This is a genomic window from Rathayibacter sp. VKM Ac-2927 (genome assembly GCF_022815525.1).
Taxonomy (GTDB): domain Bacteria; phylum Actinomycetota; class Actinomycetes; order Actinomycetales; family Microbacteriaceae; genus Rathayibacter; species Rathayibacter festucae.
The window spans coordinates 283,600-341,270 of sequence record NZ_JALGRT010000001.1 but is presented as its reverse complement, the minus strand read 5'-3'; the positions used below and the strand labels follow the sequence as shown (position 1 = coordinate 341,270).

Sequence of the window (57,671 nt, the reverse complement as noted above, 5' to 3'; positions counted from 1 at the left end):
GCCCTGGCGGGCGCCTGGGGGATGCCGCACGGCGCCGAGATCGACGACGCCGACCTGCCGCAGCCGGTGCCGGAGGACGACATGCTCGTCCTCGACCGGGCGTGGTCCGGGCTGCAGGCGCTGACCGCTCCGCGCTCGCCGGGGCAGCCGCCCCGGCCCGCGCACCGGATGCTGGAGGGCCGGGTGTCGCTGCGGGGGATGTGCTGGGATCCGTGGGTGCGCGCCGTCACCCCGGGCGAGGTTGCCGAGATCGCCGACGATCTGCTCGCGCTCCGGCAGGAGCTCGAGGAGGGCCTGCCGCAGCACCCAGAGGGGGAGCAGCTCGGGCAGTACCTGGACCGCGCCGTGGAGTTCGCGTCCCGGATCGCGCGGTCGGGTCGCGGCTTCGTCTACCTGATCGGCTAGCGCGTGCCCCTCCCGGATCGGCCGGCGCGTGCGTCGCACCTCACGCCGTGGCGAAGCGCTGGGCCGAGCGCTCGCGGGCCTTCGCCGCCTCGACCTCGCGGTCCTTCGGCTGCGCGGTCGTCACCAAGTCCTCGAGGAGGTGGCCCGTGATGTGGGCGATCTCCGCCACGGCGCGGTCGAACGCCTCCTGGTTCGCCTTCGACGGGCGGGTGGCGCCGCTGATCTTGCGGACGTACTGGAGGGCGGCGGCGTGCACCTCCTCGTCGGAGGCGGCGGGCTCGAAGTTGTGGAGGGTGTGGATGTTCCGGCACATGCGACGAGGGTACGTCCGGGTGCGCGCGGGCGCGAGAGGGCGGACACCCGCCGTTCACCCCGGCGTCGCTCGGGGCCCCTAGCGTCGCTCCGTGCCCTCCGTCTCCGATCGCTCCCTCAGCCCCGACGCCGTCCTCGACGCCGCTTCCGGTGCCGCTCCCCACGGCGCTCTCGTGCCGACGCCCGAGCTGCTCCGCACGCTCACGCCCGAGGACGCCCGCGACCTCGTGGTGCTCGACGAGGACGACGACGATCCGGTGCTGCTGCGCCGCGACGGCACGCAGATCGACACCTGGCGCGAGGGCTACCCCTACGACGAGCGGATGTCGCGCGAGGAGTACGAGGCAGGCAAGCGGCTGCTGCAGATCGAGCTGCTGAAGCTCCAGAACTGGATCAAGAAGCACGGCCGGCGCTTGGTCGTCGTCTTCGAGGGGCGCGACGCCGCGGGCAAGGGCGGCACCATCAAGCGCTTCACCGAGCACCTCAACCCGCGCGGCGCCCGGGTCGTCGCGCTCGAGAAGCCGACCGAGCGGGAGGGCACGCAGTGGTACTTCCAGCGCTACGTCTCGCACCTGCCCGCCGCGGGCGAGATCGTGCTGTTCGACCGCTCCTGGTACAACCGGGCGGGGGTCGAGCGCGTGATGGGCTTCTGCACTCCGGAGCAGTACGACGAGTTCGTCCGGCAGACGCCGCTGTTCGAGAGCATGCTCGTCGGCGAGGGCATCGACCTGGTCAAGCTCTGGTTCTCGGTCTCGGCCGAGGAGCAGCGCACCCGGTTCACCATCCGGATGATCGACCCGGTGCGGCAGTGGAAGCTCTCGCCGATGGACCTCGCCTCGCTGGACAAGTGGGACGACTACACCGCGGCCAAGGAGGCGATGATGGCGGCGACCGACACGGCCGACGCGCCATGGACGATCGTCAAGAGCAACGACAAGAAGCGCGCCCGGCTCGAGGCGATGCGCTACGTGCTGAGCCTGTACGACTACGACGGCCGGGACGACGAGGTCGTGTCGCCGCTCGGGCCGGACCCGCTGATCGTCGGCTCGGCGGCGGACGTCTACGAGCGCGGCGAGCACGCGGCGACCGCTCGGGCCGCCGAGTAGCGCCGGACCGGGGGACGGGATCATGGGGGACACGACCGTGGGGGACGGGATGAGGAACGACGACGGCGTGCGTGATCTGCCGGGGGTGCACCTGCGCTGGCTCGCGCTCGACGAGCAGCGCCTCGACGCCGAGCGGCTGCTGCCGCTGCTCGGCACGGCGGAGCGGGAGCGCTACCGCGCGACGGGGTCGGCGGCGGTGGCGGAGCGCTTCGTCTTCGGCCGCGTCCTGCTGCGCATGCTCGCGGGCGAGCTCCTGGGGCTGTCCGCCTCGATGGTCCGGGTCACCGCCCGCTGCTCCCGCTGCGGTGGTCCGCACGGGCGCCCCTGGATCGAGGGCGCCGAGCACCTCTCCGTCAGCATCGCGCACTGCCCGGGCGCGGTCGTCGTCGCGGCCAGCAGCGCGGGCGTCGTCGGGGTCGACGTCGAGCCGGTCGCGGGTCCGCCCGAGCGCGGCGTCGCGATCACGCGGATCGCCGGCGCTCCCTTCGCGACGGGCGGGTTCCGCGCCGCCGACCCGATCCTGCACTGGACCCGCATCGAGGCCGCGCTGAAGGCCGACGGCCGCGGGCTGGACGTCGATCCGCGGCGCGTCCGGATCCACGAGTCGCGCTTCACCGCGGAGGCTCGCATCGACAGCACGCGCTTCCGGCTCGCCGAGCCGCACCTCGACCCGTCGCTCCGGGTCAGCGTCGCGCTGGGCGACTCCGTCGGCGGTGCCGGTCCGATCATCGGCTGGCGCCGCGAGCACGGCGACGCGCTCGAGGACTCGCTGGTCTCAGCGGGCGGCCGGTAGCGGCGGCAGCCGCACGTCGACGAGCCAGGCGTCGAGCAGCGCTTCGACAGCCGAGACGGCCGTGCCGCCCGCGATCGCCGAGCCGCCGGCGACCTCGGCGCAGAGCGCGCGGAAGTCGTCCTCGCTCGCGGTGCCGGACGCGTGCCGCGCGGTCCAGATGCGCAGGAGCTGGAAGAACACCTCGTCGCCGAGCCGGAGCCGCAGCGCGTGCAGCGTCAGCGCGCCCCGCTTGTAGACCCGGTCGTCGAAGAGGTCCACCGGTCCCGGGTCGCCCAGCACGAGGTCCTGGCGCTGGAACCGCAGGAGCGCGTGGTGCCGGCGGGCCTGGGCGTCGGCGCTGGGCCCGCCCGACTCCTCCGACCAGAGCCACTCGGCGTAGCAGGCGAAGCCCTCGTTCAGCCAGATGTGCCGCCAGCGGGCGAGGCCGACGCTGTTGCCGAACCACTGGTGCGCGAGCTCGTGGGCGATCAGCCGCTCCGAGCCGCCGCGGCCGTCGACGTGGTTCGCGCCGAACACGGCCATGCCCTGCGCCTCCAGCGGGATCTCCAGCTCGTCCGCGGTGACCACGACGGTGTACTGGCGGAACGGGTACGGGCCGAAGACCCGGGAGAAGAACGCGAGCATGGCGCTGAGCGGTGCGAAGTCGCGCGCGACCCGCGCGGCCAGCGCGGCCGGGCGCGCGAGCGTGACGGCCACTCCGGAAAGCAGGCGGTCCTCGAGCACGTAGCGGCCGATCTGCACCGACGCGAGGTAGCTCGCGGTCGGCTCCCGCTGCTCGTAGAGCCAGGTGCGCCGGCCCGAGCGCTCGCTCGTCTCGAGCAGCACGCCGTTCGCGAGCACGGAGTAGCCCTCCTCCGCGCTCACCCGGATCCGGTAGGTCGCCTTGTCGGCGACGTCGTCGTTGCAGGGGTACCAGGTCGACGCGCCGGAGGGCTGCGAGGCGACGAGCACGCCGTCGGTCAGCTCCTCCCAGCCGAGTTCGCCCCAGTGGCTGGCGCGCGGCCCGGGGTGCCCGCCGTACTCGATCTCGACGACGGCGCTCGCGCCGGCCTCGAGCGGCTCGGCGGGGGTGACCCGGAGCTTGTGCGCGGCCTGATCGCTGCGCGCCTTGCGTCCGGCGACCCGCACCCGCGTCGCTCGGAGGCGGCTCAGATCGAGCGAGAAGCGGCGCAGCGGCTGCAGCGCGACGATCCGCAGGGTCGCTCGGCCGGCGAGCCGGTTGCTCGAGACCCGGTAGTCCAGGTCGAGCTCGTAGGACTCGACGCGGTAGCCGGTGTTGCCGATGCCGGGGAGGTACGGGTCGCCTGCCGTCTCCAGCCCGGTCTGCGCGTCGCTCACGCGACGGGCGCGTGGTAGTCGCCGACACGGACCTCGCGCCACGGGCCGATCGGGTTGCCGCTCCAGCGGCTGCCCGCGGGCACGAGCTCGCCGCGCATGACGAGGGAGGCGGGGCCGACCGTGCCGTGCGCCGCGATGGTCGCGGCGGGGAGGATCACGCTGTGCGGGCCGAGGGTCGCGCCGGCGTCGAGACTCACGAGATCCATGCTCATGATTCGATCATGGAACAGGTGGGTCTGCACGACGCAGCCCCGGTTGACGGTCGCTCCGTCGCCCAGATCGACCAGATCGGCCTCCGGGAGCCAGTAGCTGTCGCACCAGACTCCGCAGCCGATCCGCGCGCCGAGGCTCCGCAGCCACCAGACGAGGGCGGGCGTTCCGGCCGCGGCGTGCGCGAACCACGGCGCCGCCACCATCTCGGTGAAGGTGTCGGCGAGCTCGCTGCGCCAGACGAAGGAGGACCAGAGCGGGTGCTCGCTCGGGCGGACGCGCTGGATGAGGAGCCACTTCGCCGCGGTCGAGACGCCTGCGGCGACCGCGCCTGCGGCGAGCAGGACGACACCGCCGACCACCGCCGTCGCCGGTGCCCCGATCACCGGCACCAGTGCCAGCAGGGCCGCGACGACGCCGAGGCCGATCGCGATCGAGACGACGACCGGGACGAAGCGCAGCAGCTCCCAGACGATCCGGGCGGCGCGGAGGCGCGCGGCCGGCCGGAACGTGCGCGCCGACTCCGCCTCGACCACCGTGCGCCGCAGCCGCACCGGCGGCGAGCCGAGCCAGGACGAGCCCGCCTTCGACTTGCGCGGGGCGGAGGAGAGGACCGCGACAAGCCCGCCCGCCGGCACCGTGTGTCCGGGCGCCGCCATCCCGGAGTTCCCGAGGAACGCGCGCTCGCCGATCTCGGCGCGGGCGAGCCGCATCCAGCCGCCGCCGAGGGCGTAGGAGGCGACGAGGGTGTCGTCGGCGAGGAAGGCGCCGTCCCGGATGGTGGTCATCGCGGGCAGCAGCAGCACGGTCGAGGCCTCGACGTCGCGGCCGACCTTCGCGCCGAGCAGCCGCAGCCAGACCGGCGTGAACAGGCCGGAGTAGAGCGGGAAGAGGAGGGCACGGGCGTGGTCGAGCAGGCGCTCCGTGGACCAGACCTGCCAGCCGATCCGGCCGCGGACGGGATGCGTGCCGGCCTCGACGCCGCGGCCGAGCAGGCGCACGAGCACGACGACCAGGCCCGCCAGCACGACGCCGGTGACGGCGACCGCGGGGACGAGGGCGGCGACGGCGCGGGGGAGCGCCTCCGCGAGATCCGCTGCGCCCTGCACGGCGAGGGCGAGCACGCCGAGTCCCGCCGCGAAGGAGACGACCGGCACGGCGGCGAGGCCGACCGCCGAGACCGCGTAGGCCCAGACCCACGGCGTCGCACGCGGCGGGCGCTCGGCGGGGAAGCCCGCGCTCGCCTTGCCGAGGCGCTGCGCGGGCGAGCCGCCCCAGCGCTGGCCGGCCGGCACCCGGCCGAAGACCGCGGAGCCGGGCTCGATCTGCGCGTTCTTGCCGATGCGGGTTCCCGGCAGGAGGGTGCTGCGGGCGCCGACCGTGCTGCCGGCGCCGACGCGGACCGCGCCGACCCGCAGGACGTCGCCGTCGATCCAGTAGCCGGAGAGGTCCACCTCCGGCTCGATGGCGGCGCCGCGGCCGAGAGTGAGCATCCCGGTGAGCGGCGGGAGCGAGTGCAGGTCGACGTCGTCGGCGATCCGGGCGCCGAGCGCACGGGCGTAGTGCGCGACCCAGGGTGCTCCGGCGAGGCTGACGGCACCGAGCTGGTGGGCGATCCGCTCGGCGAGCCACAGCCGCAGGTGCACCCCGCCGCCGCGCGGGTGGTCGCCGGCGCGCACCCCGCGCAGCAGTGCGCGGGCGGCGAGGACGGTGAGGCCCATCCGGCCGAACGGAGTGCAGAAGAGGGCGAACGCGACGACGAGCCCGGGCAGCGGCACGGTGGGCAGCCAGCCGAAGCCGGGCAGCAGGTCGAGGAAGGCGCAGACCGTGAGCACGACCGTCGTCCAGCGGGCGCCGCTCAGCACCAGGAGCGGCGCGCCGAGGAGGGTCTGCAGCACCTGCATCCGGCGCGGGACCGGGGCGATCCGGTGGCTCGAGACCTCCCCGGCGCCGGTCGCGCGACTCGAGATCTCGGCCGACATCGCCGCGAGCCGGGGGTGCGCGTAGACGTCGGCGACGGTGAACTCGGGGTCCTGCTCGCGGATGCGGGCGACGAGCTGGGCGGCGGCGAGCGAGCCGCCGCCCAGGTCGAAGAAGTTCGCCCTCTCGTCGACCGGGACGCCGAGGACCTCGCGCCAGAGTCCGGCGAGCCAGGCGGTCCCGGCGTCGAGCCCGGGGTCGGCCGCGGTGCTCTCGGGCAGCGGCCAGGGCAGAGCGGCCCGGTCGACCTTGCCCGATACGCGCGTCGGCAGCTCGTCGACCACCGCGAGCAGCGGGACCAGGGCGGCCGGCAGTTCCTCGCGCAGCCGCGTCAGCGCCGCGTCGCGGTCGAGCTCACGGCCGCCGGCGAGGGCGAGGTAGCCGACGAGCACCTGGATCCCCGCGCCGGTGGTGCGGACGGCGGCCGCCGCGCCCGAGACTCCGGGCAGGCCCTGCAGCGCCGCCTCGACCTCGCCGAGCTCGATGCGCCGGCCGCCGAGCTTGACCTGGTCGTCGGCGCGGCCCTGGAAGACCAGCCCGGCGCTCTCGAAGCGCACGAGGTCGCCGGAGCGGTAGGCGCGCTCCCAGCCCAGCGTCGGCGCAGGGGCGTACTTCTCGGCGTCCTTCGCGGGGTCGAGGTAGCGGGCCAGGCCGACGCCGCCGATGATCAGCTCGCCGACCTCGCCCTCGCCGACGCGGCGGCCCTCGGGATCGACGACGGCGAGCCGCCAGCCGTCCAACGGCAGGCCGATCCGCACCGGGCCCGGCCCGCCGAGGGGAGCGGCGCAGGCGACGACGGTCGCCTCGGTGGGGCCGTAGGTGTTCCAGACCTCGCGGCCGTCGACGGCCAGGCGCTGGCCGAGCTCGGGCGGGCAGGCCTCGCCGCCGAAGATGAGCAGGCGGACGTTCTCGAGCGACTCGGCGGGCCAGAGCGCGGCGAGGGTCGGCACGGTCGAGACGACGGTGATGCCGTGCGTCGTCAGCCAGGGGCCGAGGTCCATCCCGCTGCGCACGAGCGAGCGCGGCGCGGGCACGAGGCAGGCGCCGTTCCGCCAGGCCAGCCACATCTCCTCGCAGGAGGCGTCGAAGGCGACCGAGAGGCCCGCGAGCACCCGGTCGCCGGGGCCGAGGGGCTCGGCCCGGAGGAAGACGCGCGCCTCAGCGTCGACGAAGGCGGCGGCCGAGCGGTGGCTGACGGCCACGCCCTTCGGTGTGCCGGTCGAGCCCGAGGTGAAGATGATCCAGGCGTCGTCCTCGAGGGTCGGCGGCTGCAGCAGCGGGATCGAGGCGGTGCTGGGGTGCGGCGCCGACCCGGTGAACAGTCGCGCGGGCTCCGCGTCGGCGCGCTCGAAGCGTCCGGAGCCGGTGATGACACCGCGGACGGCGGCCTCGCCGAAGACGAGTCGCGCCCGCTCCTCGGGGTCGTCGGCGTCGACCGGGACGTAGGCGGCACCGGCGGCGAGGATGCTGAGGATCGCGAGGTAGAGCTCGCGCGAGCCGCTGGCCATCCGCACGCCCACTCGATCGCCGCGACGCACCCCGGCGGCGGTCAGCTCGGCGGCGGCGGAGACGACGCGGGCGAGCAGCTCGCGGTAGCTGAGGGCGCCGGCGGGATCCTCGAGCGCGGAGGCGTCGGGGTGGCGCTCGGCGGTGTCGCGGAGCACGTCGATCAGGGTCCGCGGTGCCGTGGCGAGGGCGCCGGCGTCGAGGAGGTCCTGGGGATGCGCGTCCGTGCTCACGAGTGCTCTCCGTTCCGGCCGCGCGTCCGGGAGCGGGTCGGCCGGGGCGCCACGGTAGGGGCACCCGGTGTCGCGGAGGTGAACAGCCGGTGCCCCGCGCGGACGCGGAGCACCGGCGGTCGGCCTAGTGCGCGACCATCGGCCGCGGGCCGTCCGTCTCGGCGGGGCGCTTCACGAAGAAGGCGGCGACGATCGCGGCGGTCGCGATCGAGGCTCCCCAGACGAACGCGGAGTGGATGCCGCCCGCCGTGGCGACGACTTCGTCGACGCCCTCGCGGGCGAGCGCGGCCGACTGCACCGAGAGCACCGTGACGAACAGCGCCGTGCCGGCCGCGCCGCCGAGCTGCTGGACCGTGCCGATGATCGCGCTGCCGTGCGAGTAGAGCGCGGGGCGCACCGAGCCGAGGCCCGCGGTGAACAGCGGAGTGAAGACCAGCGCGAGGCCGAGGCTCAGCACCACGTGCAGGGAGAGGATGAACCAGGAGACCGAGTTCTCGTCGAGCGTCGTGTAGCCCCAGAGCGCACCGGCCACGATGATCGAGCCGGGCACCAGCAGCACCCGCGGGCCGAAGCGGTCGTAGCCGCGGCCGACGAACGGCGCGAGCAGACCCATCAGCAGCCCGCCCGGCAGCAGCAGCAGACCGGTCTCGAGCGGGGTGAGGCCGAGCACGTTCTGCGTGTAGAGCGGGAGCAGGATCAGCGTGCCGAAGAGCGCCGACATGCTCACCGCCATCATCACGATGACCACGGTGAAGTTGCCCGAGGAGAAGGTGCGCAGGTCCAGCAGGGCGCGGTCGGTCTTCTGCAGCAGCAGCTGGCGGACGATGAAGGCGGCGAGCGCGACACCGGCGACGACGAAGGGCACCCAGGGAGCGACGATCGCCTCGCCGCCCTCGCCGAGGCTGCTCAGGCCGTAGACCAGGCCGCCGAAGCCGAAGACCGAGAGGACGACGGAGAGCGAGTCGATCGGGATCTTGCGCGGCTCGGTGACGTTCTCGACCTTGCGGAGGCCCAGGATCAGCGCGCCGACGGCGATCGGCAGCACGATCCAGAACATCCAGCGCCAGCTGAGGAAGTTGAGGATGACGCCCGAGATCGTCGGCCCGACGGCGGGTGCGACCGAGATGACGATGGAGATGTTGCCCATCATCCGGCCGCGGATCGCCGGCGGCACGAGGGTCATCACGGTGGTCATCAGCAGCGGCATCATGATCGCCGTGCCGCCGGCCTGCACGACGCGCGCGGCCAGCAGGACCTCGAAGGTCGGCGCGAGCGCGGCGCTGAGCGTGCCGAGGCTGAAGAGGGTCATCGCGGCGGCGAAGAGCGTGCGGGTGTGCAGCCGCTGGATCAGGTAGCCGGTGATCGGGATGACGACCGCCATCGTCAGCATGAACGCGGTGGACAGCCACTGGCCCACGTGAGCTTCGACACCGAAGTCGCGCATGAGGTCGGGCAGCGCCACGCTCATGATCGTCTCGTTGAGGATGACGACGAAGGCCGAGACCAGCAGCAGGCTGATCACCAGGCGGCTGCGCGGATCGAGGGCCGTCGAGGGCGTGTCGGCCGCGGCGGCGGGCCGCGTCTCGGGAAGGGTGCGCTCGGTCACTGGTGCGTCTCCGGTCGTGAAGGGGATCGTCGTGAGGGGGCGCATCGCCAGGGTGACGTCGATGCGACGGGTGGTACGAGACTCAGAACACTGCCAGGCGCCTCCGACATTCCCGATCGGCCGACATCCGTCGCACAACCGGCGTGTCGGCCGCGAGGCAAGCGGTGGCGCGACGGCGCACCGCCGCCGCCGTTCTGCATGCTGGTCGAGCAGCCCCGCAGGGGCCAGTCGCGACTGCATGCCGGTCGAGCAGCCCGCAGGGGCCTGCCGCGACTGCATGCTGGTCGAGCAGCCCCGCAGGGGTGTATCGCGATTGCATGCTGGTCGAGTAGCCCCGAAGGGGCGTATCGAGACCCACCGTCCCCAGCAGGGCAGGTCGACAGTCGTCTCGTCTGTCGCCGGTGGATCTCGATACGCCCGCTCTGCGGGCTACTCGATCAGCAGGACGCCCGCGCGATCGTCACTCGACGGGAACCGGATCCCCGATCAGGCACCGACCGGTGGCGAGTGGTGCGACGCTCGCCCCGAGGTATTTCGTGTCACCGTCCTCACCTGACGCCTTGTGCCGGTACTGACCCACGAAGCACGAGTCACCGACTTTCACCGCGACGAAGACCGCATCGGCCCGCTCCTCCGCTGTCGTGATATCGACGGTGATCTCTACATCAGCCCGAGCGAAGCCGCCAGCAATGAGGGCCAGGGCAAGATCCCGGCCGGTCGGATCGCCGATCGTCGCGACAGTGGCCCGATTGATCGAATTGAAGGTCTCGAGATTCAAGCTCGTTGCTTGGTTCGTCGTTGCAGCGTCTGAAGTGCCAATGGTTGTAGACGGGACAGGAGTCGGCTCCTTCCCACGGGGAGATGCAGTTGTGCACCCACTGAGGACGAAACACGCGGCAGCAATGACCGCAGTCGTCTGGGACGAGCGACTTCGGAACCGTGCCCGCGATTGCTCTACTTCGGGGCGGACTCTTTCAGGGCTGCGTTCTGGTTCAACCCTTCGAGGCGTCAATGAGGTACCCATATCCATCCACGAAGGGGCAGTTCTTGAGGATCTTCCAGCCCTCGGTCCGGTACGCCTTCACTTCTGCGCGGCACGCGGATGAAGTCGTGAAATATCTACCGCTGTATTGAATTGCACTGGCCGAATTCGGTGTAGCGGCAAGTAGCGCGGCACCGATCAGCCCCGCCATCGCGGTCAGGGATGTCCATTTAGTCAACTGGAGTCGCATCATCGTCCTTCCATTACGCGGGCATCGTCGCCCTTGTCTGCGGAAAACGATAGGTAGGATGCGGCACCGAGAATCGCGAATGGTCAGGAATGGCGGGGAATCGGCGCGCGACGTCGGCTCAGGGGCTCGGCACGGCTCGAGCTAACCTTTGAGCACCGCCGCGAACGCGTCCGCCGCCGCGTCCGCGTCCGCGGGCGTCGACTCCGCGCCGAAGCTGAACCGCACCGCCGTCTGGGCGACGGCCGGCTCGAGGCCGAGCGCCAGGAGCGTCGGCGACGGCTCGTCGCGGCCGGCCGCGCAGGCCGAGCCGCTGGACACCACGACGCCGCGCTCCTCCAGGGCGAGCAGGATCGACTCGCCGCTGCGTCCCGGCACGACGAACGACGCGATCGAGGGGAGCCGGTGCTCCGCCGCCCCGAGCGGCACGGCCCGCGGCACCTCCGCCGCCACCCGCGCCGCGAACGTGTCGCGCACCGCCGAGACGCGGGCGCCCCGCGCGGGATCCACGAGCTGCACCGCCGCCCCGAGTGCCACCGCGAACGCCACGTTCTCGGTCCCCGAGCGCCGCGCCCGCTCCTGACCGCCGCCGTGCACGAGCGGCTCGAACGGCACGCGACTGCGCAGCAGCAGTGCCCCCACGCCCTTCGGCGCCCCGAGCTTGTGCCCCGAGATCGACACCGCGTCCGCGCCGAGTCCGACCAGGTCGATCCACCCCGCCGCCTGCACCGCGTCCACGTGCAGCGGGATCCGGTGCGGCCGGCAGAGCGCCGCGATCGCCGGCACGTCCTGCAGCGTGCCGATCTCGTTGCTCGCCGCCAGCACCGAGACCAGCGCCGTGTCCGGCCGCAGCAGCGCGGCGAGCGCCACCGGATCGAGCCGCCCCTCGCCGTCCACCGGCGCGACCGACACCTCGAAGCCGTGCAGCCGCCGCAGATGGTCGGCGGACTCCACCGTCGCCTCGTGCTCGATCGCCGAGATCACGACGTGCCGGCCGCGTCCCGCGGCGAGACCGCCGAGCGCGATGCCCTTGACCGCCGTGTTGATCGACTCCGTCCCGCCCGAGGTGAAGAGGACCTCCGAGCCGCGCCCGCCGAGGAAGCGCGCCACGTGCCGCCGCGCCTCCTCCAGCGCGCGCGCCGCCGACGCGCCCAGCGCATGACTGCTCGACGGGTTGCCGTACTCACCGGTCAGGAACGGCCACATCGCCTCGAGCACCTCGCGGCGCACGGGCGAGGTCGCCGCGTGGTCGAGGTAGATCACGCGGCCTGAGCCTCGATCGCGATGTCGAGGCCGAGGTCGAGCGAGCGGACGCTGTGCGTGAGCGCTCCGACGGAGATCACGTCGACGCCGGCCTCGGCGATCGCGCGGACCGTGTCGAGGTTCACCCCGCCGCTGGCCTCGACAACGGCCCGGCCGCCGATCAGCGCGACGCCCTGCGCCAGCTGCTCGGGCGTGAAGTTGTCGAGCATGATCGTGTCGGCGCCGCCGGCGAGGGCCGCGCCGATCTGCTCCAGCCGGTCGACCTCGACCTCGATGTGCGTCGTGTGCGAGACGGCCGCGCGCGCGGCGAGCAGCGCCTCCGTCAGGTCGAGTCCGCGCTGAGCGAGGATCGCGAGGTGGTTGTCCTTCGCGAGGATCGCGTCCGAGAGCGAGAAGCGGTGGTTGTGCCCGCCGCCGCTGCGCACCGCGTGCCGCTCGAGGGCGCGCAGTCCCGGCGTGGTCTTCCGGGTGTCGACGATGCGCGCGCGCGTGCCCGCCACGGCCTCGACGTAGCGCGCGGTCAGCGTCGCGATGCCGCTCATCCGCTGCACGAGGTTGAGCGCCACGCGCTCGCCGCGCAGCACCCCGCCGGCGGGGCCGTCGATCCGCGCGAGGACGTCGCCGGCCGCGAAGACCGTCCCGTCCGCGGCGACGTCCTGCACGCGGATCCGCGAGTCGGCCTGCAGGAACGTGCCGAGCAGCACCGCGCCGCCGCTGAAGACGCCGGGCTCGCGGGCGACGAGGGCCGCGGAGGCCGTCGCGTCGGCGGGCAGGAGGGTGTCGGAGGTGAGGTCGCCCCAGGGGGCGTCCTCCTCCAGGGCCAGGGTGACGATGCGCTCGATGCTCTGACGGGTCAGCACGGGACGGCGACCTTTCTCGTACCGGCGACGCGGTAGGCGCTCGCCGAGGGGTGGGGGTGGTCGGTGCGGTGGTGGGCGCCGCGCGACTCGGCGCGGGCCAGGGCGGCGTCGATCAGGGCGAGACCGCAGGCGCGGAGGTTCGCGTCCTCCAGCGTCGCTCTCGACAGCGGCGCGGGGGAGCCGGCGGCGGCGAGAGAGGTCCGTGCCGTCTCGAGGCCCGCGGCGTCGCGCGAGAGTCCCGCGCCGGTCCAGAGCGTCTCCTGCAGCTGCGCGCGGTCGAGCGCGAGCGGCACGAGGGCGGAGAGCTCCGGCGCCTCGGACGAGGGCTCCGCAGGCGGTCCGTCGAGCGCCGCCGCGACCCGCCGCGCGAACACCACGCCCTCGAGCAGGCTGTTCGACGCCAGCCGATTCGCGCCGTGCACGCCGGTGCAGGCGACCTCGCCGACGGCGAAGAGCCCAGGGAGGCTGCTCCGCCCGTCGAGGTCGGTGGCGATCCCGCCCATCCAGTAGTGCGCGGCCGGCGTCACGGGGATGAGGTCGTCGGCGAGCGAGAGCCCGCCCGCGCGGCAGGCGGCGGAGATGGTGGGGAAGCGGTGCGCGAGCACGTCCGCGGGGATCGCCCGCGCGTCGAGGTGCACCGGCAGTCCGCCCTGGAGCAGCATCCGGTCGGCGATCGCACGGGCGACCACGTCGCGGGGCGCCAGCTCGGCGTCCGGGTGCACCCCGACCAGGAAGCGCTCACCCGCGGCGTCGCGCAGCACCGCGCCCTCGCCGCGGACCGCCTCCGAGACCAGGAACCCGCCGGCCAGCGCGAGCCAGGTGGGGTGGAACTGGTAGAACTCGAGGTCGGCCGTCTGGGCACCGGCCCGGAGCGCCGCGGCGAGCCCGTCGCCGGTCGCGACCGCGGGATTGGTGGTGTGCCGGTAGAGCTGCCCGGCGCCGCCGGTCGCGAGGACGACCGCGTCGGCGTCGATCCGCTCGACCCGTCCGTCCCGCAGCACGTCGACACCGGTCACGGCGGCGCCCGGGCGCACCAGGTCGACCAGCACCGTCTCCTCGAGCACCGTGACGGCGGCGGCGCGCACCGCGGCGACGAGCGCCTCCTCGATTGCGGAGCCGGTCGCGTCGCCGCCGGCGTGCAGGATCCGCGGCCGCGAGTGCGCTCCCTCCAGCCCGCGGGCGAGGTCGTCGCCGTCGCGGTCGAAGCCGACGCCCCACGCCTGCAGCGCAGCGACCGCCGCCGGCCCCTCGGCGCAGAGCACCTCGACGGCCGAGCGCGAGCAGAGCCCGGCGCCCGCGGTCAGGGTGTCCTCGACGTGCAGCGCGACGGAGTCTCCCGCCGCCGTGACGGCGGCGATCCCGCCCTGCGCGGCGCGGGTGCTCGACTCCGCGAGCGCGCCCTTGGTGACGAGGACGACCTCGTGCCGGCGCGAGGCCAGCAGGGCGACGACCAGGCCGGCGATCCCGCTGCCGACCACGACGACGCGGGCCATGTCAGACCCCTGCCACGGGAGCAGGAGCGGGAGCAGGAGTCACCGGACCGGCCGGCGGCACCGCGGCGAGCATCCGCTCGAGCGCCACGCGCGCCTGGTCCTGAACCGACTCGTCGACCGAGATCCGGTTGTGCACCGTCCCCGCGACGAGCCCCTCCAGCACCCAGGCGATGTACCCCGGGTGGATGCGGTACATCGTCGAGCACGGGCAGACCACGTCGTCGAGGCAGAAGATGGTGTGCTGCGGGTACTGCACTGCGAGGCGCTGCACCAGGTTGATCTCGGTGCCGATCGCGAAGGTGCTGCCCGCCGGCGCGGCCTGGATCGCCTTGACGATGTAGTCGGTCGAGCCGTACTCGTCCGCCGCGTCGACGACCGCCATCGGGCACTCCGGGTGCACGATCACGCGGACGTCCGGGTGCTGGAGCCGCGCGCGCTCGATCTGCGCGACGGTGAAGCGCTTGTGCACCGAGCAGAAGCCGTGCCAGAGGATGACCTGCGCGTCGAGCAGCGTCGCCTCGTCCGAGCCGCCGCCCGGCTTCCGCGGGTTCCACATCGGCATCCGCTCGAGCGGCACGCCCATCGCCTTCGCGGTGTTGCGGCCGAGGTGCTGGTCCGGGAAGAAGAGGACCCGCTGCCCGCGAGCGAACGCGTCCTCGAGCACGGTGGTCGCGTTCGACGAGGTGCAGACCACGCCGCCGTTCCGTCCGCAGAAGGCCTTCAGCGCCGCGGAGGAGTTCATGTAGGTCACCGGGATCAGCGGCACCCGGCCGTCGGCGTCCGGCTCGGTGCCGTAGAGCTCGGTCAGCTCGGCCCACGCGTCCTCGACCGAGTCGATGTCGGCCATGTCCGCCATCGAGCAGCCCGCGGCGAGGTTCGGCAGGATGACCGCCTGGTCCGGCCGGGAGAGGATGTCCGCCGTCTCGGCCATGAAGTGCACGCCGCAGAAGACGATCGCCTCGGCGTCGGGCCGGTTCGCCACCGCCTTCGCGAGCTGGAAGGAGTCGCCGACGAAGTCCGCGTACTGCACCACCTCGTCGCGCTGGTAGAAGTGACCGAGCACGACGACCCGCTCGCCCAGCGTCTCCTTCGCCGCGAGGATGCGGCGGTGCAGCTCGTCGGCGCTCGCCGCGGTGTACTCGTCCGGCAGCCGGCCCTGCACGGGCGACGCCGCGGGGATCGGGTCCGCCTGCGAGGCGCCGGGGCCGTAGGCCGGGAGGCCGAGGTCGAACGACCAGGGCGCGTCGGCGAGCTCGGGTGCGCAGGTCGCGCCGGGGGCGGCTCCCCGCTCGATGAGCTGGATGGTGCTGTCGACCGATGTCACGGTGTCTCCTCGATGGTGCGGTTCGGACGGCGGCGGCGGCCGGTGCGGGGCCGGCGGCGGCCTGGTGCGGGCGGCGGCCGGTGCTAGACCGGCAGGGGCCCGTTGTCGACGAGTGCCACGGACCCGTCGTAGCGGTACAGCCGGGGCGGGCGGTGACGGGTGCCCGTCAGCCGCTGCTCGGTCGGCACCACGGTCTTGGAGGCCTCGATCGTCCGGCGGAAGTTCGCCGGGTCGAGGGGCTTCTGCAGGACGGCCTCGTGCACCTCGCGCAGCTGGGCGAGCGTGAAGGTCTCGCCGAGGAAGGCCTGCGCGATCCGGGAGTACTCCATCTTGTTGCGCAGGCGCCAGAGGGCGTAGTCGACGATCAGCCTGTGATCGAAGGCCAGCTCGGGCAGCAGATCGGTGCAGAGCCAGGCGACGTTCTCGTCCACGATCGCTGCGTCGGCCTCGGAGGTGCGCACCAGGGCCCAGTAGACGATCGAGACCACGCGGCGCTCGCCGCGGGAGCGCTCGGTGCCGCCGACGGCGTACAGCTGCTCGAGGTAGCGCGGAGCGAGGCCCGTCGTCTCGCGGAGGGTGCGGCGCGCCGCCTCGGCGAGGTCCTCGTCGGGCCGGAGCGGACCGCCGGGCAGCGCCCAGAGCCCCCGGTAGGGATCGCGCAGCCGGCGGACGACGGGGATCCAGACGGCGGCGGCCCCGGTCTCCGGGTGCGGGCGCAGCGCGAAGATCACGGTCGACACCGCGAGCTGCGGCACTGCTGCCTCCACGAGCCCCTCCCTAAAGGTCACCCTGACCCTAACGACTCCCTGAAGCTTAGTGTCACCCCGACCCGAACACCACCCCGGCACCCGTCCTCCTCCCCGCCTCGAGATGCCACTTGTGCACGCGACACGCCGAGGAAAGCGTGCACAAGTGGCATATCGCGAGGGGGAGGGACAGCGCGCGCGCCCGCCCGCTAGGGTGAGCGGACAACCGAATACCGGGCCGCATACGCGACGCGGGAGAGCCGACTCCGGTCGGCACCGAAGGAGCAAGCCTCCCCGCCAATCTCTCAGGTCTTGTACCGCGTCGAACTGGCCACTCTGGAAAGCGATCCGCAGAGGATCCGCCGATGGTGAAAGCGATCGCCCCGCGAGGGGCGGCGTGAATCTCTCAGGCACCACGACAGAGGGGGAGTTCCCACGGCACTGCTGTGCCACGCATCACCGACCTGTGCGGGCGCGTGCGCAGCACTGCGACGAAATGGAGAACTCCCACATGTCCGAAGAAAACTCTGCCGACGAGAACACTGTCGAAGGCATCTCCGCTCAGACGGCCCCTGTCGAGTCCGGCGCCCCCGAGACCGGCGGCATCGAGATCGACTCGCCCGACGCCACCGCGCCGAGCACCGAGCCCCGCCGCTCGCCGCTGCACGACGTGCACATGGCCGCCGGCGCCTCCTTCACCGACTTCGCCGGCTGGTGGATGCCCGTCCGCTATTCCGGCGACCTCGCCGAGCACCACGCGGTCCGCACCGCGGCGGGCCTCTTCGACCTCTCCCACATGGGCGAGATCCTCGTCGTCGGACCCGAGGCGGTGGACGCCCTCGATTACGCGCTCGCGAGCGACCTCTCCGCCGTCGCCGTCGGCCGGGCGAAGTACACCCTCCTGCTCGACCGCACCGGCGGCGTGATCGACGACCTCGTCGTCTACCGCACCGGCGAGGACCGCTTCATGGTCGTCGCGAACGCGGCCAACCGTCACGTGGTCGCCGAGCAGCTGCGCGACCGCACCGCGATGTTCGAGTGCGAGCTCTACGACGAGAGCGACGATGTCGCCCTGATCGCGATCCAGGGCCCGCGCTCGCTGGAGATCCTGCAGAACGTGCAGGGCCTCGCGATCGAGGTCGACCGCGGCGAGGAGTCGGTGCTCGACACCGACGACGCCGCCCGCCTGCTCGAGGAGCTGCGCTACTACCGCGCCGTCCCCGCCACCTTCGAGGCGCACCCGATCCTGATCGCCCGCACCGGCTACACCGGCGAGGACGGCTTCGAGATCTACGTCGCCCCCGACACCGCCCCGGAGCTCTGGGAGGCGCTCGCCGAGACCGGCGCCGGCGCGGGCCTCGTCCCCGCCGGGCTCGCCGCGCGCGACACCCTCCGCCTCGAGGCGGGCATGCCGCTCTACGGCCACGAGCTCTCCCGCGACGTCTTCCCCGCGCAAGCCGGCCTCGGCCGCGTCGTCGCCCTCGGCAAGCCGATCGACTTCGTCGGCCGCGCGGCCAGCGAGGAGGGCCCCTCCGGCGACGCCCCCGTGCTGGTCGGCCTGATCGGCGAGGGCCGCCGCGCCGCCCGCGCCGAGTACAGCGTTCACGGCCCCGACGACGACGTCATCGGCGTCGTCACGAGCGGCGTCCTCTCGCCCACCCTCGGCGTGCCGATCGCGATGGCCTACGTCGCGCCGGCCTCCGCGCAGCCCGGCAGCGTCGTCTCCGTCGACATCCGCGGCAGCCGGCTCCCGATGACCGTCACCGAGCTCCCCTTCTACTCCAGAAAGAAGAACTGACCATGGCCGTTCCCACCGAGCTCCAGTACACCTCCGACCACGAGTGGATCCTGGTCGAGGGCGAGACCGCGACCGTCGGCATCACCGCCTACGCCGCCGACAAGCTCGGCGACGTCGTCTTCGTCGAGCTGCCCGAGGCGGGCACGCGGGTCGAGGGCGGCTCCGTCGTCGGCGAGATCGAGTCGACCAAGTCGGTCGGCGAGCTGTTCGCACCTGTCGACGGCGAGGTCCTCGAGACCAACGCCGCGGTCGTCGACAGCCCCGAGCTGGTCAACGCCGACCCCTTCGGCGACGGCTGGCTGATCAAGGTGCGCTTCGACGCGCTGCCGGACGGCCTGCTCGACGCCGCCGCCTACGACGAGCTGGTGGGCGAGTAGATGGCGGCCCGCACCCCCGGAGAGTTCGAGTCCCGCCACATCGGGACCGACGCCGACGCCCAGCGCACCATGCTCGCCGCCCTCGGCTACGACTCCGTCGACGCGCTGGTCGAGGCCGCCGTCCCCGAGTCGATCCACGTCCGCGACCTCGCGCCCGTCCTCCCCGCGCCGGCCACCGAGGCCGAGGCGCTGGCCGAGCTGCGCGCCCTCGCTGCGCGCAACACCCTCCGCCGCCCGCTGATCGGCCTCGGCTACCACGGCACGCTCACCCCGGCCGTGATCAAGCGCAACGTCCTCGAGAACCCGAGCTGGTACACGGCCTACACGCCGTACCAGCCCGAGATCTCCCAGGGCCGGCTCGAGGCGCTGATCAACTTCCAGACGATGGTCGCCGACCTCACCGGTCTCGACACCGCCGGCGCCTCGATGCTCGACGAGGGCACCGCCGTCGTCGAGGCGATGCTGCTCGCCCGCCGCGCCTCGAAGGCGAAGACCGACGTCTTCGTCGTCGACTCCGACGCGCTGCCGCAGACCCTCGCGCTGCTGCGCGGCCGGGCGGAGGCGGTGGGCATCCGCATCGTCGAGCTGCCGCTCTCGCGCACCGACGCGGACGACGTGCCCGAGTCCTTCGGCGCCCTCGTCCAGTACCCGGGTGCCTCCGGTCACCTCTGGGACCCGTCCGCCGTCCTCGGCGCGGTCAAGGCGCACGGCGGTCTCGCGATCGTGGCGGCCGACCTCCTCGCACTCACTCTCGTCCGCTCGCCGGGCGAGCTCGGTGCCGACGTCGCCGTGGGCACCACCCAGCGCTTCGGCGTCCCGATGGGCTTCGGCGGGCCGCACGCCGGCTACCTCGCCGTCCGCAAGGGCCTCGAGCGCCAGCTCCCCGGACGCCTCGTCGGCGTCAGCCAGGACGCGGCCGGCAACCCCGCCTACCGGCTCTCGCTGCAGGCGCGCGAGCAGCACATCCGCCGCGAGAAGGCGACCTCGAACATCTGCACCGCGCAGGTCCTCCTCGCCGTGATGGCCGCGATGTACGCGGTCTACCACGGTCCGGACGGCCTCGCCCGGATCGCCGAGCAGGTGCACTCCCGTGCCGCGCTGCTGGCGCGGCTCCTGCTCGACCGCGGACACGCGCTCCGGCACGCCGACTTCTTCGACACCGTCGCGGTCGTCGTCCCGCAGGGTGCGGAGGCGGCCGTCGCCCGCGCCCGCAAGGCCGGCTTCGACCTGCGCCTCGTCGACGCGGACACCGTCGCGGTCGCCCTCGACGAGACGGTGACCCCGGAGGAGGTCGTGGCGGTCGCCGTCGCGATCGGCGACCTCGACGCCCGGCACGGCGTCCTCGCCGGCGCCGCGCGCAGCATCCCCGGCGCGCTGGAGCGGACCACTCCGTTCCTGGTGCACCCCGTCTTCAACACGCACCGCAGCGAGACCTCGATGATGCGCTACCTCAAGCGCCTCGCCGACGCCGACTACGCGCTGGACCGCGGCATGATCCCCCTGGGCTCCTGCACGATGAAGCTCAACGCTGCCGCTGAGATGGAGGCGGTCAGCTGGCCCGAGTTCGCCGGCCTGCACCCCTTCGCGCCCGAGGCCGACGTCGAGGGCTCGCTCGCCCTGGTCGACCAGCTCGAGCGCTGGCTCGCGCACCTCACCGGCTACGACTCCGTCTCCCTGCAGCCGAACGCCGGCTCGCAGGGCGAGCTCGCCGGGCTCCTCGCGATCCGCGGCTACCACCGCTCGCGCGGCGACGAGGCGCGCACCGTCTGCCTCATCCCTTCGAGCGCCCACGGGACGAACGCGGCCAGCGCGGTCCTCGCCGGCATGCGCGTCGTGGTCGTCGCCTGCGACGAGCTCGGCAACGTCGACCTCGACGACCTCCGCGCGAAGATCGCCGAGCACGCCGAGGGCCTCGCCGCCCTGATGATCACCTACCCGTCCACCCACGGCGTCTACGAGCACGAGGTCGCCGAGATCTGCCGGCTCGTGCACGAGGCCGGCGGCCAGGTCTACGTCGACGGCGCGAACCTCAACGCGCTGCTCGGCTTCGCCCGCTTCGGCGACTTCGGCGGCGACGTCTCGCACCTCAACCTGCACAAGACGTTCTGCATCCCGCACGGCGGCGGCGGCCCCGGCGTCGGCCCCGTCGCCGCGAAGGCGCACCTCGCGCCGTTCCTGCCGGGCCACCCGCTCGCGCAGCGGCTCGAGCACTCCGTCGGCCAGCACGGCGAGACCGTCGTCCACGGCGGTGCTCCCGTCTCGGCGGCCCCGTACGGCAGCCCCGGCATCCTGCCGATCTCCTGGGCCTACGCCCGGATGATGGGCGAGGAGGGACTGCGCGCCGCCACCGGCGCGGCGGTCCTCTCGGCCAACTACGTCGCCGCCCGCCTCCGCGAGCATTTCCCGGTGCTCTACACCGGCGGCAGCGGCCTCGTCGCGCACGAGTGCATCCTCGACATCCGCCCGCTCACCGCGGCCACCGGAGTGACCGTGGACGACGTCGCCAAGCGCCTCGTCGACTACGGCTTCCACGCGCCGACGATGAGCTTCCCCGTCGCGGGCACTCTGATGGTCGAGCCGACCGAGAGCGAGGACCTCGCCGAGATCGACCGCTTCATCGACGCGATGATCGGCATCAAAGCCGAGGCCGACCGCGTCGGCGCGGGGGAGTGGCCGGTGGACGACAACCCGTTGCGCAACGCCCCGCACACCGCGGAGTGCCTTGTCGACGCCGAGTGGTCGCACCCGTACAGCCGCGAGGAGGCCGTCTACCCGGTCCGCTCGCTGGTGCGCGGCAAGTACTGGCCTCCGGTCCGCCGCGTCGACCAGGCCTACGGCGACCGCAACCTCGTCTGCGCCTGCCCGCCGATCGAGGCCTTCGCCTGATCCGCGCCTGACGCGCGCCGACGATCCGTCGCGGACGGTCGTGTCCGCTCTCTCGACACGACCGTTCGTGACGGATCGGCCGCCCGGCGCCGGACGACGAGGGGCGTCAGGGCGTCGGAGTGACGGAGGGCGTCGGCTGCGGCGCCGGCGCCGCGAACAGCTCCGGCCAGAGGGCGACCGCCAGCGGGTAGCCCACGAACGACACGATGTCGATGATCGAGTGCGCGATCACCAGCGGCAGCGTGCGCCCGAAGCGCTGGTAGAACAGCCCGAAGACCACACCCATGATCACGTTGCCGATGAACGGCCCGATGCCCTGGTACAGGTGGTAGCTGCCCCGGAGCAGGGCGCTCGCGAACAGGATCCTCCACCGCCCCCAGCCGAGGTCGCCGAGGCGCGCGAAGAGGTAGCCGATCATGATCACCTCCTCCTGCACCCCCGCCCGGATCGCGGAGAGCACCAGCACGGGCACCGTCCACCAGTAGGCGTCCAGCGGCGACGCGACCACCGCGACCGTGATCCCGAGCGCCCGCCCGAGCGCGTACAGACCGATGCCGGGTGCGCCGATCGCCACCGCGAGCACGACTCCCGTGCCGAGGTCGGGAAGCGGCCGGCGCAGGTCGAGCCCGAGTCTCCCGAGCGGACGCCGGCCGCCCTGCCAGAGGAGGAAGACGCAGAGCAGCACCGGCACGAGGTCGAAGAACAGCGCGAGCAGCTGGTAGATCAGGTCGAAGGCCGGCCGGTCGCTGAGCGCCCCGTTGATCGTCGTCGACTGCTGCCCGAGCGAGACCGAGCGGGTGAGCTTGTTGGCGATCGAGACGACGGAGTAGACCGCCGACGCCCCGAGGGAGAGCCCGAGGACCAGGAGGATCTCCGCCCCGATCCGGCCCCGGGACTGTGCGGACGCTGGGGGAGCGGTGGACACGCGGGCCTCTTCCTCGGATTCGCTGGTGTGCGCGGAACGACGCGCAGACGCACGTTTCGTGCGAATTCGCGCAAGGATTCCACCTCCTGGTTACCGCTGTGTAACGGTTTCCTCATCGTTTTGTGGCGATAGGCAGTCGATACATAGTCTCGACGGAGGCATTCGCGCGGTGGCCACCAGTCTCGCGCGCCGACGTCGTCGCCACGCGCACGGCACTCCACGCGTCAGGGAAACCACTTCTCGCGCGCCCCCACACCACTGGAGGAATTGTGAAAATCAGACGTTACGGCCTCGGAGCTCTGGCGCTCGTCGCCGCGAGCACGCTGGTCCTGGCCGGCTGCAGCAGCTCGAACGACTCGGGCGGCGGAGACGCGAGCGGTGACACCGCCGCGATCATCTCCACCAACGGCTCGGAGCCGCAGAACCCGCTGGTCCCGACCAACACCAACGAGGTGGGCGGCGGCAAGATCCTCGACGAGATCTTCGCGGGCCTGGTCTACTACGACGCCGAGGGGGCGCCGAACAACGACGTCGCCGAGTCGATCGAGTCGGACGACGCGCAGAACTACACCATCACCATCAAGGACGGCCTGACGTTCACGAACGGCGACCCGGTGACCTCGAGCTCCTTCATCGACGCCTGGAACTACGGCGCGAAGCTCTCGAACAACCAGCTCAGCTCGTCGTTCTTCGCGAACTTCGAGGGCTACAGCGACACCGAGGACAGCGAGCTCACCGGCCTCAAGGCCGTGGACGACACCACCTTCACCGTGGCGCTCAAGTCCCCGCAGTCGGACTTCCCGATCAGCCTCGGCTACTCGGCGTACTACCCGCTGCCCGCCGTCGCGTTCGACGACATGGCCGCGTTCGGCGAGAACCCGATCGGCAACGGCCCGTACAAGCTGGCCGGCGACGACGCGTGGCAGCACGACGTCCAGATCGACCTGGTCAAGAACGAGGACTACTCCGGTCCCCGCGAGGCGCAGAACGGCGGCCTGAAGATCGTCTTCTACGCCACCCAGGACGCGTCCTACGCCGACCTCCTCGGCGGCAACGTCGACGTGGTCGACCAGATCCCGGACTCCGCCTTCGGCACCTTCGAGAGCGACCTCGGCGACCGCGCCGTGAACCAGCCCGCCGCGATCTTCCAGTCCTTCACCATCCCGGAGCGCCTCGCGCACTTCGGCGGTGAGGAGGGCCAGCTGCGCCGTCAGGCCATCTCGATGGCCTTCGACCGCAAGGAGATCACCGACGTGATCTTCGAGGGCACCCGCACCCCCGCCTCCGACTTCACCTCCCCGGTGATCGACGGCTACAGCGACTCCCTCGAGGGCGCCGACGTGCTCGAGTACAACCCCGACGAGGCCAAGGCGCTGTGGGCTCAGGCCGACGCGATCAGCCCCTGGGACGGCACCTTCAAGATCGCCTACAACGCGGACGGCGGCCACCAGGGCTGGGTCGACGCGGTGACCAACTCGATCAAGAACACGCTGGGCATCGAGGCCGAGGGCGACGCCTACCCGACCTTCGCCGAGGCGCGCACGAAGATCGTCGACCGCTCGATCGAGACGGCGTTCCGCACCGGTTGGCAGGCCGACTACCCGAGCCTCTACAACTTCCTCGGACCGCTCTACGTGACCGGCGCCTCGTCGAACGACGGCGACTACACGAACCCCGAGTTCGACGCTCTCGTCGCCTCGGGTCTCTCCGACGCCGACACCGACGCTGCGAACACCACGTTCCAGCAGGCGCAGGAGACCCTCCTCACCGACCTCCCGGCACTGCCGCTCTGGTACGCGAACGTGACCGGCGGCTACGGCGAGGGCGTGTCGAACGTCGAGTTCGGCTGGAACTCGGTGCCGCTCTACTACGAGATCACCAAGAACTAAGCTCGAACCACTGGGGCGCTTCGCCCGTGCCGCCGGCCACCAGGTCACGGCACGGGCGGAGCGCCCTGTTTCGGTCACAATCGAATGAGGTCCCCATCCATGCGACTCCGGAACCGGCTGGGCTGACATGCTCGCCTACATCGTCCGACGCATCCTGCAAGCCGTCCCCGTGCTCATCGGCACCACGTTCCTCATCTACTTCATGGTCTTCTCCATGCCGGGGAACCCGCTCCTGTCGCTCTTCGGCGACAAGACGCCGAGCCCCGCGCTCCTCGCCCGCCTCGAGGAGCAGTACCACCTGAACGAGCCGTTCATCGTCCAGTACCTGTACTACCTGGGAGGCGTCGTCCGCGGCGACTTCGGCATCTCGTTCTCGGGCCAGTCGGTCAACGAGATCCTCGCCCGCACCTTCCCGGTCACCCTGACCCTCGCGATGATGGCCATCATCATCGAGATCGTCGTGGCGCTGACCATCGGCCTCATCAGCGGACTGCGCAAGGGCAGCTTCTTCGACGCGAGCGCCCTGGTCGTCAGCCTCCTGCTCGTCTCGGTGCCGATCTTCGTGCTCTGCTTCATCGCGCAGTCGTTCTTCGCGATCCAGCTGGGCTGGTTCCCTCCGACGGTCGGTGCCGACGCGTCGTTCCAGAGGCTCCTGCTCCCGGCGATCGTGCTCGCGCTGTTCGTGGTCGCCTCGGCGATCCGCCTGACCCGCGGCTCGGTCATCGAGACCGCCGGCTCGGACTTCGTGCGCACCGCGTACAGCAAGGGACTCTCGCGTCGTCGCGTCATCCCGGTGCACGTCCTGCGCAACTCGCTGATCCCGGTCACCACGCAGTTCGGAGCCGACTTCGGCCTCCTGATCGTCGGTGCCACCGTGACCGAGGGCATCTTCAACGTTCCCGGCGTCGGGAACACGCTCTACCAGGCGATCATCCGAGGGGAGCGACCGACCGTCGTCTCCTTCGTCACGGTCATGGTGCTGTTCTACCTCGTGGTGAACATCCTCGTCGACCTGCTCTACGCCGTACTCGACCCGAGGATCCGCTATGCCAAATGAGTTCTCCGGCGGCGCGCAGAAGGCCCGCCGCATCGACCACTTCGTCGCCCCGCTCGAGGAGACGCCGATCGCGTCCGTCGACGCGGTCAGCCTCGACGAGAAGCCCAGCAACCTCTGGACCGACGCCTGGCGCGACCTGCGCAAGCGCCCGATGTTCTGGATCTCCGGCGTGATGATCGTCGTGATCATCGCGGTCGCCCTGCTCCCCGGCCTGTTCACCTCGGTGGACCCGCGGCAGTGCGCGCTCTCGTTCAGCAACCAGGGCCCGGGTGGCGGCAGCCTGCTCGGCTACACCAAGCAGGGCTGCGACGTCTTCTCGCGCATCATCCACGGCACGTCCACGTCGCTGACCGTCGGCCTGATCGTGATCGTCATCACGACCGTCTCCGGCGTCATCGGCGGCGCGCTGGCCGGCTTCTTCGGCGGCTGGGTCGACACCGTGATCATGCGCCTCGGCGACATCTTCTTCTCGATCCCCTACATCCTCGCCGCGGTCGTCATCATGTCGGTCTTCTCGGCCTACCGGAACGTCTTCGTCATCGCCCTGGCGATCGGAGCGTTCGCCTGGCCCACGACGGCGCGCGTTCTGCGCTCCGAGGTCCTCCGCGTCAAGCAGTCCGACTTCGTCGGCGCCGCCACCGCGACGGGCCTGTCCAAGATGGCGATCCTCTTCCGGCACGTGCTGCCGAACTCGATCGCCCCCGTCATCGTCGTCACGACCATCTCGCTCGGCGCGGCCATCACCGCGGAGGCGACGCTGTCGTTCCTCGGCGTCGGCCTGCCCGGCTCGGTGATGTCCTGGGGCAACGACATCAGCCAGGCGCAGCGCGACCTGCGCACCAACCCGCAGACGCTGATCTACCCGTCGATCGCGCTGACGGTGACGGTGCTGAGCTTCATCCTCCTGGGCGAGTCGCTCCGCGACGCGCTCGACCCGAAGGCGAGGGCCCTCCGATGACGTCCACGACACCGAGCACCCCGCAGGGGCCGCTGCTCCAGGTCACCGACCTCGAGGTCGGCTTCCAGACCGGCAGCGGACTGGTCCCCGCACTCCGTGGCGTCAGCCTGACGATCGAGCACGGCCAGACCGTCGCGATCGTCGGCGAGTCCGGCTCCGGCAAGTCGACGACCGCCGCGGCGATCATCGGCCTGCTCCCCGGCACCGGCACGGTCACCGGCGGCTCCGTCCTGTTCGACGGCAAGGACCTGGCCAAGGCGACCAGGACCGAGCTCGAGGACATCCGCGGCCGCCGGATCGGCTACGTGCCGCAGGACCCGATGTCCAACCTCAACCCGGTCTGGTCGGTCGGCTTCCAGGTCGAGGAGACGATCAAGGCCAACGGCCTCGCCTCCGGCCGCAAGGAGGTCCGCGCCAAGGCGATCGAGGTCCTGCAGAACGCCGGGCTCGCGGACGCCGAGAAGCGGCTCAAGCAGTTCCCGCACCAGTTCTCCGGCGGCATGCGCCAGCGGGTGCTGATCGGCATCGGCCTGGCCGCGTCGCCGCAGCTGCTGATCGCGGACGAGCCCACCTCGGCGCTCGACGTGACCGTGCAGCGGCGCATCCTCGACCACCTCGAGACCCTGACGAGGACCGACGGCACCGCGCTGCTCTTCATCACGCACGACCTGGGCCTCGCCGCCGAGCGCGCCGAGAAGCTCATCGTGATGTACAAGGGCCGGATCGTGGAGTCGGGCGCCTCGGTGGAGGTGCTGCAGAACCCGCAGCACCCCTACACGCAGCGCCTGATCGCCGCGGCGCCGAGCCTCGCCTCGCGCCGCATCCAGTCCACCGCCGGGAAGGCCACCGAGGCGGTGCCCGGCGAGTCCGAGGCCGTCCGCGAGGTCGACCTGGTCGGCGCGGCCGGCGCCCACCACGGCGCGGCGACCACCACCGCGCGGCCGATGATCGAGCTCGACGGGCTCACCAAGGTCTTCAAGATCCGCCGCGGCGGGCTGAAGGCCGAGGACTTCACGGCGGTCGACGACGTGTCGTTCTCGATCCCCAAGGGCACCACCACGGCGCTCGTGGGGGAGTCGGGCTCGGGCAAGTCGACGATCGCCCGCCTCGTGCTCGGTCTCGAGACGGCGACGTCCGGCGCGATCTCGATCGACGGCCGCCGCACCGAGAAGCTCCGCGGCAAGGAGATGCTGGCGCTGCGGCGCTCGATGCAGCCGGTGTTCCAGGACCCGTACGGCTCGCTCGACCCGCTGCACAACATCGGCAACACCATCTCGGAGCCGTTGCGGGTGCACAAGGTCGGCGACCGCACCTCGCAGCGCGAGCGCGTGCTCGAGCTGCTCGACCAGGTGTCCCTCCCGCGGGTCATCGCGAGCCGCTACCCGAACGAGCTCTCCGGCGGCCAGCGCCAGCGCGTGGCGATCGCCCGCGCGCTCGCGCTGAAGCCCGAGATCGTGGTGCTCGACGAGGCGGTCTCGGCTCTGGACGTGCTCGTCCAGGCGCAGATCCTCCGCCTCCTGGCCGACCTGCAGGCCGAGCTCGGGCTCACCTACCTGTTCATCACGCACGACCTCGCCGTGGTCCGCGTGATCGCCGACGACGTCTGCGTGATGCAGAAGGGCCGGATCGTCGAGCACGCCTCGACCGACACCGTGTTCGAGTCGCCGCAGCAGGAGTACACCCGCGAGCTGCTCGCCGCCATCCCCGGCGCCGGGATCGAGTTCGCGGTCTAGTCCGCCGGATCCACTCCACGAGGGCCCCGTTCCGGGCCCGGCGACACCCGATGTTCACCGGGTCGCCGGCCCGGAACGGGGCCCTCCGCCGTCTCGGCGCGAGCCTGCGGTACGATGGAGGGTCCCCCTTACTGCACGAGAACACGAGACGAGTCCGTTCACATGGCAAGTGCCACCCGCTCCGACCTGCGCAACGTCGCGATCGTCGCCCACGTCGACCATGGCAAGACCACCCTGGTGGACGCCATGCTCAAGCAGACGAACTCCTTCGACGCGCACGCCCACGTGGACGAGCGCGCGATGGACTCGAACGAGCTCGAGCGCGAGAAGGGCATCACGATCCTCGCGAAGAACACCGCTGTGTCCTACAGCGGCAAGCACGCGGTCGACGGCCCCATCACCATCAACGTGATCGACACCCCCGGCCACGCCGACTTCGGCGGCGAGGTCGAGCGCGGCCTGTCGATGGTCGACGGCGTCTGCCTCCTCGTCGACGCGTCCGAGGGCCCGCTCCCGCAGACCCGCTTCGTGCTCCGCAAGGCGCTCGAGGCGAAGCTCCCCGTCATCCTCCTGGTCAACAAGACCGACCGTCCCGATGCCCGCATCGACGAGGTCGTCGCCGAGAGCCAGGACCTCCTCCTCGGCCTCGCCTCCGACATGGCGGACGACGTCCCGGACCTCGACCTCGACGCGATCCTCGACGTCCCCGTCGTCTACGCCTCCGGCAAGGCCGGCCGCGCCTCCGCGAACAAGCCGGAGGACGGCACGCTGCCCGACGCCGAGGACCTCGAGCCGCTGTTCGAGGCGATCCTCAAGCACATCCCGGCGCCGACCTTCGACGACGAGGCGCCCCTCCAGGCCCACGTCACCAACCTCGACGCGTCGCCGTTCCTCGGCCGCCTCGCCCTCCTCCGCGTCTTCAACGGCACGATCAAGAAGGGCCAGACCGTCGCCTGGGTCCACCACGACGGCTCGCACACCAACGCGCGCATCACCGAGCTGCTGATCACCAAGGCGCTCGACCGCTACCCGGCCGAGACCGCCGGCCCCGGCGACATCGTCGCGATCGCGGGCTTCCCCGAGATCACCATCGGCGAGACCATCGCCGACCCGGAGGACATCCGCCCGCTGCCGGCCATCACGGTCGACGACCCGGCAATCTCGATGACCATCGGCACCAACACCTCGCCGCTGGTCGGCAAGGTCAAGGGCCACAAGCTCACGGCGCGCATGGTCAAGGACCGCCTCGACCGCGAGCTCATCGGAAACGTGTCGCTCAAGGTCCTCGACATCGGCCGCCCCGACTCGTGGGAGGTCCAGGGCCGCGGCGAGCTCGCGCTGGCCATCCTCGTCGAGCAGATGCGCCGCGAGGGCTTCGAGCTCACGGTCGGCAAGCCCCAGGTGGTCACCCGCCAGGTCGACGGCAAGGTGCACGAGCCCTTCGAGCACCTCACCATCGACGCTCCGGAGGAGTACCTCGGCGCGATCACGCAGCTCCTCGCCGCTCGCAAGGGCCGCATGGAGAACATGGCGAACCACGGCACCGGCTGGGTCCGCATGGAGTTCATCGTCCCCTCGCGCGGCCTGATCGGCTTCCGCACCGAGTTCCTCACCACGACCCGCGGCACCGGCATCGCGAACGCGATCCTGCACGGCTACGAGCCGTGGGCCGGCGCCATCGTCACCCGCAACAACGGCTCGATCGTCGCCGACCGCACCGGCGTCGTGACGCCGTTCGCGATCATCGCGCTCCAGGAGCGGATGACCTTCTTCGTGAACCCCACCGAGGAGGTCTACGAGGGCATGGTCATCGGCGAGAACTCGCGCAACGACGACATGGACGTGAACATCACCAAGGAGAAGAAGCTGACCAACATGCGTCAGTCCACCTCCGACACGTTCGAGTCGATGACGCCCTCGCGCCAGCTGACGCTCGAGGAGTGCCTCGAGTTCGCCCGCGAGGACGAGTGCGTCGAGGTCACCCCCGAGATCGTCCGCATCCGCAAGGTCGAGCTGGACGCGAACGCCCGCGCCCGCGCGACCAGCCGCCTCAAGAAGCAGGCCTGATCCCCGGGCGCCCCCGAGGCGCCCGCTACGACGTACGACCGGCCGGAGCCCCGCTCCGCCGGTCGTTCGTCGTTCCGCCGGGTCTCGATACGCCCTCTGCGAGGGCTACTCGACCAGCATGTCGGCGGCCCTCGCCTTCAGCGCAGGTCGGCGCTCGCCAGCGGCACGAGCGGGCGCCCGCTCGAGGTCCTTCTCCCATGCTGGTCGAGTAGCCGCGCAGCGGCGTATCGAGACCCGGCCGTCAGCCCGCAGGCGTCGGCGTCGGAGTCGCGCCCTCCGCCTCGAGCGTGGCCGTGATGAAGGCGACGAACGCGTCGGCGTCGTCCGGCTTCCCCGTGTACTGCTCGCCGTTGACGAGCACGGTCGGCGTCGAGCTCAGCTTCGCGACGGAGGAGTTCGCCAGGGTCCCGCTCGTCGCCCGCTTCGTGGCCGCCGCGACCCACGGCCGGAACTCACCACCCGTGATGCAGGCCAGCACGTCGTCGTCCGTCACGCCCGCCCCGGTCACCAGCGTCCGCAGCTCGTCGTCGCTCAGCCCCGTCGTCCCCTCGGCCGGCTGCTTCGCGAACAGCGCCTCATGCACGGCGAGGAAGCGGTCCGGATCCTCGTCCGCCACGCAGGCCGCGGCGTTCGCCGCGCGGCTCGAGTACTCCGACCCCGCCGAGGAGGAGTCGAGGATCGCGACCGGATGGATCTCGAGCGTGATCGCCCCCTGCGTCAGCCACGACTGCAGGTTCGCCATGTTGGCGGTCTCGAACTGCCCGCAGTACGGGCAGAGGTAGTCCACGTAGAGGTCGACGGTGACGACGCCGCCCGCGCGCGTGGCGGCCTCGTCGGTCGGCACCGGCTCCTCTCCCGCCTCGAGGGGGGCGGTCGTCACCGGAGTGACCACCGACTCCGCCCCCGCGAGCACGATCCCGTCGCTCAGCATGTTCGCCGGCCCGGTGCTCGCGATCTCCTGCTGCGACCAGACGTTCCACGCCACGAGCGCCACGACGGCGAGCATGCCGACCGCCGCACCGCTCTGCCCGAGCACCCGGTTCCGCCGCTTCCGGCGCCGCTCCTGCTCGCGCCGCTCCTTCGCCTCGAGGCGGGCGAGCTCCTGGCGCTCGCGCTTGGTCGGCTGGTTCTTCGCACTGTTCCCGGACATCGTCGTCGACGCTAGGGAGCCGACCTTGCCGCACTCGGAGAGGCAGCCGTCGACGACCTGTGCCGGGATGGAGATTCCCTCAGGAAAGCGGACGGCTCAGGCGAAGAGCCCCGACCCCACGTAGTCGCTCTCGTCGCGGACGCCCGGCGGGACGGCGAAGACCGCCGAGCCCACGTGCTTGATGTACTCGTTGAGCGCATCGGTCGCGAGGTTCCTCTGCACGGTGATGAACTGCTCCGGCGACCGCTGGAACGAGAGGAAGAACAGCCCCGCGTTCAGCCGCCCGAGCTCGTCGTTGCCGTCGACGAAGTTGTAGCCGCGGCGCAGCAGCCGGACGCCGTTGTTCACGGTCGGGTGCGCGAGCCGCACGTGCGACTCCTTGTCCACCAGCGGCACGCCGGTCGCCCCCGCCGCCTCGAAGTCGGGCTCCGTGAACTCGCCGCCGCCCGAGAGCGGGGCGCCGGAGCCCTTGCTCCGGCCGATCACGCGCTCCTGCTCACCGAGCTGGCTGCGGTCCCAGGTCTCGATGATCATCCGGATCTTGCGCGCGACGAGGTAGCTGCCGCCCGCGAGCCAGGCCGGGCCGTCCGCGTCCTGCACCCAGACGTGCTCCTGCACGGCGTCCGGCTCCTCGGACTTGATGTTGGCCGTGCCGTCCTTGAAGCCGAAGAGGTTCCGCGGAGTCGCCTGCGCGGTCGAGGTGGAGGAGGTGCGGCCGAAGCCGAGCTGCGACCAGCGCAGCGAGGCGCGACCGAAGGCGATGCGGCTGAGGTTGCGGATCGCGTGCACCGCGACCTGCGGGTCGTCGGCGCAGGCCTGGATGCAGAGGTCGCCGCCGCCCGCGGTCGGCACCAGCGCGTCGCCGCGGAACCGGGGGAGCGCCGCGAGCTCGGCCGGTCGGCGGTCGGCGAGGCCGAAGCGGTCGGCACCCGACTCGTCCGTGAAGAGCGTCGGCCCGAAGCCGAAGGTCAGCGTGAGCGAGGACGCGTCGAGGCCGAGCGCCTCGCCGGTGTCGTCCGGCGGCGCCGTGTCCGGGCCGCCGACGGCGCCCTCCTCGCTGACGTCGAGGCCCCGAGTGAGGCGGGCGGCCGCGAGGGTCCAGTCCTGCAGCAGCTCGATCAGGTCGTCGCGGGTCGCGGTGGAGGCCAGGTCGAACGCCGCGAAGTGCAGCCGGTCCTGTGCGGCCGTGGTGATGCCGGCCTGGTTCGCGCCGTGGAACGGCACGACGCGCGTCGCGGCGGAGGAAGCGCTCGCGCTGGTCGCCGAGGTGACGGCGACGGTCCCGCCGATCCCCGCCGCGAGGCCCGCGGTCCCGGCCGAGACGAGGCCGAGCAGCCCGCGCCGCGAGAGGCGGCGGGGCTGCTCGTCGGGTCGGCCCGACTCGTCGGCGGGGCCGGTGGCGTTCTGCTCGGGCTCCACTACTCCGCGGGCTCCTCGACGCCGAGCACCGTGTGCGTGAGCTGCGAGAGCGGCTCGGACAGGGCGTTCACCTGATCGGAGAGCTCCTTCTTCTGCTCGGCGGTGACGCTCGAGTAGGAGACGAAGCCGGAGTCGAGCGAGCCGTACTGGGCGAGCATCGCGTCGAGCTCGGCGAAGCGCTGGCCGATCTCGGCGGTGAGCGCGGCGCCGTCGTCACCGGTGGCGGTCGCGATGGGCTCGACGTTGCCGAAGGCCACCTCCGCGCCCTGCACGTTCGCGGCGAAGTCGGTCAGGTCGGTGCCCGACCACCAGTCCTCCTCGCCGGTGATCTTGCCGGCGGCGACCTCGTCGAGCAGGCCGATCGCGCCGTTCGAGATGTCGCCGACCGAGACGGTGAAGTCGGGCGCGGCGACGAGGTCGTAGAGGTCCTGCACGTCGGAGACGAGCCCGTCGGCGAAGGCCGTCCGCTGCTCGGGAGTGGAGGGCGCCCAGTCGAGCCAGGCGCTCGTCCCGTCGGAGTTCAGCGCGTCGGCGGCGGGGACCCAGAGGTCCTTCTCGATGCGGTGGAAGCCGGTCCAGTCCAGGCCCTCGGCGACGGCGTCGACCTCGCGGTAGTCGATCTTCGGGTCGAGGTCGCCGAAGGCCTCGGCGGTCGGCTCGATGCGCTCGTAGAAGACGCGGGTCGCGGCGAAGAGGCTGCGCGCCTTCTCGTCGTCGCCCGCCGCGTACGCCTCGGCGAAGGCCGTCACGGCGGGCAGCAGCTCGCCGGACTGCGACTGCACGTAGGAGACGTAGTTGGTGACGGCGGCCTCGGTCGCGACCTGCTCGTCGGCCGACTGCTCGGTCGCCTCGCCGGTCACGGTGAACTCGGCGAGCCCGACGGGAGCGCCGACCTGCTGGAACTTGCAGGCTGTGTAGTAGGTGCCGGGCTCGAGCTGGGCGACGTAGGAGACGCTCTGACCGGGAGTGACGTTCTCCTTCTCGCCCACGATGCGCAGCTTGTCCTCGGCGAGGATCTCGAACTCGTTGACGTCCGATCCGGTGTTCTCGAGCGCGAAGGTCACCGCACCCGCCTCGGCCGTCGCGGCCGACACCGCGCAGGCGCCGTCGTCGATCGCGACGTCGAGGGCCGCGGCGGAGGAGGCGGCCGGGGTGTTCGGCACGCAGCCGGTGAGGAGCAGGGCGAGAGCGCCGGCGCCGGCGAGGCCGGTGGCGACGCGGGGGAGGCGGGGTCGAGTGCGCGGGGGCATGGTTCTCCTGGTGGTGGGAGGTCGTTCCGGCGGTGCCGGGGCGGGATCAGACGGAGGTGGCGACGGGTGCGGCGACCGGGGCCGCGCTGCCTCGTCGCGGCCGGCGGGAGCGGACCTGGCGGACGAAGAGGGACCCGACGACCACGAGGTAGAGCAGCCAGGCGGAGAACTGCAGGGCCGTCGGCTCGGGCGTGTAGTTGAAGAGTCCGCCGAGGACCGCGGCGACCGTGGCCGGCAGGATCGGGCCGAGGTCGAACAGCGGAGTGCCCCACCCGGGCAACAGCGCCGCCTCCTGCAGGTCGCCGACGCCGTAGAGCAGCACGCCGGCCGCGACGACGATGAGGAAGCCGCCGGTCCAGGTGAAGAAGCGGCCGAGGTCGATCCGGACGAAGCCGCGGAAGATCAGGTAGGAGGCGACGACCGCGCTGAGGATGCCGAGGAAGGCGCCGATCGTGCCGACCCAGGCGTTGGAGGCGGAGGAGGCGCTGCTCGAGGAGACGCTCGCCCAGACGAACAGGGCGGTCTCGATCCCCTCGCGGCCGACGCTGACGAAGCCGAGCACGACGATCCCGAGGGCGGAGCCGCTGACGGCCGCGTCCAGCTTGGACTCGAGCTCGCCCTTGAGGCTGCGGGCGTTGGCGCCCATCCAGAAGATCATCCAGGTGACGAGGCCGACGGCGAGCAGCGAGAGGCCGCCGCCGAGGAGCTCCTGCGCGGTGAAGCTGAGCCCGTAGGGGCCCCAGGTGAGGATCGCGCCGGTGACGAGCGAGAGGACGACCGCGGCGGCGATGCCCGTCCAGAGCCGGGGGAGCACGTCGCGCCGCTGCAGCTTGGTCAGGTAGGCGACGAGGATGCCGACGACGAGCCCGGCTTCGAGGCCTTCACGGAGGCCGATGAGGTAGTTTGCGAGCACGTGTGTTCTCTTCGTCGTCTGCACGGGAGGACGGTGCGAAGCCCACCCCCGGGCCGCATCCTCAGGTAAGCCTTGCCTAACCCGTGGACGACTGTAGTGGCCATCCGGTCGCGTGTCCACACAGGACGCCGGGCGCGCGATGTGCGACGCCGAGCGGCCGGTCGGACGCGCTTCGAGCAGGACCCCGCGGCGGAACGAGAGCACAGGACGGACGAGAGGCGGAGAGTGGACGCGAGTCGAGACGGCGCAGGCGAGCGGGTCGTGGCGGTGCACGCCCATCCCGACGACGAGACCATCACGATGGGCGGGACCCTCGCGCGACTCGTCGCGGACGGCGCCGCGGTCACCGTCGTCACCGCGACGCGCGGCGAGTGGGGCGAGGTCATCCCGGCCGATCTCGCGCACCTCGAGGGCTCGGACGAGCTCGCCGCGCACCGCACCACCGAGCTGGTCGTCGCCCTGACCGCCCTCGGCGTGGCCGATCACCGCTTCCTCGGCGACCCGGCCGCCCGTGCCGCAGGCCTCGCCCCGCGGGTCTACCGCGACTCCGGCATGCAGTGGGGCCCGGGTCGCGTGCCCGTCCCGCTCGAGCCTGTCGATCCCCGCTCCTTCACCTCCGCGCCGGAGGAGGAGGCGATCGCCGACCTCGTCGCCGTCCTCCTTCAGACCGGCGCGACCCTCGTGCTCTCCTACGACGTCGGCGGGGGCTACGGCCATCCCGACCACATCCGCGCCGCCCTGATCGCCTCGACGGCCGCCGAGCGGCTCGGACTGCGCTACCTGGCCGTCCTGCCCGACGCCGTCCCCGAGCAGCCCGGCGACGTCGCGATCGAGCTCGACGACACCGATTACGCCCGCAAGCGCGCGGCGCTCGAGGCGCACCGCACGCAGCTCGTCGTCGACGGCGACGAGCTGCGGCTCTCGAGCGGCCCGCCGTTCCCGATCGGCCGCCTCGAGCGCTTCCGCCCCGAGGGTGCGCCGAGGCCGCCGGAGCCGGTCGCCGAGGAGCGGCCCGATCTCGGCACCCGCATCGTCTCGGGCCTGCTCTCGGTGCTGACCGGCGCGGTGGTCGGCGCGATCACGACCGTCGCGCACCAGAGCACCGTGACCGTCGGCGACGCGGAGCTCCCGGTCGGCCTCGCCGTGTCGCTGGCCGCCGTGCTGCTCCTGCTGCTCGGACTCCGTCTCGTGATGGTGGACCGCTTCGTCGCCTTCTGCACCGCGATGGGCCTGCTCGGCGCGATCGGGCTGCTGGCGCTGCGCAGCACCGGCGGCTCGGTCCTCGTGCCGGCCAACGGCCTCGGCGTGGTGTGGACCTTCGCCCCCGCGCTGATCGCCCTCGTGGTGATCGCCTGGCCGCGGGTCCGCCCGCCGTCCCGCCCCGCTCCGGCGGAACCGGCGGCCGACAGCACCGCCCCGCCGCTCCCCGTACGATAGAGAACACTGTTCGAAGGGACGTCCACGACCGTGACCTACGTGATCGCACTTCCGTGCGTCGATGTCAAAGACCGCGCCTGCATCGACGAATGCCCGGTCGACTGCATCTACGAAGGCGAGCGCTCGCTCTACATCCACCCCGACGAGTGCGTCGACTGCGGGGCGTGCGAGCCGGTGTGCCCCGTCGAGGCCATCTACTACGAGGACGACCTCCCCGAGGAGTGGTCCGACTACTACAAGGCCAACGTCGAGTTCTTCGATGAGATCGGCTCGCCCGGCGGTGCCGCGAAGGTCGGAGTGATCGCGAAGGACCACCCGGTCATCGCCGTCCTCCCGCCGCAGAGCCACTGAGCGCGCGTCCGTGGCACTCGGACCGCTGCCGGACTACCCCTGGGACCTGATGGGTCCCGCCACCCGGGTCGCCTCCGCGCACCCCGGCGGCCTCGTCGACCTCTCGATCGGCTCGCCCGTCGACCCGACGCCGGAGCCGATCCGCGAGGCGCTCGCCCGGGCGACCGACGCGCACGCCTACCCGACCACGGTCGGCACGCCCGCCCTGCGCGAGGCGATCGCCGCCTGGTACGCCCGGCGCCGGGGCGTCCCGGGGCTCGGCCTCGACGAGGTGCTGCCGACGATCGGCTCGAAGGAGCTCGTCGCCTGGCTGCCGTTCCTGCTCGGTCTCGGTGAGGGCGACGTCGTCGTCCACCCGCGCGCCGCCTACCCGACCTACGCGATGGGCGCCGCCATCGCCGGAGCCTCGGTGCTCGCCTCCGACGACCCCGACGAGTGGCCGGCCGAGACGCGCCTGGTGTGGCTGAACTCGCCCGGCAACCCCGACGGCGCCGTGCTCGACGTCGACGCGCTGAGGCGCGCGGTCGAGCGCGCGCGCGAGCTGGGCGCCGTCGTCGCGGGCGACGAGTGCTACGCCGAGCTCGGCTGGGATGGCCGCTGGGCCGACGAGCCGATCCCGAGCGTCCTCGACCCCCGAGTGGCGGGCGAGGACCGCCGCGGCGTGCTCGGCGTCTACTCCCTCAGCAAGCAGTCCAACCTGGCCGGCTACCGCGCCGCCTTCGTCGCGGGCGACCGCGAGCTGATCGCTCGGCTCGTCACCGTCCGCAAGCACGCCGGGATGATCGTCCCCGCCCCGCTGCAGGAGGCGATGGTCGTCGCGCTCGCCGACGACGGCCATGTGGCGGAGCAGAAGGAGCGCTACCGGTCCCGTCGCGATCTCCTGCGCCCGGCGCTCGAAGCCGCGGGCTTCCGCGTCGACCGCAGCGAGGCCGGCCTCTACCTCTGGGCGACCGAGGGGCGACCCGCCTGGGAGTCGATCGACCGGCTCGCGCGCCTGGGGATCCTCGCCGGCCCCGGCGTCTTCTACGGCGACCACTTCACCGAGCACGTCCGCCTCTCGCTGACGGCCACCGACGAGCGGATCGCGGCCGCCGCCGAGCGGCTGGCGGGCGGTCTCTGACCCTCGGCTCACCGCGATCCTGAAGGATCCCCACAACGGACGGGGGCGAGCACTGGGCGGTGTCACAGTGCCGCCGCTTTGCCCATAGGCTGTACGGGGTTCGGTCAGCGTCGCCACAAACGGCCCTGGTTCCGGACAGTTCCAGCCCCCGGCGCCGCCCGCTCCGCGCGAGCGCACCCGGGTGCGACCGATGACCTGGGAGGCGTTGTGACCGAATCCGGCACGCAGAGCGACGGAACCGCGACGGTGGAGACACCCGAGCCCGCCACGGAGAGTGCGCCGGCCGCGGCCGAGGTCCTGCCCGAGAAGGTGACGCTCAACTTCGGTGATCGCACCGCGGAGTTCCCGGTCCTGCGCAGCGTCGACGGCTCCTCGAGCATCGACTTCTCGACCCTGTCGAAGCAGACCGGTCTGATGTCGCTCGACTACGGCTTCGTCAACACGGCCGCCACCAAGTCGAGCATCACCTACATCGACGGCGACGAGGGGATCCTGCGCTACCGCGGCTACCCGATCGAGGAGGTCGCGACGAACGCGACGTACCTCGAGGTGGCCTGGCTGCTGATCTACGGCGAGCTGCCCACCGCGGACGAGCTCGCCGGCTTCGACGACCGCATCCGCCGGCACACGCTGCTGCACGAGGACCTCAAGCGCTTCTTCGACGCGCTGCCGCACAGCGCGCACCCGATGTCGGTCCTCTCGGCCGGTGTCTCGGCGCTGTCGACCTACTACGAGGACAGCTCGAACCCGAAGGACCCGGAGGCGGTCGAGCTGACCACCATCCGCCTGCTCGCGAAGCTGCCGGTGATGGCGGCGTACGCGCACAAGAAGGCGATCGGCCAGGCGTTCCTCTACCCGGACAACTCGCTGAGCTTCGTCGACAACTTCCTCCGCCTGAACTTCGGCACCATGGCCGAGCCGTTCGAGGTGGACCCGGTGCTCTCGAAGGCGCTCGACCGCCTGCTGATCCTCCACGAGGACCACGAGCAGAACGCGTCGACCTCCACCGTCCGCCTGGTCGGCTCGACCGAGGCGAACCTCTACGCGTCGGTCTCGGCCGGCATCAACGCCCTGTTCGGCCCGCTGCACGGCGGCGCGAACGAGGCCGTGCTGACGATGCTCGGCCGCATCCGCGACTCCGGCGAGAGCGTCCAGACCTTCGTCGAGCGGGTGAAGAACAAGGAGGAGGGCGTCCGCCTGATGGGCTTCGGCCACCGGGTGTACAAGAACTACGACCCGCGCGCGAAGCTCGTCAAGGAGAGCGCGTCCGAGGTGCTGCAGGCGCTCGGCGTCAAGGACCCGCTGCTCGACATCGCGATGGAGCTCGAGGCCCTCGCCCTGGAGGACGACTACTTCAAGGAGCGCCGCCTCTACCCGAACGTCGACTTCTACACCGGCGTCATCTACAAGGCGATGGGCTTCCCGACCCGGATGTTCACCGTCCTCTTCGCCATCGGCCGCCTGCCCGGCTGGATCGCGCACTGGCGCGAGATGAACACCGACAAGCAGACCAAGATCGGCCGCCCCCAGCAGCTCTACACGGGAGCCCCCGAGCGCCACTGGCCCACCGGCCGCTGACCCGGGCCGAGGAGCCCGTCGGCGGGTGGGTCTCGATACGCCGCGTGCCGCGGCTACTCGACCAGCATGTTTCGCCCTGCTGGTCGAGCAGGCCGCGCAGCTGGCCCACCATGCTGGTCGAGTGGCCCGCGCAGCGGGCGTATCGAGACCCGATGTCTGCAGAGGGGTGGGTCTCCATATGCCGCGTTCCGCGGCTACTCGACGAGCACGTGCCTCGCCCCCGCGTCAGGCGTGCAGGGCCGTGTTCAGCTCGATGCCGGCGCCGGTGCGGGGGAGCACCTCGACCGCGCCCGTGAGCGAGTTGCGGCGGAAGAGCAGGTTCGGCACTCCCGACAGCTCGACGGCCTTGACCGTCTGCGGACGCCCGTCGGCACGGGGGGCACCGCCCACCACGACGACCTTCGTGCCCGCCGTGACGTAGAGCCCGGCCTCGACGACGGTGTCGTCGCCGATCGAGATGCCGATGCCCGAGTTCGCGCCGAGCAGCGCCCGCGCGCCGATCGACACGCGCTGCACGCCACCGCCGGAGAGCGTCCCCATGATCGAGGCGCCGCCGCCGATGTCCGAGCCGTCGCCGACGACGACGCCCTGTGAGATGCGGCCCTCGACCATCGAGCTGCCGAGCGTCCCGGCGTTGAAGTTGACGAAACCCTCGTGCATGACGGTCGTCCCGGGAGCGAGGTGCGCGCCCAGGCGCACCCGCGATGTGTCCGCGATGCGCACCTTCGCCGGCGTGACGTAGTCCGTCAGCCGCGGGAACTTGTCGATCCCCGCGGCCTGGATCCCGTGGCGCCGCAGCGACGGTCGCAGCCGGGTGAACGAGTCCGGCGCGACCGGCCCGGCGTTCGTCCACACGACGTTCGGCAGGTGCGCGAAGATCCCGTCGAGGTTCACGGTGTTCGGCTGGACGAGCAGGTGCGAGAGCAGGTGCAGTCGGAGGTACGCGTCCGACGTCGACGCCGGCGCGCTCTGCAGGTCGATCTGCAGCGTCACCACGTCGATCCGCACCTCGCGCCGCGGGTCCTCACCGGCGAGGGCCTCGAACTCCGCCGGCACGATCCACGGGTCGCGGTCCGCGGGGATCGTGCCCAGCCGCGGCTCCGGGAACCAGGTGTCGAGGACGGTGCCGTCCGAGGCGATCGTCGCCAGCCCGTAGCCCCAGGCGGAGGCGGGCGCGGGCACGGCGGAGTCAGCGGTGTTCTGGAGGCTCATGTCGCCCAGGGTAGCGCGCACGATCCGGCCGGTACCCTGGGGCGCATGGCCGTACCGACCTCCGCCCCGGCGCCCGTCGCGCCCCTCGATCTGGGCTCCGATCCGATCGCGCTGACCCGCGTGCTCTGCGACATCCCCTCCGTCTCCGGCGATGAGCTGGCGCTGGCCGATGCGGTGCAGCTCGCCCTCGAGCAGTACCCGCACCTCGAGGTGCTCCGCGACGGCCACACCGTGGTCGCCCGGACGAACCTCGGGCGCGAGCAGCGCGTCGTCATCGCCGGCCACCTCGACACGGTCCCGATCAACGACAACCTCCCGGTGCGCGCCGAGACGATCGACGGCGTCGAGCACCTCGTCGGCCGCGGCACCACCGACATGAAGGCCGGCGTCGCTGTTCAGCTGGTCCTCGCCGCCGAGCTGACCGATCCTGTCGTCGACATCACCTGGATCTGGTACGACAACGAGGAGGTCGCCTCCGACCTCAACGGCCTCGGCCGCCTCTCCCGCCACCGCCCGGACGTCTTCGCCGCCGACTTCGCCGTGCTCGGCGAGCCGACCCGGGGCGAGGTCGAGGGCGGCTGCAACGGCACCCTCCGCGTCGACGTGACGACGCACGGCCGCCGCGCGCACTCCGCCCGGAGCTGGGTCGGCGAGAACGCGATCCACGCCGCCGCCCCGATCCTGGACCGCCTCGCCGCCTACCAGCCGCGCGAGGTCGAGGTCGAGGGCCTCGTCTACCGCGAGGGCGTCAACGCGGTGCGCATCAGCGGAGGAGTGGCGGGCAATGTGATCCCCGACCTCTGCACGGTGCACGTCAACTACCGCTTCGCGCCGAACCGCAGCGGCGACGAGGCGGTCGCCCACCTCCGCGAGCTGTTCGAGGGCTTCGAGGTCGATGTCGTCGATCTGGCCGAGGGCGCGCGCCCCGGGCTCGACGCTCCGCTCGCGCAGGCCTTCATCGCCGCGGTCGGCGCCGAGGCGAAGCCCAAGTACGGCTGGACCGACGTCGCCCGCTTCTCGGCGATGGGCATCCCCGCCGTCAACTACGGCCCCGGCGACCCGCTCAAAGCGCACGCCGACGACGAGCACGTCGCCGTGCACGAGATCACCGCCTGCACCGAGGGCCTCCGCCGCTGGCTGAGCGGCTCCGCGTGAGCGCCGTCCTCACCGGGCTCCCGGTCCGCCGTCGCGCGCAGCTGCGCCTCGTCCCCTGGTGGGCGCGCGTCCTCGCGGTCTTCGTCCTCACCCGCATCGTGACGACCGTGATCATGCTGCAGTTCGCCGCGAATCAGCAGGCGAACTCGTGGACCGGCCCGTCGCCGGCCTACGTCGACTTCGCGACGATGTGGGACGGCCGCTGGTACGAGATCATCGCGACCGCCGGCTATCCGACCGAGCTGCCCGTGACCGACGCGGGTGAGATCGGCGAGAACGCGTGGGCGTTCATGCCGCTCTACCCGGTCGTCGTGCGCCTGCTGATGGTGCTGACCGGCCTCGGCTGGGCCACCGCCGGTGTCGCCGTCTCGGTGATCTGCGCGGCCGTCACCTGCCTGGTGCTCTACCGGCTGATGCGGCACTCGCTGAGCGAGTCGCAGTCCCTCGTCGCCGTGCTGTTCTTCTGCGTCGCGCCGACCTCGCCGATGCTGCAGATCGCCTACGCCGAGTCGATGGCGATGATGCTGACCGCGATCGTGCTGCTGCTGCTCGTCCGGCGCCGGTACGCCTGGGTCTTCCCGGTCGTGCTCGCGCTCGGGCTGACGCGCCCGAGCGGGCTGGCCTTCGCCGCGGCGATGGGCCTCTACGTCGTCTACCGGTTCGTCCGGCGCTCGAAGGAGCCGTTCCCGCGGGCCGACGCCGTCCCCGCCGTCGCGCTGACGGTCTGGGGCCTCGTGGTCGGCTTCCTCTGGCCCGCGGTGGCGTGGGCGGTCACCGGCTCGCCGACGGCCTACACCGACACCGAGCTGGCCTGGCGAGCCTCCTACATCGGCTACCAGGAGCTGTTCCCCTTCACCTCCTGGTTCCAGGGCGGCGCGTGGTGGGGCGGCTGGTGGTTCGGCGCGCCGATGGTCGGCATCGCGCTGGTCGTCGTCCTCGTGCTGCTGTTCGTCGGCATCCTCGCATCGCCGTGGACGCGGCAGCTGGACCTCTTCAGCCGCGCGTGGATCGCGGGCTACGGCGTCTACCTCTTCGCCTTCTTCTTCCCGCAGTCGAGCACGTTCCGCCTGCTGGGCCCGATGTTCCCGCTGGTCGGAGCGCTCGCGGTGCCGCGCTCGCCCCTGTTCCGGAGCGCGCTGGTGCTCGTCTCGATCGCCGGCCAGATCGGCTGGATCACCATCGGCTGGGCCGTCGACGGCTACGACTGGACACCGCCGTGATCGACGCCGCGTTTCCGCGAGAGGCGGCCGATTTCGTCCCTGGCGCGGATGCACGATAATAGACGGATACGTCACGAAAGGGGAACTCTATGGCGGCCATGAAGCCGAGGACCGGAGACGGACCGATGGAGGCTGTTAAGGAGGGGCGACTCATCGTCGTGCGCGTTCCGCTCGAAGGCGGCGGACGCCTCGTCGTCTCAGTCAACGATGCAGAGGCGAAAGAACTCCACGACGCTCTCGCGTCGGTGGTGACTCCAGCCTGACCCACCAGCACCGTCGAGAACGCCCGCCGCATCCGATGCGACGGGCGTTCCCTCGTTCCCGGAGTCGGGCCCGTGCTACGCGCGGCGCTTGTTCGCCTGCAGCAGCCCGTCGCCGATCGGCGACAGCACGCTGACCACGGCCGGCGAGCCGCAGACCTCGGCGACCAGCGTGCGGAAGGCGGAGGCGATCTCGTCGCGCTGCGCGGGGTTCGAGACGCGGCCGCGCCAGAGCGCGTGCGGCACGAGCACGGTGCCGCCGACGCGGACGAGGCGCAGCGCGTGCTCGACGTTCTCGATGACCTGCAGCGGATCGCCGTCGACGAAGACGATGTCGTAGGAGTTCTCGTTCATCCGCGGGAGCACCTCGAGAGCGCGGCCGGGGATGAGGCGCAGGCGGTTCGGCGAGATGCCGGCCTCGTGGAACTGGGCGCGGGCGTGCTGCTGGTGCACCGCCTCCGAGTCGATCGAGGTGAGCATGGCCTCCGGGGCGCCGTCGAGCAGCCAAAGTCCGCTCACGCCGGTGCCGGTTCCGATCTCGATGATCGACGTCGCCCGGGCGGCCGCCGCGACGAGCGCGGACTGCGCGCCGATCGAGGGCGCGATCGCGTCGATGCCCAGCTCGACGGCGAGCCGGCGGGCGGAGGCGATGGCCTCGGGCTCGACGACGGCGTCCTCGGCGTACTTCCAGTTGGCATCCTTGTCGGACACGGGCGGGCTCCTCTGGTGGGGGTCGCGGCGGGCGGATCGCGCCTGCGCATCGCCAGGGTACGGGGGTCCGTGCGGTCGTCGGCGCAGGCGCGGCGGACTAGGGTGGTCCCGTGTTCGGTTTGACGTTCGACAAGCTCCTCATCATCGGAGTCATCGCCGTCTTCGTGCTGGGCCCTGACCGCCTCCCCTACTACGCCTCGCAGCTCGCTGCGCTGGTGCGGAAGGTCCGCGGATTCGCCACGCAGGCGCGCGAGCGCGTGAAGGACGAGATGGGCGACGAGTTCGACGAGGTCGACTGGCGCAAGCTCGATCCGCGGCAGTACGACCCGCGGCGCATCATCCGCGACGCTCTGCTCGAGGACGAGCCGGCCCCCACGGTCAAGCCGCCCTCCGCGGTCTCCGCGCCCGTCACCGCGGGCGGCGGCGCCTCGACGGCGGACAGCTACTACACGACGATGAAGCGCTCGGCCGGCGCCGGCGAGCTCTCGACGGTGGCGCCCCCGCCCATCGACCTCGAAGCCACCTGACCCGCTCCCGTCGGCCGAAGTGCTGACGACAGCGGGTCTCGATACGCCCCTGCGGGGCTACTCGACCAGCATGGTTGCGGCACTTCCCTCGGTCGCGGCCGGTCGAGCAGCCCGCAGTGCAGCCCTTGCCTGATGGTCGAGCAGCCCGCAGTGCGGCCCTTGCCTGCAGGTCGAGCAGCCCGCAGTGCGGCCCTTGCCTGCAGGTCGAGCAGCCCGCGCAGCGGGCTCCCTCATGCTGGTCGAGTAGGCCGCGGAGCGGGCGTATCGAGACCCACCTCAGTCAGGGCCTGCGGCGAAGGCCTCAGCCGACGGACATCGGGAGGCGCCGGCCCGTCAGACCGCGCGGGCGCGAGGCGAGGGTCCGGGCCAGCTCCGTGATCGCGACGGCGGCCGGGTCCTGCGGGTCGCCGATGACGACCGGCAGGCCGTCGTCGCCGCCCGCCCGCAGTGCCACGCTGATCGGCAGCGAGGCGAGCAGCGGCACGTCCTCGCCGCTCGCGCTGAGCCGGCGGGCCACCTCGGCCCCGCCGCCGCTGCCGAAGAGCTCGAGCACCGACCCGTCGGGCTGCGGCAGCCCGGACATGTTCTCGACCACGCCGACGATGCGCTGCCCAGACTGCCGGGCGAGCGCACCGCTGCGCTCCGCCACGTCGGCGGCGGCCGGCTGCGGAGTCGTCACGATCAGCACCTCCGCGTGCGGCAGGAGCTGCCCGATCGAGATGGCGACGTCGCCCGTGCCCGGCGGCAGATCGAGCAGCAGCACGTCCAGGTCGCCGAAGTACACGTCGGTGAGGAACTGCGAGATGGTGCGGTGCAGCATCGGTCCCCGCCAGGAGACGGCCGCGCCGCGGGTGTCGCCCTCGAGGAACATCCCGATCGAGATCACCTTCACGCCGTGCGCGACCGGCGGGAGCATCAGCTCGCCGACCCGCGTCGGCCCCGCGACGCGGCCGTCGTGCATCAGGCCGAGCAGCCCCGGGATGGAGAAGCCGTGCACGTCGGCGTCGACCAGCCCGACCGCGAGCCCGCGCCGGGCCAGGGCCACCGCCAGATTCGCGGTGACGGTCGACTTGCCGACCCCGCCCTTGCCGCTGGTCACCGCGTAAACCCGTGTCAGCGAGTCCGGGCCGAACGGCATCTCGCGCCGCCCGCCGCGCAGCCGCTCGGTCAGAGCCGTGCGCTGCGCCGGCGTCATCACGCCGACCTCGACACGCACCGCGGCGGAGCCCGCCGCCGACTCCGCCGCCGCGCGGACATCGCGCTCGATCGCGGACGCGGCCGGGCAGCCGACGATCGTCAGCCGGATGGCGACGGTCACCGCGCCGTCCTCGCCCACCGTCACCGCGTCGACCATGTCGAGCTCGGTGATGGGCTTCCGGATCTCCGGATCGATGACCCGGGCGAGTGCCGCGAGCACCGCGCTCTCGAGAGCGGCGGGATCCGCCGGACCCGTCACGGCGTCGTCAGGCATCGCGCCGCTCGCTCGCGATCGACTCCGCCCGATCCTTCTCGAGCTCCTCGACGAGGCTGCGCAGCTCGGAGCGGATGAAGTCCTTGCTCGCCATGTCACGGATCGCCAGGCGGAGCGCGACGACCTCTCGAGCCAGGTACTCCGTGTCGGCGAGGTTGCGCTCGGCGCGCTGGCGGTCCTGCTCGATCTGCACGCGGTCGCGGTCGTCCTGGCGGTTCTGCGCGAGCAGCAGCAGGGGCGCCGCGTAGGAGGCCTGCAGGGACAGGATCAGCGTGAGCACCGTGAAGCCCAGGGCCTGGGAGTCGAAGCGCGACTCCTCGGGGCCGTAGGTGTTGAACAGCAGCCAGAACACGCAGAAGATCGTCATGCCGACGAGGAACCACGGCGTGCCCATGCCGCGGGCGAAGGATTCGGTCAGGCGGCCGAAGCGGTCGCTGCTCTGCCGGTTGCGCCGGGGGAGCACCCGCGTGCGCAGGCCCTTCGGGGCGTCGAGCCGTCGATCCTGCTTGGTGTCCCTAGCCACGCGCACCCCTCCGTCCTCGTCGTCCTGCCCTGAACCTGCTGGTCGCCACCGCGGGCGGCGCGATCGGTATGCCCTGGGTCGTCGTGCTCACCGGCACGCGCGGTTCGTCGTCGCCGTCGTGGCTGCGCCAGTCGTCGGGGAGGAGGTAGTCGAGCACGTCGTCGATCGTGACGACGCCGACCAGGCGGTGCGACTCGTCCACCACGGGCACCGAGACGAGGTTGTAGCTCGCGAGGATGCGGGCGACCTCGGCCGCGGAGGTGTCGGGCGTGATCGGGTCGAGGCTCTGGTCGAGCAGCGTGCCCAGGCGCTCGTGCGGCGGGTAACGGAGCATCCGCTGGAAGTGCACCATGCCGAGGAAGCGGCCGGTCGGCGGCTCGTACGGCGGCAGAGTGACGCAGACCGCGGCGCCGAGCGCCGGGGCCAGCTCGTGGCGGCGGATCATCGCGAGGCCCTCGGCCACGGTCGCCTCGGACGAGACGATGATCGGCTCGGTCGTCATCAGTCCACCGGCCGACTCGGGCGCGTAGGAGAGCAGCATGCGGACGTCGTCCGCCTCCTCCGGCTCCATCAGCTCGAGGAGCGCCTCGCCGCGCTCGTCCGAGAGCTGCGCGATCAGGTCGGCCGCGTCGTCCGGCTGCATCTGGTCGAGGACGTCGGCCGCGCGGTCGTCGTCGAGCCGGCCGAGGATCTCGACCTGCTCGCTCTCGGGCATCTCCTCGAGGACATCGGCGAGCCGGTCGTCGGAGAGCTCGCCCGCGACCTCGAGCATCCGCTGCTGCGGCAGGTCGAGGAGGGTGCTGGCGAGGTCGGCGGGCTTGAGCTCGGAGAGGCTCGCCACGTACTGCTCGGCCGACTGCGCCTCGGTGGACACGCTCTCGCGGACCTCGCGCCAGCCGGCGAACGTCGTGGCGCCCTTGGCGAAGGGGGAGGGGCTGGTCTTCGGGCGGCGGACGAAGAGCTGCGCGAGCTCCCACTCGCCCGGCCCGACCTCCTCGATCGCGACGTCCTCGACGATCGCGTCGCCCGAGCCGTCGACGAAGGTCATCCTCCTGCCGAGCAGCTCGGCGATGACGCGGACCTCGCCGCCGCGCTGCTCGAAGCGGCGCACGTTGATCAGACCGGTCGTGATGATCTGCCCGCTGCCGATGCTGGTGACCCGCCCGATCGAGACGAACACCCGGCGGCGGCCGGGGATCTCGACGACGAGGCCGACCACGCGCGGCGCGTCGTTCTGACGGTGCACGAGCAGCACGTCGCGGACCTTGCCGACGCGATCGCCCGCCGGGTCGAAGACGCTGCAGCCGGCCAAGCGCGCTACGAAGACTCTGGCGGAACTCACGGCTACCAACCTAGACCCGGGCGCCCCTGCGGAAGCCGAGCGCGGGGTCCGGCGCTCCCACCGGGCGCTCGGGAAGCTCCCGATCCGTGTCCAGAATGCTCCAAGTCCTCTGTGACAGTCTGAGCAGGTGACTCAGCAGATGCCCATGAACAACCGCCGGGGCGCCGCCTCCCCGACGATCCCGCGCGGCGAGATCCTCGCCACCTTCGACACCTACGAGAAGGCGCAGCAGGCCGTCGACGTCCTCGCGCGGGCCGACTTCCCGGTCAAGCAGCTGGCCATCCTCGGCAACGACCTCAAGAGCGTGGAGCGCGTCACCGGCAAGCTCACCTGGGGCCGCGTCGCTCTCGCCGGCGCCGCCTCCGGCGCCTGGCTCGGTGTCTTCCTCGGCCTGCTGCTGATCATCTTCTCGCCGGCCACCGAGTTCTCCTTCCTCATCGCGGCCGTGCTGCTCGGTGCCGGCTTCGGCATGCTCTTCGGCCTCGCCTCCTACGCGGTCAACCGCCGCCGCCGCGACTTCACCTCGACGATGCAGGTCATCGCCACCAGCTACTCGGTGATCGTCGACCCCGAGGTGGTGAACCGCGCGCGCAACCTGCTCGACGGCACCCCCGCCGAGTCGACGGCGCCGGTCTGGTCGCCGCCGCCCGCGGACGCGGAGCCGGTGCCGATCCGTCCGGAGGACGAGCGACGCTGAGCCACCTCGAAGGCCCCCGGAGCGATCCGGGGGCCTTCGTCGCGTCCGTGCCGTGGTGACCGGACCGTCCTGATCGGACGGCCCGTGCGCCGGGCCGTCGCCTCAGCGGGCGGCGGAGCCCACCGGAGGCAGGACGATGTCGACCGCGAGACCGTGCGGGTCGCGGTTGGAGAGCGCGACCGTCCCGCCGCCGGAGAGCACCGTGGTGTGCACGAGGGCGAGACCCAGGCCGCTGCCGCCCGAGGCGATCGTGCGCGAGTCGTCGGGGCGGGAGAAGCGGTCGAAGGCGACCGGGATGAACTCGGCCGGCATGCCCGGTCCGTCGTCGGAGACCGTCAGCAGCAGCCGGCCGTCCTTCTGCGCGAGCGCCGCGACGATCGTCCCGCCGTGGCCGATCGCCTGGATCGCGTTGCGGACGAGATTGTCGATCACCCGGCCGAAGTCCTGGGTGGCGACGGCGTAGAGCCGGGCCGGCTCGCGCTCGTCGATCTCGTAGTCGATCTCGACGTCCGACTCGGCTGCGAGCAGCCGGGTGCGGTCGACCGCGCCGACCAGCTCGTCGACCAGCTCGGCGAAGGGCGAGGCGGGCCGGGCCGACCGGCTCTCGATCCGGGAGATGTCCAGCAGTGCGGAGGCGAGGCGGACCAGGCGGTCGACGCTCTTCTGCGCGTCGAGGATCACCCGGTCGACGGCGACCGGGTCCTCGACGCGGTGGTGCGCGATCTCGAGCTGGGCCGAGAGGGCGGCGAGCGGCGTCCTCAGCTCGTGGCTGGCGTCCGAGACCATCTGCTTCTCCCGCGCCAGGGAGGCCGTCTGCTTGGCGAGGAACGCGTTGAGCGTCTCGGCGAGCTCGTCGATCTCGTCGCGGGTGCCGACGACCGGCAGCTGATCGCCGGGAGTGGGGTCGGCGGCGATCTGGTCGGCGCGCGCGCGCATCCGGCGCACCGGCGCCAGAGCTGCTCCGGTGAGGATCCAGGAGGCGAGCCCGAAGGTGACGACGAGGAAGATCGCCGCGTAGACCAGCACGTGGGCGAAGTCGTCGAGCACCAGCTGCGACGCGGCCTGGTCGCGTGCGGTGGCGACGCTCCAGGTGCCGTCCTCGCCCTCCACCGCGGTGATGCGCACCAGGTAGCGCGTGGTGGCGGTGGCGACCTCGGTGTAGCGCGGCACCGCGTCGGCCGCGCGGTCGCGCAGCTCCGCCTGCACCGAGCGGCGCACCTCGGTCGGCATGGTGGTCGCGTCGACCGCGCCGTCCGGGGTGATCGCGAGGTAGAGCTGTCCCGTGGAGGAGTCCCGGACCCGAGGGACGTCGCCGGCCGCGATGTCGCGGCGGATCTCGTCCTCGATCGAGACGAGGATCGTCCGCTCGCTGCGCTCGACGATCCCGGTGACGACCTGGTAGAAGAGCATCGCCGCGAGGGCGAAGAGCACGGTCGCGACGGCGACGGAGCCGACCGTGATCCTGGCGCGGATCGACAGGGCTCCCGAGCGCCGCCTCGCGGCACGCGCCGCGGCGAGCGGGCTCGGAGCGGCCATGCGGCTACTCGACCGGGCGGAGGAAGTAGCCCTTGCCGCGCACCGTGACGATGCTGACCCCGGTGTCCTCGGCGGGCAGCTTCTTGCGGAGGTAGCTGACGTACTGGTCGACGATGTTGTTGTCGACGATCTCGCCGCCGCCCCAGATCTCGGAGAGGATGCGCTGGCGGGTGACCACCGAGCCGACCGGCGAGATCAGCAGCTTCAGCAGCTCGAGCTCCTTCGGGCTGACGTGGATGCGCGTGTTGTCGGCGGTGCGGCGGATGCTCGAGCCGTCCACGGTGATGCGGCCGACCTCGATCGAGGTGGACATCAGCGAGGGGCTCCGCCGCAGCAGCGCCCGCAGCCGCGCGTTCAGCTCGGTGAACGCGAACGGCTTCGTCAGGTAGTCGTCGGCGCCGGCGTCCAGGCCGAAGACGCGGTCCTCCACGGAGTCGCGGGCGGTGAGCAGCAGGATCGGCGTGGAGCGGCCCAGCTCGCGGATGCGCCGGCAGATCTCGAAGCCCGACATCGCGGGGAGCATCACGTCGACGATGGCGGCCGAGAACTCGGCGTTGCTGAACGCGACGAGCGCGTCGATGCCGTTCGTCGTCAGCTCCGCCTCGTAGCCGGCGTCTTCTAGGCCGCCCACGAGTGCTTCGCCCATGGCTGGATCGTCTTCGACGACAAGGATCTTCACGCGCTCACCCTACGACCCCGCTCTCAGGAACGCGGTGTGTGCCGAGCGCGTTTCGGCGGCGTGAGGGAGAGCTGCGGTCCTCATGCACCCGTCCGGACCGGCTCCCGTGAGGGATGGCGAGCGGCCCGAACGTGCCCGCGCGCGTGACACGGATCGTGGTGTCTGTCAGGAGTTGCACGGGATTTCACCCGTCCTGGACCCCTACGGGGGCCGTAGAATGCGTCAATATGCGACGACCCGAAAGTCGCATGGATACGGTGCGCTGATGCTCATGAAGATCTCTCGACCGCCCTCGTTCCTCGCCAGGATCGTCGGCGCTCTCGTCCGACGTCCCTGCGAGTACTGCGGGAAGACGACCCCCGCGGCCGAGCCGTACTGCTCGTCCACGTGCGCTCGCCGCGCGCAGAGGTTCGATCTGAACCCCTGACCCCGGCGCCGCGCAGAGTGGCGGACGCGCCGTCCCGCGCCAGTTCCGCCGCTGGCAGCGACTTGCGGACGTGAGCCGCCATCGATACGGCAGCCTTCTGACGTCCCCCGCTGCGATCGCTACGAGCTCCGCTGCGTCCGGGTGATCGGATGGAGCGGCGGCGATGACCTACCGAGCCCTCGACTCCGTCCGGGCCTGCGCGGCACTGCTCGTCCTCGTCGCCCACGTGCGGCAGGCCTTCCTGGTCCCGGCTGCTGAGACGCGGCTCGGCCCCGTCGACAGCGCGCTCTACGCGCTGACGTCCCTCGGTCACGGCGCCGTCATCGTCTTCTTCGTCCTGAGCGGCTTCTTCGTCGGCGGCTCCGTCCTCAGCGGTCTCGCCCGCGGCGCCTTCAGCTGGACGAGGTATCTCACCTCCCGCCTGACCCGGCTGTGGCTCGTCCTGCTCCCGGCCCTCGTGCTCACGGCCGTCCTCGACGCCGTCGGCGTCGCCTTCCTCGCGGACCGGCCGCAGTACGCGCCGGGCGGTTCCGCGCAGGTCGACGGCGGCGTCCTCGGGGCACTGAGCAACGCCGTCTTCCTCCAGCCGCACCTGGTCCGGCCCTTCGGCACCGACCGGCCGCTCTGGTCGATCGGCTACGAGGCCGGCTACTACCTGCTGTTCCCGCTGCTCCTCGTCGGGCTCACGCGCGGCTCCCGGCGGCGGAGAGTGCTGTGCGCCGCAGCCGCCGTCGTGGTCGTCTACGTTCTCGGGCCGGCCGGAACGGGCCTCTTCCTCGCCTGGCTCGCCGGCGCGGCGGTCGCCTGGAAGGGAGCGGCGGCCCCGCGGTTCCTCTCGCGGCTCGGGCCGAAGGGCACCGCCGCCTCGATCGTCGCGGTACTCCTGCTCGTGATCGGGGCTATGTCGGTCGACCGGCTCGCGAAAGCCGGCCCGGACGATCTCGGCTGGACGACGTGGGCGACCACGATCGCGGCGGCGGCCCTCGTCGTCGTGCTGTGCCACTCCGAGGGGACTCCGGGGAAGGGTCTCGACCGTCTGCTCCGCGGCGGCACCTGGGTCTCGGGGTTCTCGTTCTCGCTCTACGCGACGCACGTGCCCGTGCTGATGCTGCTCCACGGGCTGCTGTTCCCGCCGCCGACGGCCTGGTGGCCGCCGTCCGCGGCGAGCTGGGCGGGCGTGCTCGCCCTCGCGCTCCTCGCGTGCGTCGTGGGCTGGGCCTTCGGCGCGCTCACGGAGCGGAGGACCGAGGCCGTGCGCGCCCGGGTGCTCGGCGTCCTCGAGCGTCTCCGGCGACCGCGGCGCGCGGCCACAGGCGTCGGCTGATCAGCCGAGGACCCTGACCTGGTCGAGACGGCCGTCGGAGAAGGCGAGGTCGTCGGAGGTGTCGGCGTCGTAGTACCAGAGCGCGAGGTAGGCGGTGACCGCACTGTCCGACCCCGCCTCCGGGGTGAAGCCGACCTCGAAGCGGCGCTCGACGCCGTCCGGTGCCAGCCAGCCGTTCCAGAGCAGGGGAGTCGTCGATCCCGCATCGATCGATCCGGTCCCGCCGTCCGGCGAGGACAGGAGCGCGATCCCGGTCCGGGGCGCGCCGGTCATCTCGCGAGGGTCGTCGCCCACGCCGAAGAAGAGCGAGGTCCTGACGATGCGCGAGTCGCCCGAGCGCGTGACCGCGAGCACCGCGCGCTGCTCGCCGGACGCGAGCACGTTCGGCCGCCACTGCAGGAACTCGACAGGGACCTCGGGCTGACTCGCCGCGGCCCGCGGTGCTCCGATCGCCGAGCGCACCGTCGGAGACGCCCAGGCCGTGCCGGTCCCTGCGTGGGGGAGGGTCGCCACGACCGCCCCGGAGGCGAGCGTCGCGGTCGCGGCCACGAACGCCCGCCGGGACGCCGACCCTGGTGACTCGTCCATCGCGCAGCCCCTCGCCTGGTGATCCGATCTGCTGCCGAACGTACTCCGTCGACCCTCGGTTCCTGTCCCGCTTCGCGACCACTCACTGTCGTCTTGCGACAGCATCGGCCCGGCGTGGACCGCGGGGTCCGCCGGCGCGACAGGCCTCGGCTAGCGTGTGCCGGATCCGCGAGGGAGACGCCATGACGACGCACGCACCCGCTGAACGACCACGAGCCGCGACGGCGGGGCGACGAACGGACGTCCAGGGACTCCGCGCGTTCGCGGTGCTCGCCGTGTTCTTCGAGCACCTCCTCGGCTGGCCCGCCGGTGGATTCGTGGGCGTCGACATCTTCTTCGTGATCTCCGGCTTCCTCATCACCGGCCTTCTGCTCCGCGAGTACAGCGCAACGGGCACGATCTCCTTCGCGTCGTTCTACGTGGCCCGCATCAAGCGCATCATCCCCGCTGCGACGCTCGTCCTCGTCGTCACGGTGATCGCTGCGCACTCCCTGCTGCTCGCGAATCGCGCGGCGGCCATCACCGGGGACGCGGTGTGGGCGTTCCTGTTCTCCGCCAATTGGCGCTTCGCGGCCGAGGGCACCGACTACTTCGCACAGGGACAGGCCGTCTCGCCGTTGCAGCACTTCTGGTCGCTGTCCGTCGAGGAGCAGTTCTACTTCGTCTGGCCGTGGCTGCTGCTCGGCATCCTCTGGATCTACGCGCGACTCCGTGCCGCCCACACCGATCGCACCCTCCGCCTCACTGCCGGGGCCGCGATGCTCGTCATCATCGCTGCGTCCCTCGCCTGGGCGTTCGTCCAGAGCACCACCGGGCCCACGGTCGCCTACTTCTCCACCTTCACCCGCGCCTGGGAGCTCGGCGCCGGTGCTCTCCTGGCCGTCGTCGCTCCGCTGTTCCTCCGGTTGCGCCAGCCGGTGCGCATCATCCTCGCCTGGCTCGGGCTCGCGGGCATGACCGCGTCGCTCTTCCTCGTCGACGGCGGCACGCCGTTCCCCGCGCCCGGCGCGCTCCTCCCCGTTCTCGCGACGGTGCTCGTGCTCGCCTCAGGGATCGGCGAGCAGGCACGCGGCCTCGCGCTTCTGACGAACCCGGTCGCGACGTACCTCGGCGACATCTCCTACAGCCTCTACCTCTGGCACTTCCCGGCGGTCGTCTTCGGCGCAGCGCTGTTCCCGAACTCCGGCAGTGTCGGCTACATCGGCGTGCTCGTCGTCGGCGTCGGCATCGCGGCCCTCGCCTACCACCTCTTCGAGCGGCCACTGCACCGATCGCCGCTCCTCACCCGCCACGAGGGCGCCTGGGAACGTCGTGAGGCGTGGAGCATCTGGTGGAAGGCGCAGCTCGAGATGCTGAAGGTCGCTCGCTGGGTCGGGCTCGGTGCCGCGGGCCTCGCCACCGCGGCCGTCGTCGGATTCGCCTTCCTCGTCCCCGCCGACACCGCCAACCAGATGCTCTACGGCACCCGCGAGGCCGCGGCAGCGCTTCCCGCGCCGAGCGGCGGACCAGCGGCAGCAGCCGACGCGACGCCCGACCCGGCCGCTGCCGCTGCAGGGCCGGCGCAGTCCGAGCTGACCGCGAAGATCACCGCGGCCCTCCGCTCGGCCAGCTGGCCGGAGGGCTTCGAGAACTCGTTCAGCCAGGGAGGCTGGCCGGCGGAGATCGAGGACTGCGCGGATCCGATCCGCATCACCGGCACCGAGTGCACCTGGGGGGACGGCGAGAGACTCGCCGTCGTCGTGGGGGACTCCACCGCCGTCGCCTACACCGCCGCGCTCCGGAGCGTTCTCAACGAGGCCGGCTATCGCGTGCAGGGCTTCGCGATGAACGGCTGCGAGTACTCGGACACGGTCATCGGCAATGCGAGCGTCGCCGACTCCTGCCCCGTGCGGAAGCAGGACGCGGTCGATGCGATCACCGCGCAGTCGCCCGATCTCGTCTTCGTGACGAACGCCTACCAGCAGCACACACCGATCGGAACCGACGATCCGCTCACGGGCCCCGAGTGGATCTCGAGCCTGCAGACCGCTGTCGAGCGGTTCCGCCCGGCAGCCGGTCAGGTCGTGTTCCTCTCGCCGCCGCCCGCTGACACCAATGTCGGCGAGTGCTTCACCGCGGTCTCGACCCCGACCGACTGCGTCGGCGACATCACGGCGTCGCACCAGAAGTACCTCGCTGCCGACGCGACCGTCGCCGGTGCCCTCGACGGAGTCGTGATCAGCTCCGTGCCCTGGTTCTGCGCGGAGGACCTGTGCCCCGCGTACGTCGACAGCACCCCGACGAAGGGTGATCGCCTGCACGCTGCGCCCCGCTACATGGACCTCGTCGAACCGTCGATCGCCGAGTCGCTCCGCTCAGCGGGAGTGCTGCCGTAGCGGCAGGCCGTGCCGTTCGCGGCCGGAGCGCTGAGGATGTGCGTCCGCTCCGCGTCCGAGATCGAGGGCTCAGGCCGCGACGTTCGCGATCACGCTGAGAACGACCCAGACGATCGCGATGAACGCAACCACGCCGATCGCCCACGCGAGAACGGCTCTGCCTGTGGAGCCGTGGGCGAGGCGTCTCGATCGTCTGCTCATGCGCCCCAGTATGACCGCCGCGCCTCGAGCCGGTCCGACCCCGTTCCAGGGGCGTCCGTCGACCGTCGTCAGTGCGCGCTCGGCACGATCGCCTTCTGGTGGCGTGTGAGGAAGTGCCGCTCCACGAGATGGAAGAAGATCCATCCTGCGAGCCAGGACAGGGGCAGGACGAGCAGGAACATCACGGCGAGACGAGCCGGGTAGGGCAGGTCGACGTCGAGGACCGCGATGTTCCCGGCCGCGAGGACCGGGCTGTGCACGAGGTAAAGGCTGTAGGAGCCGGCGCCGATGCGGACGAGCGGGCGCGAGCTCAACACGCGACCGATGCGAGACGGCCGGTTCGCGCGCGCCCTGATCGTCAGCCAGTAGAGCAGCAGCGCGATCGCGATTCCGAAGGCCGACTCGTAGACCCAGGCCAGGCGGACGGCGACCGTCAGTGCCAGTGCGACGACCCCGGCGAGGCCGGCCCACAGCCCTGCGCGGGGGAGCGCGACGTGCTGCGTCATCCACGCGGCTCCGGCACCCAGCGCGAAGAGTCCGAGGAACCACGGGTGCGCGCCGGCGATCAACGGGAGCACCAGCGCGACGGCGATGCCGAGCACGACCGTCGTGCCGACGGCGACCGCCGGGCCGAAGCGGCGCCACAGCGGCAGGAGGACGAGCGGGAACAGGAAGTAGATCTGCCACTCCGTCGCTACCGACCAGGCCGGACCGTTGATCTGATAGATCCACTCCGGGTTCAGGTTGTGCACGAGGAAGAGGTGCGAGATCAGGCCGCCGGCGGTGAGGGGGACCTTGCTGTCCCACTCGGTCCCGTGCCCGGTCTGCATCGCGGGGACGAACGCGATCACGGCAGCGAAGATCGCGAGGGAGATGAAGTAGGGCGGGAGGATGCGCCTCGCCCGCCGGCGGAGGTAGTCGCGGAAGCCGCCGCGCAGTTCGAGCGATTCGCTGCGCGCGACGGGGAGCATCAGCACGAACCCGGAGAGGACGATGAACACGGGCACGGCGAGCGTGCCAAAGCCGAGCAGCCGACCCGCGATCGGGAAGGTGCTGAGGAACTCGCCGCTTCCGCCCGTGAAGAGCGCCGCGTGATAGACGGTCACCGCGATCGCGGCGAGTGCACGCAGACCGTCGGCGAACTCCGACTTCGGTCGCACGACAGAGGGCACCACGCGCTCAGCATCGCGTCTTCCCGCTGCACCTCTGCACGCGAAGGGAGGTCTTCGCGGACTCCTGGCGCAGATCGGCTGGTGGAGCGCGCCACCGGCCCTGAGGCGAAGCGGGAGGCTCCTCATCGGTGACGGTCCGCCGTGGCGGCGACCGCTCCATGGTGCCGTCCGCGACCCGCATGGGCGCGCATGCTCGGCCCGGCCTCCGCTGCTTCCACTCCCGACGTCATCAGTGATCTGCTCGACGACCTCGACACCGTCACGGCGGCCCGCGATCAGACCTCCGGGGAAGGACGACCGCCGGGACCGACGCCGGCCGGAGACGAAGAAGGCCCGGTTCGCGCTGCTTTCCGCGTCGATCCGGGCCTTGCGAAGTGGTGCCCCCAGTAGGATTCGAACCTACGCCCCTGCCTCCGGAGGGCAGTGCTCTATCCCCTGAGCTATGGGGGCCAGGAGTGCCTGTCAACATTAGCACCCGGGGTGGGCGCCGCCGGACGCCCTGGCGGGCCGTGCGGTCGTGCCACGATGGGGGCATGCTGCGCACCGTCTCCGCCTCGCTGGGCCTGCGACTGAACGGGCCGACCGACCTGATCTTCCTGATGGCGGCGACGCCGACGGGAGACGGGTTCGAGGACTCGTTCACCGTCACGCTGGACGGCGAGCCCGTCCCGGTGCGGGAGTTCCCGGCACGGCACGGCGCGCGGGTGCACCGTGTCGCGGCGAACGCCGGGGCGATGCAGGTGGAGTACCGCGGCCGCGTCTCCGGGCGCGGTGTGCCGGACGAGCCGAGCGAGCTCGAGCTGGTCGAGTACCTGCGGCCGAGCCGCTACGCCGAGACGGACGCACTCGGCGGCATCGCCCGGCGCGAGTTCGGCCGGGCGCGGGGCTTCGAGGCGCTCGCCGCGGTCGAGGAGTGGGTGCACAGCCACCTCTCCTACG

The 57,671-nt window shown here is 72.0% G+C and carries 49 protein-coding genes, 1 tRNA gene and 1 riboswitch (2 of these 51 only partly in view); of the genes, 23 read left to right on the top strand and 27 right to left on the bottom strand.

Features of this window, described 5'->3' with window-relative positions:
• Positions 1-405, top strand: partial view of a hypothetical protein gene (locus MT353_RS01575; protein ID WP_243623450.1) — the 3' portion only. Its footprint begins 87 nt before the window's first position; 405 of the gene's 492 nt are visible here — the last part of the coding sequence; its start codon lies off the left edge, out of view; it ends in the stop codon at positions 403-405.
• Between the two features lie 40 nt (positions 406-445).
• Here the strand turns inward: MT353_RS01575 and MT353_RS01570 are convergent, their stop codons facing one another.
• Entirely contained in the window at positions 446-718 is a 273-nt protein-coding gene (locus tag MT353_RS01570; RefSeq protein WP_243623449.1) for a DUF2277 domain-containing protein, read from the bottom strand.
• A 91-nt stretch (positions 719-809) separates the two neighbouring features.
• On the opposite strand from MT353_RS01570, the gene ppk2 reads away from it, so the two are divergent.
• Complete coding sequence (gene ppk2, locus MT353_RS01565; protein ID WP_374204679.1) at positions 810-1,823, top strand: polyphosphate kinase 2; 1,014 nt, start codon at positions 810-812, stop codon at positions 1,821-1,823.
• A gap of 49 nt (positions 1,824-1,872) precedes the next feature.
• Positions 1,873-2,616: a 4'-phosphopantetheinyl transferase superfamily protein gene (locus tag MT353_RS01560; protein ID WP_243615424.1), complete on the top strand. Its 744-nt coding sequence runs from the start codon at positions 1,873-1,875 to the stop codon at positions 2,614-2,616.
• Here the strand turns inward: MT353_RS01560 and MT353_RS01555 are convergent.
• The 10 genes from MT353_RS01555 to MT353_RS01510 all read right to left on the bottom strand — a co-directional run bounded on the left by MT353_RS01555 (position 2,599) and on the right by MT353_RS01510 (position 16,425).
• On the bottom strand, positions 2,599-3,954 hold the full coding sequence (locus tag MT353_RS01555) for a M1 family metallopeptidase (protein WP_243623448.1): 1,356 nt from the start codon (positions 3,952-3,954) through the stop codon (positions 2,599-2,601). The genes MT353_RS01560 and MT353_RS01555 overlap by 18 nt on opposite strands.
• Complete coding sequence (locus MT353_RS01550) at positions 3,951-7,883, bottom strand: Pls/PosA family non-ribosomal peptide synthetase (protein ID WP_243623447.1); 3,933 nt, start codon at positions 7,881-7,883, stop codon at positions 3,951-3,953. The genes MT353_RS01555 and MT353_RS01550 overlap by 4 nt, the downstream gene beginning before the upstream one ends.
• A 124-nt stretch (positions 7,884-8,007) precedes the next feature.
• Entirely contained in the window at positions 8,008-9,534 is a 1,527-nt protein-coding gene (locus MT353_RS01545) for a DHA2 family efflux MFS transporter permease subunit (protein ID WP_374204678.1), read from the bottom strand.
• Between the two features lie 415 nt (positions 9,535-9,949).
• A complete protein-coding gene (locus MT353_RS01540; protein WP_243598913.1) occupies positions 9,950-10,267 on the bottom strand; it encodes a hypothetical protein in 318 nt (105 codons plus the stop codon).
• A 214-nt stretch (positions 10,268-10,481) separates the two neighbouring features.
• The gene (locus MT353_RS01535; protein ID WP_243623446.1) at positions 10,482-10,724 is read right to left on the bottom strand and encodes a hypothetical protein; all 243 of its coding nucleotides are present in this window, start codon (positions 10,722-10,724) and stop codon (positions 10,482-10,484) included.
• 138 nt (positions 10,725-10,862) lie between these two features.
• The gene (locus MT353_RS01530) at positions 10,863-11,981 is read right to left on the bottom strand and encodes a cysteine desulfurase family protein (protein ID WP_243615427.1); all 1,119 of its coding nucleotides are present in this window, start codon (positions 11,979-11,981) and stop codon (positions 10,863-10,865) included.
• The gene (gene nadC, locus MT353_RS01525) at positions 11,978-12,841 is read right to left on the bottom strand and encodes a carboxylating nicotinate-nucleotide diphosphorylase (RefSeq protein WP_243615428.1); all 864 of its coding nucleotides are present in this window, start codon (positions 12,839-12,841) and stop codon (positions 11,978-11,980) included. Before nadC ends, MT353_RS01530 begins: the two co-directional genes overlap by 4 nt.
• Complete coding sequence (gene nadB / locus MT353_RS01520) at positions 12,835-14,334, bottom strand: L-aspartate oxidase (protein WP_243598916.1); 1,500 nt, start codon at positions 14,332-14,334, stop codon at positions 12,835-12,837. Before nadB ends, nadC begins: the two co-directional genes overlap by 7 nt.
• 1 nt (position 14,335) lies before the next feature.
• Positions 14,336-15,658 (bottom strand): quinolinate synthase NadA, encoded by a 1,323-nt coding sequence (nadA, locus tag MT353_RS01515; protein ID WP_243615429.1) that lies wholly within the window; start codon positions 15,656-15,658, stop codon positions 14,336-14,338.
• A gap of 83 nt (positions 15,659-15,741) precedes the next feature.
• Entirely contained in the window at positions 15,742-16,425 is a 684-nt protein-coding gene (locus MT353_RS01510; RefSeq protein ID WP_243623445.1) for an NUDIX domain-containing protein, read from the bottom strand.
• Positions 16,426-16,646: 221 nt separating this feature from the next.
• Positions 16,647-16,734, top strand: a riboswitch (glycine riboswitch).
• A gap of 346 nt (positions 16,735-17,080) precedes the next feature.
• Between MT353_RS01510 and gcvT the strand changes: the two genes are divergently transcribed.
• From gcvT to gcvP, 3 genes are read left to right on the top strand one after another with little or no spacing between them, the layout of a single operon-like run.
• Entirely contained in the window at positions 17,081-18,202 is a 1,122-nt protein-coding gene (gene gcvT / locus MT353_RS01505) for a glycine cleavage system aminomethyltransferase GcvT (RefSeq protein WP_243615634.1), read from the top strand.
• Positions 18,203-18,204: 2 nt separating this feature from the next.
• Entirely contained in the window at positions 18,205-18,579 is a 375-nt protein-coding gene (gene gcvH, locus MT353_RS01500) for a glycine cleavage system protein GcvH (RefSeq protein WP_243598919.1), read from the top strand.
• The gene (gene gcvP / locus MT353_RS01495) at positions 18,580-21,465 is read left to right on the top strand and encodes an aminomethyl-transferring glycine dehydrogenase (RefSeq protein WP_243623444.1); all 2,886 of its coding nucleotides are present in this window, start codon (positions 18,580-18,582) and stop codon (positions 21,463-21,465) included.
• A gap of 106 nt (positions 21,466-21,571) precedes the next feature.
• Here the strand turns inward: gcvP and MT353_RS01490 are convergent, their stop codons facing one another.
• Positions 21,572-22,390 (bottom strand): CPBP family intramembrane glutamic endopeptidase, encoded by an 819-nt coding sequence (locus MT353_RS01490; protein ID WP_243615432.1) that lies wholly within the window; start codon positions 22,388-22,390, stop codon positions 21,572-21,574.
• Positions 22,391-22,659: 269 nt separating this feature from the next.
• Between MT353_RS01490 and MT353_RS01485 the strand changes: the two genes are divergently transcribed.
• The 5 genes from MT353_RS01485 (at position 22,660) to typA (ending at position 30,094) form a co-directional block, all read left to right on the top strand.
• Positions 22,660-24,279: an ABC transporter substrate-binding protein gene (locus tag MT353_RS01485; protein ID WP_123735315.1), complete on the top strand. Its 1,620-nt coding sequence runs from the start codon at positions 22,660-22,662 to the stop codon at positions 24,277-24,279.
• 127 nt (positions 24,280-24,406) lie between these two features.
• Entirely contained in the window at positions 24,407-25,336 is a 930-nt protein-coding gene (locus tag MT353_RS01480) for an ABC transporter permease (protein WP_123445445.1), read from the top strand.
• Complete coding sequence (locus tag MT353_RS01475; protein ID WP_123445446.1) at positions 25,326-26,294, top strand: ABC transporter permease; 969 nt, start codon at positions 25,326-25,328, stop codon at positions 26,292-26,294. The genes MT353_RS01480 and MT353_RS01475 overlap by 11 nt, the downstream gene beginning before the upstream one ends.
• Positions 26,291-28,027 carry an ABC transporter ATP-binding protein gene (locus MT353_RS01470; RefSeq protein ID WP_123445447.1) on the top strand — a complete coding sequence of 579 codons (1,737 nt, stop codon included), beginning with the start codon at positions 26,291-26,293 and terminating at the stop codon, positions 28,025-28,027. Before MT353_RS01475 ends, MT353_RS01470 begins: the two co-directional genes overlap by 4 nt.
• Positions 28,028-28,189: 162 nt before the next feature.
• The gene (gene typA / locus MT353_RS01465) at positions 28,190-30,094 is read left to right on the top strand and encodes a translational GTPase TypA (RefSeq protein WP_123445448.1); all 1,905 of its coding nucleotides are present in this window, start codon (positions 28,190-28,192) and stop codon (positions 30,092-30,094) included.
• 241 nt (positions 30,095-30,335) lie between these two features.
• Here the strand turns inward: typA and MT353_RS01460 are convergent, their stop codons facing one another.
• The 4 genes from MT353_RS01460 to efeU form a co-directional block, all read right to left on the bottom strand.
• Positions 30,336-31,244: a thioredoxin domain-containing protein gene (locus MT353_RS01460; RefSeq protein ID WP_243623443.1), complete on the bottom strand. Its 909-nt coding sequence runs from the start codon at positions 31,242-31,244 to the stop codon at positions 30,336-30,338.
• Positions 31,245-31,340: 96 nt separating this feature from the next.
• A complete protein-coding gene (efeB, locus tag MT353_RS01455) occupies positions 31,341-32,663 on the bottom strand; it encodes an iron uptake transporter deferrochelatase/peroxidase subunit (RefSeq protein WP_374204677.1) in 1,323 nt (440 codons plus the stop codon).
• Positions 32,663-33,913, bottom strand: coding sequence for an iron uptake system protein EfeO (efeO, locus tag MT353_RS01450; protein WP_243623442.1), 1,251 nt, complete (start codon positions 33,911-33,913; stop codon positions 32,663-32,665). The genes efeB and efeO overlap by 1 nt, the downstream gene beginning before the upstream one ends.
• 46 nt (positions 33,914-33,959) lie before the next feature.
• Positions 33,960-34,826 (bottom strand): iron uptake transporter permease EfeU, encoded by an 867-nt coding sequence (gene efeU / locus MT353_RS01445; RefSeq protein WP_123445452.1) that lies wholly within the window; start codon positions 34,824-34,826, stop codon positions 33,960-33,962.
• Positions 34,827-35,051: 225 nt separating this feature from the next.
• Here efeU and MT353_RS01440 point away from each other — a divergent pair, with 225 nt between their 5' ends.
• The 4 genes from MT353_RS01440 to MT353_RS01425 all read left to right on the top strand — a co-directional run bounded on the left by MT353_RS01440 (position 35,052) and on the right by MT353_RS01425 (position 39,312).
• Positions 35,052-36,263 carry a PIG-L family deacetylase gene (locus tag MT353_RS01440; RefSeq protein ID WP_243623441.1) on the top strand — a complete coding sequence of 404 codons (1,212 nt, stop codon included), beginning with the start codon at positions 35,052-35,054 and terminating at the stop codon, positions 36,261-36,263.
• Between the two features lie 30 nt (positions 36,264-36,293).
• Positions 36,294-36,614 carry a ferredoxin gene (fdxA, locus tag MT353_RS01435; protein WP_085475430.1) on the top strand — a complete coding sequence of 107 codons (321 nt, stop codon included), beginning with the start codon at positions 36,294-36,296 and terminating at the stop codon, positions 36,612-36,614.
• Between the two features lie 10 nt (positions 36,615-36,624).
• Complete coding sequence (gene dapC, locus MT353_RS01430) at positions 36,625-37,734, top strand: succinyldiaminopimelate transaminase (RefSeq protein WP_308197499.1); 1,110 nt, start codon at positions 36,625-36,627, stop codon at positions 37,732-37,734.
• Between the two features lie 297 nt (positions 37,735-38,031).
• Positions 38,032-39,312 (top strand): citrate synthase, encoded by a 1,281-nt coding sequence (locus MT353_RS01425; RefSeq protein WP_243623761.1) that lies wholly within the window; start codon positions 38,032-38,034, stop codon positions 39,310-39,312.
• Positions 39,313-39,537: 225 nt separating this feature from the next.
• On the opposite strand, the gene dapD is transcribed toward MT353_RS01425, so the two are convergent.
• Positions 39,538-40,524: a 2,3,4,5-tetrahydropyridine-2,6-dicarboxylate N-succinyltransferase gene (gene dapD, locus MT353_RS01420; RefSeq protein WP_243623440.1), complete on the bottom strand. Its 987-nt coding sequence runs from the start codon at positions 40,522-40,524 to the stop codon at positions 39,538-39,540.
• A 45-nt stretch (positions 40,525-40,569) separates the two neighbouring features.
• Here dapD and dapE point away from each other — a divergent pair, with 45 nt between their 5' ends.
• The 3 genes from dapE (at position 40,570) to MT353_RS01405 (ending at position 43,162) form a co-directional block, all read left to right on the top strand.
• Positions 40,570-41,679: a succinyl-diaminopimelate desuccinylase gene (gene dapE, locus MT353_RS01415; protein ID WP_243623439.1), complete on the top strand. Its 1,110-nt coding sequence runs from the start codon at positions 40,570-40,572 to the stop codon at positions 41,677-41,679.
• Complete coding sequence (locus tag MT353_RS01410) at positions 41,676-42,899, top strand: hypothetical protein (RefSeq protein WP_243623438.1); 1,224 nt, start codon at positions 41,676-41,678, stop codon at positions 42,897-42,899. The genes dapE and MT353_RS01410 overlap by 4 nt, the downstream gene beginning before the upstream one ends.
• Positions 42,900-42,988: 89 nt before the next feature.
• Positions 42,989-43,162, top strand: a complete 174-nt coding sequence (locus tag MT353_RS01405; protein WP_077221916.1) for a DUF3117 domain-containing protein — start codon at positions 42,989-42,991, stop codon at positions 43,160-43,162.
• A gap of 75 nt (positions 43,163-43,237) precedes the next feature.
• On the opposite strand, the gene MT353_RS01400 is transcribed toward MT353_RS01405, so the two are convergent.
• Positions 43,238-43,870, bottom strand: a complete 633-nt coding sequence (locus tag MT353_RS01400; protein ID WP_123702830.1) for an O-methyltransferase — start codon at positions 43,868-43,870, stop codon at positions 43,238-43,240.
• Positions 43,871-43,980: 110 nt separating this feature from the next.
• Between MT353_RS01400 and MT353_RS01395 the strand changes: the two genes are divergently transcribed.
• A complete protein-coding gene (locus MT353_RS01395) occupies positions 43,981-44,397 on the top strand; it encodes a Sec-independent protein translocase TatB (protein WP_123445460.1) in 417 nt (138 codons plus the stop codon).
• Between the two features lie 301 nt (positions 44,398-44,698).
• Here the strand turns inward: MT353_RS01395 and MT353_RS01390 are convergent, their stop codons facing one another.
• The 3 genes from MT353_RS01390 to MT353_RS01380 are packed head-to-tail and all read right to left on the bottom strand — an operon-like array spanning position 44,699 to position 47,733.
• Positions 44,699-45,868, bottom strand: a complete 1,170-nt coding sequence (locus tag MT353_RS01390; RefSeq protein WP_243623437.1) for an Mrp/NBP35 family ATP-binding protein — start codon at positions 45,866-45,868, stop codon at positions 44,699-44,701.
• A complete protein-coding gene (locus MT353_RS01385; protein ID WP_123445981.1) occupies positions 45,861-46,391 on the bottom strand; it encodes a DUF1003 domain-containing protein in 531 nt (176 codons plus the stop codon). The genes MT353_RS01390 and MT353_RS01385 overlap by 8 nt, the downstream gene beginning before the upstream one ends.
• A complete protein-coding gene (locus MT353_RS01380; protein ID WP_243598931.1) occupies positions 46,384-47,733 on the bottom strand; it encodes a magnesium transporter MgtE N-terminal domain-containing protein in 1,350 nt (449 codons plus the stop codon). The genes MT353_RS01385 and MT353_RS01380 overlap by 8 nt, the downstream gene beginning before the upstream one ends.
• 145 nt (positions 47,734-47,878) lie before the next feature.
• On the opposite strand from MT353_RS01380, the gene MT353_RS01375 reads away from it, so the two are divergent.
• Positions 47,879-48,430 (top strand): general stress protein, encoded by a 552-nt coding sequence (locus MT353_RS01375; protein ID WP_185019952.1) that lies wholly within the window; start codon positions 47,879-47,881, stop codon positions 48,428-48,430.
• 102 nt (positions 48,431-48,532) lie between these two features.
• Here MT353_RS01375 and MT353_RS01370 read toward each other — a convergent pair whose 3' ends face one another.
• Positions 48,533-49,966, bottom strand: a complete 1,434-nt coding sequence (locus MT353_RS01370; RefSeq protein WP_243586487.1) for a cell wall metabolism sensor histidine kinase WalK — start codon at positions 49,964-49,966, stop codon at positions 48,533-48,535.
• 4 nt (positions 49,967-49,970) lie between these two features.
• Positions 49,971-50,645: a response regulator transcription factor gene (locus MT353_RS21830; RefSeq protein WP_260300519.1), complete on the bottom strand. Its 675-nt coding sequence runs from the start codon at positions 50,643-50,645 to the stop codon at positions 49,971-49,973.
• Positions 50,646-51,235: 590 nt separating this feature from the next.
• Here MT353_RS21830 and MT353_RS01360 point away from each other — a divergent pair.
• Positions 51,236-52,396, top strand: coding sequence for an acyltransferase (locus MT353_RS01360; RefSeq protein WP_243623436.1), 1,161 nt, complete (start codon positions 51,236-51,238; stop codon positions 52,394-52,396).
• On the opposite strand, the gene MT353_RS01355 is transcribed toward MT353_RS01360, so the two are convergent.
• Positions 52,397-52,984 carry a hypothetical protein gene (locus MT353_RS01355; RefSeq protein ID WP_243623435.1) on the bottom strand — a complete coding sequence of 196 codons (588 nt, stop codon included), beginning with the start codon at positions 52,982-52,984 and terminating at the stop codon, positions 52,397-52,399.
• Between the two features lie 182 nt (positions 52,985-53,166).
• Between MT353_RS01355 and MT353_RS01350 the strand changes: the two genes are divergently transcribed.
• Entirely contained in the window at positions 53,167-55,359 is a 2,193-nt protein-coding gene (locus MT353_RS01350; protein WP_243623434.1) for an acyltransferase family protein, read from the top strand.
• A gap of 69 nt (positions 55,360-55,428) precedes the next feature.
• On the opposite strand, the gene MT353_RS21350 is transcribed toward MT353_RS01350, so the two are convergent.
• The 3 genes from MT353_RS21350 to MT353_RS01340 form a co-directional block, all read right to left on the bottom strand.
• Entirely contained in the window at positions 55,429-55,560 is a 132-nt protein-coding gene (locus MT353_RS21350) for a hypothetical protein (protein WP_279400456.1), read from the bottom strand.
• 68 nt (positions 55,561-55,628) lie between these two features.
• A complete protein-coding gene (locus MT353_RS01345; RefSeq protein WP_243623433.1) occupies positions 55,629-56,735 on the bottom strand; it encodes an acyltransferase in 1,107 nt (368 codons plus the stop codon).
• A gap of 372 nt (positions 56,736-57,107) precedes the next feature.
• A tRNA-Arg gene (locus MT353_RS01340) sits at positions 57,108-57,182 on the bottom strand.
• Positions 57,183-57,265: 83 nt separating this feature from the next.
• On the opposite strand from MT353_RS01340, the gene MT353_RS01335 reads away from it, so the two are divergent.
• On the top strand, positions 57,266-57,671 hold the 5' portion of the coding sequence (locus MT353_RS01335; protein ID WP_243623432.1) for a transglutaminase family protein. It continues 389 nt past the right edge of the window; the window shows 406 of its 795 coding nt (coding positions 1-406); its start codon is at positions 57,266-57,268; its stop codon lies off the right edge, out of view.

What these genes read in the sequence shown, in the direction of transcription:
- nadB (WP_243598916.1), bottom strand. Translation starts at nt 14,334, where the DNA reads ATGGCCCGCGTCGTCGTGGTCGGCAGCGGGATCGCCGGCCTGGTCGTC.
- dapE (WP_243623439.1), top strand. Translation starts at nt 40,570, where the DNA reads ATGGCCGTACCGACCTCCGCCCCGGCGCCCGTCGCGCCCCTCGATCTG.
- MT353_RS01570 (WP_243623449.1), bottom strand. Translation starts at nt 718, where the DNA reads ATGTGCCGGAACATCCACACCCTCCACAACTTCGAGCCCGCCGCCTCC.
- MT353_RS01375 (WP_185019952.1), top strand. Translation starts at nt 47,879, where the DNA reads ATGAACAACCGCCGGGGCGCCGCCTCCCCGACGATCCCGCGCGGCGAG.
- MT353_RS01370 (WP_243586487.1), bottom strand. Translation starts at nt 49,966, where the DNA reads ATGGCCGCTCCGAGCCCGCTCGCCGCGGCGCGTGCCGCGAGGCGGCGC.
- MT353_RS01470 (WP_123445447.1), top strand. Translation starts at nt 26,291, where the DNA reads ATGACGTCCACGACACCGAGCACCCCGCAGGGGCCGCTGCTCCAGGTC.
- MT353_RS01545 (WP_374204678.1), bottom strand. Translation starts at nt 9,534, where the DNA reads ATGCGCCCCCTCACGACGATCCCCTTCACGACCGGAGACGCACCAGTG.
- dapD (WP_243623440.1), bottom strand. Translation starts at nt 40,524, where the DNA reads ATGAGCCTCCAGAACACCGCTGACTCCGCCGTGCCCGCGCCCGCCTCC.
- MT353_RS01475 (WP_123445446.1), top strand. Translation starts at nt 25,326, where the DNA reads ATGCCAAATGAGTTCTCCGGCGGCGCGCAGAAGGCCCGCCGCATCGAC.
- MT353_RS01535 (WP_243623446.1), bottom strand. Translation starts at nt 10,724, where the DNA reads ATGATGCGACTCCAGTTGACTAAATGGACATCCCTGACCGCGATGGCG.
- gcvH (WP_243598919.1), top strand. Translation starts at nt 18,205, where the DNA reads ATGGCCGTTCCCACCGAGCTCCAGTACACCTCCGACCACGAGTGGATC.
- typA (WP_123445448.1), top strand. Translation starts at nt 28,190, where the DNA reads ATGGCAAGTGCCACCCGCTCCGACCTGCGCAACGTCGCGATCGTCGCC.
- gcvP (WP_243623444.1), top strand. Translation starts at nt 18,580, where the DNA reads ATGGCGGCCCGCACCCCCGGAGAGTTCGAGTCCCGCCACATCGGGACC.
- gcvT (WP_243615634.1), top strand. Translation starts at nt 17,081, where the DNA reads ATGGCCGCCGGCGCCTCCTTCACCGACTTCGCCGGCTGGTGGATGCCC.
- MT353_RS01460 (WP_243623443.1), bottom strand. Translation starts at nt 31,244, where the DNA reads ATGTCCGGGAACAGTGCGAAGAACCAGCCGACCAAGCGCGAGCGCCAG.
- MT353_RS01405 (WP_077221916.1), top strand. Translation starts at nt 42,989, where the DNA reads ATGGCGGCCATGAAGCCGAGGACCGGAGACGGACCGATGGAGGCTGTT.
- MT353_RS01360 (WP_243623436.1), top strand. Translation starts at nt 51,236, where the DNA reads ATGACCTACCGAGCCCTCGACTCCGTCCGGGCCTGCGCGGCACTGCTC.
- efeO (WP_243623442.1), bottom strand. Translation starts at nt 33,913, where the DNA reads ATGCCCCCGCGCACTCGACCCCGCCTCCCCCGCGTCGCCACCGGCCTC.
- MT353_RS01350 (WP_243623434.1), top strand. Translation starts at nt 53,167, where the DNA reads ATGACGACGCACGCACCCGCTGAACGACCACGAGCCGCGACGGCGGGG.
- MT353_RS01390 (WP_243623437.1), bottom strand. Translation starts at nt 45,868, where the DNA reads ATGCCTGACGACGCCGTGACGGGTCCGGCGGATCCCGCCGCTCTCGAG.
- MT353_RS01480 (WP_123445445.1), top strand. Translation starts at nt 24,407, where the DNA reads ATGCTCGCCTACATCGTCCGACGCATCCTGCAAGCCGTCCCCGTGCTC.
- MT353_RS21350 (WP_279400456.1), bottom strand. Translation starts at nt 55,560, where the DNA reads ATGAGCAGACGATCGAGACGCCTCGCCCACGGCTCCACAGGCAGAGCC.
- MT353_RS01560 (WP_243615424.1), top strand. Translation starts at nt 1,873, where the DNA reads ATGAGGAACGACGACGGCGTGCGTGATCTGCCGGGGGTGCACCTGCGC.
- MT353_RS01355 (WP_243623435.1), bottom strand. Translation starts at nt 52,984, where the DNA reads ATGGACGAGTCACCAGGGTCGGCGTCCCGGCGGGCGTTCGTGGCCGCG.